Origin of the sequence: Mangrovimonas sp. TPBH4 (genome assembly GCF_001280505.1) — a bacterium.
GTDB lineage: Bacteria > Bacteroidota > Bacteroidia > Flavobacteriales > Flavobacteriaceae > Mangrovimonas_A.
The window spans coordinates 1-46,930 of sequence record NZ_LBIO01000060.1; the positions used below are offsets into that span (position 1 = coordinate 1).

Genomic DNA, 46,930 nt, shown 5'->3' on the forward strand with positions numbered 1-46,930 from the left:
CCGGGCGACGAGCAGGAATCCTTTGTGCTGGAGGACAGTACGGCAGGGATCCTTGGCGGACAGGTGGGGATCGCACTGAGCTACCACCTTACGATGGCGGATGCGCAGAGCGGTGACAATGCCCTTGTGAGCCCCTATACCAACGTGGCCAATCCACAGACGATCTTTGTAAGGGCGGAGAACAGCAACACTGGCTGCTACAGCACGGTGATACTGGACCTTAGGGTGAACCCTGTCCCGTCACCGGAGGCGGACCCGGCCCCGTTGGAGGAGTGCGATGGCGACAACGACGGCTATGCGAGCTTCGATTTGGAGGAGCGCACCCAGGAGATCATCAACGGGGAGCTGGACATTGCCATCACCTACCATGAGACCCAGGGGGACGCCGAGAGCGGGGACAACGAGCTCTTGAGCCCCTACGACAATATTGTGGCCAATGCCCAAGTGGTATATGCCAGGGCGGAGAACATGCTCACGGGCTGCCACAGCGTGGTAGGCCTACAGCTGAACGTGCTGCCATCGCCGGTAGTGCCGACGGCCATCGAGGACTATGTGATCTGCGACACGAATGCGGACGGCTATGCGAGCTTCGACCTTACCGGTATGGACGCGGAGATCCTCGGTGCACAGGACCCGGCGCAGTTCGACCTTAGCTACCACCTTACCATGGCGGATGCGGAGTCCGGGGCGGCACCGATCGCCAATCCATGGGGCTATGTGAACCAGACCAACCCACAGACCGTATATGTAAGGGTAGAGAGCCTAGACAACGGCTGTGTGAGCACTGGCGAGTTCGAGATCCGCGTGGAACTGCCACCGGTAGCGGTACAGCCAACGCCCCTGCAATTGTGCGACGACGAGGTGGCCGATGAGCTGACGGTGTTCGACCTTACCGTTAAGGACGGGGAGATCACGGGCAACGAGGGCAGCTGGAGCGTGAGCTACTACGAGACCCAGGTGGATGCCGATGCGGGGACCAATGCGATCCCCGACCCAACGGCCTATACCAATACCTCGGTAAATGGAATAGCAGCCAACCCGCAGACCCTGTTTGTGGTGGTGACCGATACGGACACGGGCTGTACGGACCAGACGACACTGACGATCCGCGTGTTGCCGAACCCGACGCCTAGCCAGGACCCATCGGACATCGAACTGTGCGACGACGAGAACACGGGAGACGAGGTGGAGCTGTTCGACCTAACGGAGAACGAGACCTATATCATCAACGGTGAGGCCGGTGTATCTGCCAGTTACCACGAGAGCCTTTTCGATGCTGAGCAGGGGACCGGAGCGATCCCTGACCCAACGGCCTATGCGAACATGGCCAGCCCACAGACCATCTATGTGCGCGTTGCCAACGACATTACGGACTGCTACACGGTCGTGACCTTTGACATCTTGGTGAACCCACTTCCGGAGGCGGTTGCCGTAACGGACATCGTGGCCTGTGAGAACAACACGGACGGGGCCTATGCCTTCGACCTTTCGGAGAAGGACGAGGAGGTGCTCGGAGGACAGGACCCTGCGCTCTACGGGGTGAGCTACCACGTATCGCAGGTGGATGCGGACAACGGGAACAACGACCTTGTAAGCCCGTTCACCAATACGGTGAACCCACAGCAGATCTTTGTGGCGATCACCAACCTGGAGACCGGCTGTTCGATCAGTACCCAGAGCTTCTATGTGGAGGTACAGGAAGCGGCGGAGGCCAACCCGGACATGGAGGCCATCCTCTATGAGCTTTGCGACGACAATATGGAAGTGGACGGAGACCCGACCAACGACAGCGTACAGTTCGACCTGTCTGTGATGGATGCGGAGCTGTTGGACGGACAGGACCCAGCAAACTATACGGTGAGCTACTATGCCAGCGAGGCGGATGCCGAAGCGGGGACAAGCCCATTGCCGACCCTTTATGAGAACGTAACGAACCCACAGGTGATCTATGCCCGTGTGGACAACGATACCACACCGGACTCGATCTGCTACGCGGTTGCGGAGCTGACCCTTCAGGTGAACCCACAGCCGGTGTTCGACCTATATGACAGCTATGTGCTGTGTTTGGACACCAACGGGACCGAGGCGATAGACCCACCGGTACTGGAGACGGGGCTTACCGAGCCTGATTATCTGTTCATCTGGTACTTCAACGGCCAGGAGATTGCGGGGGCCACTGGCGGCAGCTATGAACCGACAGAAGCAGGAATCTACAGTGTAACGGTGATCGACGTGTCCACCTCTACGGTGACCATGTGCGAGCGCACGGACACCACTGAGGTGATCGAGAGCGCACCGCCGACAATCGTTGCCGAGGTGGTGACCGAGGCCTTTGCTGACAACCATATCGTGGTGGCCACGGCCAGCGGTGACAGCAGCTATGAGTACAGTCTGGACGATGGGCCATGGCAGGATAACGGTGTGTTCGAGGACGTGCCATGGGGCGAGCATGTGGTAACGGCCCGAGATATATTGGGTTGTGGAGAGGCTAGTACTAGGGTAACGGTGATGGATTACCCATTATACATTACTCCTAATGGTGACGGTTACAACGACACCTGGAACATCGTAGGGTTCAGTGAGCAATCAGCTACCAAAATCTTTATCTTCGACAGGCAAGGAAAGCTATTGAAGCAGATCTCTCCATCGGGCGATGGATGGGACGGAACGTACAACGGGGCAGCGATGCCGAGCAGCGATTATTGGTTTGTTGTGGAGTACGTAGAGCCATCGACGGGACAGAGCAAAGAGTTTAAAGCCCATTTTACCCTGAAGCGTTAGAATTTTCAAACGAAATAAATACTAAACAAAAAATCCCGAACCATATGGTTCGGGATTTTTATTTGGAAATTGGGCTAATCAATTTTGTTTTTGAAACATACTATCCATAATAGTTTTAAGTCCTTTAAAAGCAAAGTATATGGCCAAACCACATATAAAGAGTGCCGCTAGCAAAATGGGAATGTATAAAGGTTTTTCAGTATTGCTAAAAGCGATATACAAAAGGGTAGGGCCAGCAAACATGCAAATAAGTGACAATGCCATTGTTTTGATACCTTTTATTAAAATCGTTTTATTGGTGCGTTTGGTTTCAGTTTCCATGGTTGTAATTTTCTATTGCGGTACGGACATTTTTATATTTGTTCAATAATTCCTGAGCTTTGTCTTCGGATATTTGGAGTTCTTCCATTAGCATTCTGGTTCCTCTATTGACTAACTTGTCGTTACTCAATTGCATGTCGACCATTTTATTTCCCTTTATACGGCCTAATTGAATCATGGTACTGGTGGTTATCATATTAAGGACCAATTTTTGAGCAGTACCTGCTTTCATTCTGGAACTTCCCGTTACAAATTCTGGTCCTACAATAACTTCAATAGGGAATTGTGCTGTTTTGGATATAGGACTTTGTTGGTTACAAGTAATACAGCCTGTAATAATGTTATGTTGATTGCATTGCTCCAAACCTGAAATTACGTAAGGTGTGGTTCCGGATGCAGCAATACCTACGACCACATCCTTTGAGGAAATCTCGTATTGGGATAAATCTTCCCAAGCCTGGGTTGTGGAGTCTTCGGCAAATTCAACAGCCTTTCTAATGGCGGAATCACCTCCAGCAATAAGTCCGATGACCAAATCATGTGGGACTCCAAAAGTAGGAGGGCATTCCGAAGCATCTAAAATACCTAGTCTGCCACTAGTTCCAGCTCCAATATAAAAAAGACGGCCTCCTTCTTTAAGTTTGGCAACAATTTGTGAGACCAAAGCTTCAATTTGTGGTAAGGCTTTTTCAACAGCTAAAGGAACGGTTTTGTCTTCGGCATTGATGTTAGCCAATAGGTCAGAAAGACTCATTGACTCTAGGTTGTTATAATTTGAATCTTGTTCTGTTATCTTGATAAATTCCATGGTTCAAAAATACGTAATTTTAATTGCGTTAGTGATGGTAGCGGTATCCTTTTGCAAAGACTTTTGCAAAAGATATAGTGGACAGCACGCCCTTTTTGTTAAAAAAGGGAACGCCCAAATAGAAAAGAAAGGGTATAAAAAAAGGCCTCCGTTAAGAAGCCTTTTTTTGTGTGTATGATAACAATTACAATGAATTGATAATATTGTTGAAGGTTGCGCTAGGACGCATCACCTCGCTTGCCAATTCGAAGCTTGGTTCGTAATAGCCACCAATTGATACAGCCTGTCCTTGAACTTCGTTAAGCTCGGAAACAATATTCGTTTCGTTGTCGGTTAAAGTTTGCGCTATAGGTGCGAATACTGCTTGCAAATCGGCATCAGTAGTTTGAGCAGCCAAAGCTTGTGCCCAGTACATAGCCAAGTAAAAATGACTTCCTCTGTTGTCAAGTTCGTTAACTTTTCTGGAAGGTCCTTTTTTGTTTTCCAACAGTTTTTCTGTAGCGTTATCCAAAGTGTCGGCCAAAACTTGCGCTTTAGGATGGTTTTGGGTAACGGCCATATGCTCAAAAGAAACTGCCAAAGCCAAGAACTCTCCAAGAGAATCCCAACGCAAGTGGTTTTCTTCCAATAATTGCTCTACGTGCTTCGGGGCAGATCCACCAGCTCCAGTTTCGAACAATCCACCACCATTCATCAATGGTACGATAGATAGCATTTTGGCACTGGTTCCCAATTCCAAGATAGGGAAAAGGTCTGTTAGGTAATCACGCAATACATTACCTGAAACAGAAATGGTGTCTTCACCATTTTTCATGCGCTCCAATGTAAACTTAGTTGCTTCGATAGGAGAAAGGATTCTTAAATCCAATCCGTCGGTATCGTGGTTTGGCAAGTATGTATTTACCTTTTTGATCAATTCAGCATCGTGTGCTCTGTTTTCATCCAACCAGAATACGGCAGGTGTTTGAGAAGCTCTAGCTCTCGTCACGGCCAATTTTACCCAGTCTTGGATAGGCGCGTCTTTAACTTGACACATTCTCCAGATATCTCCAGCTTCAACGTTGTGTTGAATTAAGGTATTTCCTTCTGCATCAATAACGCTTACAGTTCCGTTTGCAGTGATTTCAAATGTTTTGTCATGAGATCCATATTCTTCAGCTTTTTGAGCCATTAAACCTACGTTAGGAACAGTTCCCATAGTAGTTGGATCGAACGCTCCGTGTTCTTTACAGAAATCGATAGTTGCTGTGTAGACACCTGCATAACTGCTGTCTGGAATTACTGCTTTGGTGTCTTGCTGCTCACCTTTAGCATTCCACATTTGTCCAGAAGTACGGATCATGGCAGGCATAGAGGCATCGATGATGATATCACTTGGTACGTGAAGGTTAGTAATACCTTTGTCACTATTTACCATAGCCAAATCAGCACTGTTTGAAATTACAGCATTGATATCGGCTTCCACTTCTTTACGTTTGTCTTCCGGAAGTTCTTCCAATTTAGCTAATAGGTTTCCAAGTCCGTTGTTGGCATCAACTCCAATAGATTTAAATGTTTCAGCATGTTTGCTGAATACTTCCTTGAAGTATACTTTCACAGCATGACCAAAGATGATAGGATCTGACACCTTCATCATGGTTGCTTTCATATGTAAAGAGAATAGAATGTTTTGATCTTTAGCATCTGCAATTTGAGCTTCCAAAAACTCCAAAAGCGCCTTTTTGCTCATTACAGAAGCGTCGATGATTTCACCTTCCAAAATAGGGAAGCTATCTTTTAAAATGGTTTCATTTCCATTAGCATCTGTATGAACAATTTTTACAGAAGTAGCATGATCTAAGGTTACCGATTTTTCATTGTGAGCAAAATCACCATGGTCCATAGTGGCTACATGCGACTTAGAGTCCTCCGACCAAGCACCCATAGAGTGCGGGTTTTTTTTAGCATAGTTTTTAACTGCTTTTGGTGCGCGTCTATCAGAATTTCCTTCACGCAATACTGGATTTACAGCACTTCCCTTGATCTTGTCATATTTAGACTTGATGGTTTTTTCTTCATCAGATTTTGGTTCGTCTGGATAATTTGGAATATTGAATCCTTGACTTTGCAATTCTGAAATGGCTCCTTTCAGCTGAGGAATGGAGGCACTGATGTTTGGAAGTTTAATGATATTGGTTTCAGGTAACTTTACAAGCTCTCCTAATTTTGCCAAAGCATCTTCAACTTTTTGGTCTTCGGTTAATGCTTCTGGAAAAGTTGCCAAAATTCTGCCGGCCAATGAGATGTCCTTGGTTTCTATATTAATTCCTGACGATTTTGTAAACGCCTTAACTATTGGTAAAAATGACTGTGTAGCTAATGCAGGAGCTTCGTCAGTTTTTGTATAAAATATTGTAGGATTGTTTGACATTTAAGGTTTGTATTTTAATTAATTTAAAACGCGCTTTTTTCAAAGCCTTGCAAATATACAAAAATCAACAAGTTATTTACGGTAGAGTAACAATAGGTTGACAATTTGAAAATATCATAGGTTTTGCTAAAGAAATGAAAGGGAATTTTTAAGGAAAATTCAAATAAACTCAACTATTTTTCGTACTAACTTTAATCTATTTTAATCCCTAAATGAGAAAGTAATCCCAACACCTGATCTTTTGAGAATTTGGCCCCTTTTAGCTGATTGTGTTCGGGATTGAAATTGTAATTGAATGAGGTTCTAAAATCAGTGCCTTTTAAATTGGTTTGGTCAAACTGACTGTTTTTTAGATCACAATTATGGAACACCGCTTTTGAAAGGTCGGCTTGAGTGAAATCGCAATTTTGAAGATTACAATCCATAAATTGAATGCCTTTTAAATTTAAATTATAAAAGGATGCAAAGTTCAGTTGGCAGTTGCTGGGGGTGAAATTTAGCAAAAAGGGATCACACTTATGAAATTGTGCTCCCGTGAGTTTGCAGCCTGTAAAGGAAATTTCTTTTAGAGACGTATGAGCCATGTTTACGTTGCTTAAATTACAGTTTATAAACTCACATTCCATGAAGGAAATATTAGAAATATCTCCTTCAGAAAAATTGCAATTATCGAAAATACAATTGTCATATTCACCCTTTGGAAGTGGAGTGTTCCCGAAATCTTTGTTTTTGAATACCTGGTCAACCACGCTCATACACTTTGAAGTTCTTTTGTAGCGAAAGTAAGTAAAGTTTGAGGATTATCCATTAATCTGTTTTATTTGACGTTTATCAGATATATTTAAAAAGGCTCTTTAAGATTTGATACATTTAAAATTTCATTTCAAAAGTATTTTATGTTTCTGATTTTCAATGTTTAAAATAATTTCTTGTATGAAGCGCCTTTCAGTTTCCATTGTATTGGTAATTCTTATGTTGTCGACGTTTTTATATGTCAATCAGCCCAGTAGACATATTATGGACGAAAATGCGACGGTGAGGATTATTGAGACTGAAAAAGGCTATGAAATTATTAGAAACGGGAGGCCATTTTATATCAAAGGAGCAGGAGGTAAACCTTATTTCAAAGAGCTTTCCGAGGCAGGGGGTAATACATTACGATTGTATGATACAATTAATACTGCTAAGATACTAGATGAAGCATTAAAATATGACATAGCTGTTATTTTGGATATCCCGTTGCCAGATTATAATCGATATGCGTGGGCGTATGAAGATAACTCTAAAATTGAATTGATGAAAACTAGGATTAGGGACTATGTCATGGAGCATAAAGACCATCCTGCATTATTGATGTGGAATTTGGGAAATGAGCTCATGTTTCCATTTAATTTCGGGAATAATGAATTTATAGATGCATTTAATGTAATGGTGGATCAAATCCATAAAATCGATTCCAATCACCCAGTGGGAACTACAGTGGCTGGAGCTTCCAGAACACAAGTGTTGTCAATTCATTTTAATACATCCTTGGACATAATTAGTTATAACATGTTTGGGAATTTAAGGGACTTACATCGAAATCAAACGCAACTTAATCTAGTGACTAATCCTTTGCCCTACTATATAAGTGAGTGGGGGATACATGGACCCTGGGAATATAAAAAAAATTCTCTTTGGAATAAAATATATGAACCAACTAGTGTGGAAAAGGCGGAACTGTATAAAGAACAATATCTTTCTTATATCGATGCAGATAGAAAGGGGGTGGGGAGTATTGCATTTTATTGGGGAGACAAATATGAAGGCACCCCAACCTGGTTCAATATCATTGATGAAGAGGGACGCAAGTCCAATGTGTATTATGCTTTAAAAGAGGTCTGGAGTGGTGAAAAGTCTGAAGAAGATGCTCCATATATTACCAAATTCCTTTTGAATGAAAAAGTAGATTCAGATCTGCAGCTATATAATCCTAAGGATACCTTGGATGCTGAGTTAAAGTTAGAAGGATTTAGTTCAAAATATACCTTTAAATGGGAAGTTCTGAAGGAAGGGGTAGGTTTTGGAACTTCTTCTAAACATGAAATTAATTTACTGGTCAAGGATACTATTCCCATAAATAAAATGTCAAAAATCCAATTCCAAGCTCCTGAAGAAGAAGGGGCATATAGATTAATGGCATATGTATATGATGACCATAAAAATTTTGCAACGGCCAATATTCCATTTTTTGTCTTAAAGAAGGATTAATATGCAAATTGAAGCTCCAAATAAAAAAGAAAAACGTAACCTAAGGCTATTGATTGTTATAGGGGTAATCAGCATTCTTAATTTTTTGTATTGGTTTTTTAAACCAGATTTGGTTGAAAACAAATTTTTGTTCGTATTGCTTACCTGTGTGATTCTATTTGATGTTTTCAGGATCATTTACATATGGTACCATTATTGGGATTTATCGGTTCCGGAAAAACCAAAATTGACAAAGGGCTTTCATGTCGATGTTTTTACCACCTTCTGCCCTGGAGAGCCCATTGAAATGGTTGAGAAAACTCTTTTGGCAATATGTAATATGGAAGTGCCACATACAACTTATTTATGCGATGAGGAGGGAAATACTCGATTAAAAGCATTTTGCCAAGCACATGGCATCATTCATGTTACAAGAGATAATAGAAAAGATGCTAAGGCCGGAAATATTAATAATGCCTTAAAACAGGCGACGGGCGATATTTGTATCATTTTGGATCCAGATCATATTCCTGAATCTAACTTTATTGCAGAAACACTGCCTTATTTTGAAGATGAAGAGATTGGTTTTGTACAAACTGTACAAGGTTATTACAATCAAGATGAATCCTTGGTAGCAAAAGGAGCTGCCGAGCAGACCTATCTTTTTTATGGCCCCCTAATGATGACCATGAACTCTTATGGCACCGTGAATGCCATTGGAGCCAATTGTGTGTTTAGGCGTGAAGCTCTGGATTCTATTGGAGGTCATGCAACGGGATTATCGGAAGATATGCATACTAGTATGCAGCTTTATGCTAAAGGATGGAAATCGGTGTATTTGCCAAAAATGCTTACCAAAGGTTTGGTGCCTAGCAGTCTTGAAGCCTATTATAAGCAGCAGTTGAAATGGGCCCGAGGTACTTTTGAGCTACTTGTTAGTGTGTATCCCAAATTGTTTTCAAAATTTACCTGGAGGCAAAAATTACACTTTGGCATTTTGCCGCTTCATTATTTAACAGGCTTTATCTATCTATTTTGTATGCTGATTCCAATTTGGGCTCTTTTCTTCAGTACCTCACCATGGAAAGGCAACATCTATAATTTTGGGTTCATTACTCTTCCTGTTATCTGTAGCCTTATAGGAATTAGAATGTACGTTCAAAAGTGGCTTGTGAAACGAGAGGAAAGGGGAGTGCATTTTATTGCAGGTTTATTGATGCATTCAGCTTGGTGGGTATATATACTGGGGACCGTATATACCTTAATTAGAAAAAAAGTACCGTACATAGCTACGCCTAAATCAAATTCATCCAAAACAAATTTCAGACTTGTTTTACCAAATTTAATTTTTGGTGCTCTGTCAATAATTGCAATTATCTATGGGCTACAAAGAGATTTTACCCCATTCTCAATTTTTATGTCTTGTTATGCGCTTTACAATGCCTTTGATATGTTCTATACCTTGGCCTTTGCCTATGGAGGAAGCGTAAAGCGGAAAGCTCAAGACCAAAGTTTAATTTCTAGATTCAATTCAAAAATCTTCAGTATCTGGCAAAAAACTGCAGTTCCGGTGATGATGCTTTTGGTTTTGGCAAGTGGTTTTCTACTTTTTCAAAGTGAACGGATAAAGCTTAGAGGTTTTAGTGCTACCATTCAAACTGAAAAGGAACCTTATAAAATGTTGGGGGCTTTTGTTCCGAAAAAAGATACTGGATTTACCGAACTTGAGGAGGCGTCTCAGTTTTCTGCAGAGCTTGGTTCGACTTTGGATATTATATCCTTTTATGTGGCATGGGATAAAAAGGAAACAGACATTTCACAATCCTATTTAGATTCCATTTATACCCAAAACGCCATTCCTATGATTACTTGGGAACCATGGATTCATACGTTTGAAAAGGATAGTCTTCAAGAGAAAAACGTATTTCAACTAATTAATGAAGGCGAATTTGATTCCTATATTTCCCAATTTGCAGTGAAATTGCGAGAACTTAAACATCCCGTGTATTTACGATTTGCACACGAGTTTGACAATCCCTTTTATCCTTGGTATAATGATGGGGAGAAAGCAGCCGAAGAGTATAAAAGGGCATGGAGACATGTATATCTTAAATTTATGGAAGCTTATGCTAGCAATGTCATTTGGGTATGGAATCCTTGGAAGGCAGACAACATCAAAGCGTTTTATCCCGGAGATCATTATGTGGATTGGGTGGGGGTAAACGTGTTAAATTATGATGTGGATTCTATTTCTGACGAATCGAAAAGTTTCAAGATGATGTTTGATCCTTTCCATATGGAACTTGAAGAAGTTTGTGATAAACCTGTCATGATTTCAGAATTTGGCTCTTTGGGAAGTGAAGAGAATAAGCGCAGGTGGATCAATAGTGCATTTCGTTGTCTGAGAGGAGAGTTTGACGAAATAAAGGCCATTGTGTTTTTTAATTCAAGTCTCGATGACAATCACCCTGAAGGATATGAAGCCAATGAAACTTTTGATTGGAGTATAAAGGGGAGTAAGGTTGCCTATAAGCATTTTAAACCCAGAAATACCTTGGATGTAAAGCTTGGTACAACTGGTCTAAACAAATTGAATTTAAAGCATTCCAATGAGGAGAATAGCAATAGAGATTTTATGTTAAATACCTCCCAAGGGGTTAATATTAAGAAGGGACAAAACTGGAAAACGGACTACCATGTTTTAACTAGGGAAAGGCTGGAAGAGGATTTCGCCGAAATGAAAGCTCTGGGTATCAATACCATCAAGTTCATGGAGAATGACACATATGATTACAATTTGCTAAATATTTCCAGTGAATATGATTTAAATGTTGTCTATAGCTTTTTTATTCCGGAACAGATTGATTTCCTGAAGGATTCATTGGCCACTAAAAATTTAAAAAAACATATTATTGAGAAAATTCAAGAAAGAAAAGAAAATAGCCATGTTGTTTCTTGGGCTATCGAAAATGATATTTTAAAGTACCAAAAAGGTGTTTATGGAATAGAAGAGCAGTTTTTTCAGAATAAAGCCTATTTGAATTGGTTGGATGAATTGATTTCAGAAATAAATACTGTTGATCCCGATCGGCCACTTTCTGTGACGGTTACTGTTAATAATGAAGGTCTCAGAAGTTTGGAAAAACTTGAACAGGAACTCCGAAGTGATTTTATGATTGGGTTACATGTGGTAAATAGCGACTATTATGCACCCATGACCAATTATTTGGCAGAGAATGATATGGATTTCTTAATTTCTGATATCGAGGTTAAAAGTCTAATGAGATTAAAACCTAAGGAAACCTCAGTTTGCCTTTCGGAATGGCAGGATAGATTTGAGGTGAACAGAGTTACCTTTGATGGTTTGGTTGATAGAATGGGAGGATTTAAAAAGGAGTATTTTGACTATGTTAGCTATACCAGTTTAAATGCAAATTCCCAAAAAGCACCAACAGTAAAAGTTTTAAAACCCTATAAAATTTTAACTCCTGGATATGATTTCACTTATAGTGCTATGGAATATGATGACAGTTTAGGTTGGCACGTTCCAGATGAAGGTGATCACCCTTCGGAATTTGAGTGGTCGTTGGTAAAAACCAATTCCAAAGGCGATTTTTTAACCATTAACAGTGTAGGGAGCTCCCAAAAGGTGGATATTGAAATGCCAAGAAATTACAACGATTATAGACTTCTGCTTACCGTAAAGCGAGGAGAAATTTTGTATAACTATTTAACGCGGTTGGATTACAAAAATGAATAAAAACAAAAGCCATATCATTGTAGATTAACTACCTTGACATGGCTTTCTGAAACAGTTACTGCGTGACCTAATTAACATACTGTTAAATCAGCCGACTAGAACTCACGCTCTCATCGTCCTTTTCAATTCAAGTTTCACTGTTTCAATGAAACACTTACTAACTTTCAAAATGTATTGCCGTGTTAATAAATGTTTCAATTGTTTTTCTTGATGTATAACTATAAAAGGATTATACATTGTTTCCTACCTAAACAATCACTTTCGCTTTTGTTTCCTTTGGAAACTTTCAATTTTACTAGTTATTGACTGTTTGCACATTCAGTACTTTTTAAAATATCATGGTTTATAAAAACCTCGAAAAACAATTTATAAAGAACGTTGTCTTTATACGTTTCATATAAATTCAAATTTAAACCATTTGAAACCAACCAAAAAGCTGTTATTAAAACGTTATACTAATATACGACAAAAAGTACTGATTTCAAAGAGATTAGATCTCTAGTTGATAACTTGTAATCAACTTGAGTTGTTCACATCAGTTCATAAAAAAAGCCTTGAAAATTCAAGGCTTTGTATTGTAAGTAGATTAAAAAATTATTTTCTAACCTCTTTAATTCTAGCTTTCTTACCTGTAAGACCTCTAAAGTAGAAGATTCTTGCACGTCTAACTTTACCTCTTTTGTTAACTTCAATTTTTTGAAGCGCCGGCAAGTTAATTGGGAAAATACGCTCTACACCAATTGTTCCAGACATTTTTCTGATGGTGAAAGTCTCAGAGCTTCCAGAACCTTTACGTTGCAATACAACACCTTTAAAGAACTGTGTACGTGTTTTAGCACCCTCTTTAATTTCGTAGTAAACAGTGATAGTATCACCAGCTCCAAACTCAGGGAAATCTTTTTTTGTTACAAATTCGTCTTGTACAAATTTTACTAAAGAATTCATTTCTTTTTAATTTAAATGGTTATGTCCAAACCAACATTCACGGATATCGCCAGAGGTTAATCTGAAATTGGCTGCAAAAATAGTGAATAATTAATTATTTACAACGAAAAGTAAAGTTTTTTTACATGAAAACTAGTCGTCTAGCAAATCCGGGCGACGTTCCTTGGTTCTAAGATACGCTTGCTCTTCACGCCATTTTTCGATTTCTGGGAAATTACCACTGAACAATATTTCAGGGACATCCATGCCTTGGTAACTTCTTGGCCTTGTATAGATAGGTGGGGCCAACAGATTATCCTGGAAAGAATCGGTTAGGGCAGAGGTCTCGTTTCCAAGTACGCCAGGGATCAATCTTATCACGGCATCGCAAAGTACCGCTGCACCCAATTCACCTCCAGAGAGTACATAGTCCCCAATAGAAATTTCCTTGGTTATAAATTTGTCGCGTACGCGTTGGTCCACGCCTTTGTAATGTCCACATAAAATGATGATGTTCCCCTTTAGGGACAATTGGTTGGCAATGCCTTGTTTTAAGCGTTCACCATCTGGCGTCATATAGATAATCTCGTCGTAATCGCGTTCCGATTGTAGTTTGGTAATGCACTTATCTATGGGCTCAATGAGCATTACCATGCCTGCACCGCCACCAAATTGATAATCATCTACTGTTTTGTAATTGTCGGATGTGTAATCTCTCAAGTTGTGAAAATGAACTTCCACCAAATTGGCTTCTATGGCTCGTTTTAGTATGGAAGCTTCAAAAGGACTTTTGAGCAATTCTGGTAATACAGTGATGATATCTATACGCATGATCAAAATTATGAACTGCAAAGATGTGAAAAAGTAAGCACTTGGTCATAAGGCTTTGCACTTTTTTAGCATATGCCCAATCATGTGAAAAAGAAAAGCCCCTGCAGAAGATACAGAGGCTTTGAGTATTGTAAGAGGCAGTAATTAGCCGTTCTTTTGTTTGTTGATTTCGTCCTGTAATTGACGTCTTACTTTTTGCTCGCGCTCCAAGGCATTGCGACGGTGCTCTTCAAATTCTTCTTCAGTTTCAGCTAACGCTTGTTTGGCCTGCTTGGTCACGGCATTACTGTTGTTGAATTTATAGATAAAGAACAATAAGAAAGCAAAAAGCCCACCAATAATGCTCCATAAAAGGGTACTGTAATTTCCTTTACTCATTTGGATTCCAAAAAGAGACATACTGTCTTTTTCAAGATTTGTAGCATCCAAGGTTTCTTGAGTGTTGGTTAGATTGCTTTTTAAACTAGCTATTTCCACGGCTTGTGAGTCTACTACAACTTGAGTATCTGCCAAATCTTTATGTACGGCTTTCAACGAATCCAAGGTGTGTGACTTTAACGTGTAGAGCCACGCTCTTTTAATTACCTTGTAATCTTGATAATTGTTTGATTTTTGAATCACGTACTCAAACTGGTTGTCAATAGTACCAGAGTTTAGTGAAAGTTGGTCATCGTTGCTAGATTCTTGGGCTTGTGTTGTGGAAAAACTTAATAGGAAAATTGAGGAAAAAAATACAGTTTTTAAAATATTCATTTGAGCTAGATTAAATTACTTATAGTTAATCGGGGGGCAATATAATAATTTCTGTTGATGTAAAGCTTTATTTTATGCCAATAGCCCCAGTTTTGGTGGAGCTATTGGTATATACGAAGCAAATGAAGTTTTAGATGTTTATTGAACTCAATTCTGTGATGTCTTGAATATCGGTGGAATTTAAACTGTATTGATATAAACCATTTTCACCTATTAAAATAAGCAGATCTTGATGAATGATAACGTCAAAAGCATTTCTGTTGATGGAATTCACTAAGGTTGAATTTTCAGGATCAGACACATCAAAGATCTTGACTTCATCATCGCATACAAATAAATAGTCGCCGTAAAGCCCTAAACCGATTGGTTGGGTTAAATTTCTAGAAGAAATAAGCACTGGATTTACAATATCCGTAACATCATATATTTCCAATACGTTAATGGTGTTGCCACAACCAATGTCGGCATGAAGCGTCACAAAGGCATGGGTGTCATTGGCAACTACTGGATCACAAGCCGTAAAATGCTGGACATCCGAAAGGTATTCCGGTAGCTCAGGATTCTGTACACTGTAAATATACATACCGTTTCTAGAACCTATATATAAGTAGTCCTGATAGGCAAATAGGGTTTCAATGTTAAAACCAATAGGGACGGAATTGACCTCTACCGGATTGGAAAGGTTGGTAATATTAAAAACGTGTAAACCGTAGAGGTCTACCGTATAAAGGTAGTCACCTTTTACAATAAATCTGGCCAAGGAGCCTCCTTGACCTGACTCTGTAAATCCGGAATCTTGAGAGGAAACACCGCTGTCGGTACTACAAGAAACTATAAGTAAACAAGCAAATATTAGTGAGATATATGTTTTCATGTTATTAGTCGTTTAAAACCCAGTTTATAATTATGTCATCTTCTTGCAAATTGTAGTATTCAAAACCATCAGGGGAGAACAATTGCGGAAATGTATTGGAAATACGTTTGGTAACCGTTACTGTTTCCGTTTCAAAATTTGGTTGAATGGCAACAAGGTCTGTAGCATTGTTAACATACAAAATGTCGCCTTTTATGGCGAGGTCTGAAGATCCTAAAACTTTGATAAACCCGATGTTTATTGGGTTTTCAGGGTTTGAATTGTCAAAAATGTGAAAGCCTTCGTTCTTTTCGTTAATAAACAGGAAGTTATCCTTGACATAAATTTTACCGGAATTCACGATACTTTTTGGAGATTCCAGAGTAGTGGAAGCTTCAAACTCACTTCGCTCCATAATCACGGGAGTGTATAGGGAGGATGGCATAGGTTCTATAAAAACGTCATCGTCATATCCCTCCAGACATGCTAGTAAGGACAGGGCGAATAAGGAAGCTAATAGTACGTTTTTTGTTTTCATATTTTAATAGATTGGTTGTTTTGTAAATAGATGCAGTTTAAGTTAAAAGGTTGCTTTGTCTCTAGCAAAAAACAACAAGTTTTATGGAATTTATATGTTTATCCCTATATTGTGCTCAAAAATAAATACCGATGACAGGACAGAATATTACCCTATCTTACTTGTTTAGTGCCGTTGCACTATTTTCGATTTTATATTTCTATATGAATATCGAACTGCTCACTTCAATTTACACCGCAGTGTTTGTATTTGTTATTCCAAGAGTGTTCCGTTTATTGTTAGATAAACCAAAGAAAAGGGGAGGCACTGTATAGCAAATTCATAATAGTAAATAAAAAAGAGCGGATTCGTTTGGAATCCGCTCTTTCAGTTTATAGTTGAAAATCTACTAATAGTAAGTATAGCGTCTAACTTTGGCAATGTATTTGGCCAATCTGATAACTTGGTGGCTATAGCCATATTCGTTATCATACCAAATATACAATACCACGTTTTTGCCATCTGGTCTTACAATGGTAGCTTTACTGTCATAGATGGATGGCGCAGAACTTCCAACAATATCGCTGGATACCAATTCGTCGCTCATCTCATATTTTATCTGTTCAACCAAGTCTCCTTCCAAGGCATATTTTTTCATGATGGTGTTCATGCTTTTTACGGAAGTTTCCTTTTCTAGATTCAAATTTAAAATAGCCAAAGAACCATTAGGAACAGGGACTCTAATGGCGTTGGAAGTTAATTTACCTTCCAATGCAGGTAAAGCTTTTGCCACGGCACTTCCTGCCCCAGTTTCGGTTATTACCATGTTCAATCCTGCAGCACGACCCCGACGGTATTTTTTATGAAAATTGTCTACCAAGTTTTGATCGTTGGTGTAGGCATGGATAGTTTCCAAGTGTCCATTTACCACTCCATAAGTATCCTCAATGGCCTTTAAAACTGGGGTAATGGCATTGGTTGTACAGGAAGCGGCAGAGAAAATCTTTACTTTGTCAGGGTCGTTATCCAAATGGTTCACACCATGCACAATGTTTGGAACACCTTTGCCAGGTGCCGTCAATAGTACTTTATCCGCTCCTTTAGATTTCAAATGCCTGCTAAGGGCTTCTTTATCTCTAAAGGCACCTGTGTTGTCAATAATCAATGCATTTTTAATTCCATAAGCTGTATAATCAATCTCTTCCGGAGCATTGGCCGATATGATATTTACAGTGGTACCGTTAATAATTAGGGCATTGTTTTTAATATCTGTAGATACCGTTCCTGAAAAATCACCATGAACGGAATCGTTGCGTAAAAGAGAGGCTCTTTTTTCTAAAACAGTCTCGTTTATGGCACCACGCGTTACAATGGCTCTTAAACGCAATTGACTTCCTTTCCCTGTTTTAGACATTAATTCTCTGGCTACCAAACGGCCTATTCTTCCAAAGCCATAAAGTACCACGTCCTTAGGTTTAATGGAGTGGTTGTTGTAGGCATCTTTTAGTTTGTTGGCTACAAAATCGGCGGCGCTATATTTTTGGTCCTCTAAATGAAATTCATAGGTTAGTTTTCCAATGTCCAATTTGGCAGGTGGTAAGTCTAAATTTTTGATGGCTTGAGCGATTTCAACCGAATCAAAAATGGAAATAGGCTTTTGAACAAACTCTCCAGCGTATTCATGCAGGTTCAAGATTTCACTTACGTTTTTGTCGATAAGTTGGTTCCTGAACAGAACAAGCTCTATAGATTTGTCGTACCAAAGATCACTGACAATTTTTATAAACTCTACAGTGGCTCGTCGTCTATCTGCCTGAAAAGCTAATTCCTTTTCATAAGTACCGTTAAGACTCATTTTTTTAATGTTTAGTGTGTTGTTGAAATTAAATTTTTGGCAAAAGTACATTATTTCAAACGTTTTCGTAATGTATTTTAACAAATAAAAATCCCCTTACATAGCCTAAAACTATATAAGGGGATTGTCATGTTTTTAAGGAATTTAACTTATCTCCAGTAAAAATTTTCCTTTTGACCATTTTTGTTGATAATCTCGAACTTCAACGGATCGCCATTTGAATTTTCAGTAATAATTTTTTTTGCTTCGTCAATGTCTCTCACTTTAATATCGTTTATGGCCGTTATGATGCTGCCTTCTTCAATGCCATTCTTTTTCCAATATCTAGCATAAGTAGTATTCAAAGCTGAAATTTTTATTCCACTATTGATACGGTATTTTTTCAAGTCCGAAGAGTTTGCATTTTTCACCTGTCCAACGATGGGTAAGGTTAAAGTAGAATTTTTCATCAAAGTAACGGGAAGCACTTTGGTTTCGTCACCTCTTAATAAAGTAACATTAACAATATCATTTGGTCGTTTGGTAGTTAAATAGCCTTTAAGATCCGCAAACTTCGAAATTTTGATATGGTCTAATTTCTTGATCACGTCTCCTTCTTTAATACCGGCCAAATCGGCTCCTGTGTCTTCTTCAATGCCGTTTACGTAAAACCCTTCAGAGGTATCCACTCCAAAATGTTCAGCGGATTCGCTGTTAAGGGAAATACCTGTAACTCCCAAGATACCGGTTTGTACATCCCCAAATTCCATAATGTCCTCCACCACTTTTCGGGCTATATTACTAGGAACCGCGAAGGAATATCCAATATAGGAACCGGTTTGCGAGGAAATGGCAGTATTGATCCCAATAAGGTCACCATTGGCATTTACCAGGGCTCCACCGGAGTTTCCCGGGTTAACGGCCGCATCTGTTTGGATAAAGGATTGCATGTTTCTGCCAGACAAATCCCTAGCTTTGGCACTAATGATTCCTGCGGTAACAGTTGAGGTTAGGTTGAATGGGTTCCCTACGGCCAATACCCATTCTCCGATTTTAGCTTGGTCTGAATCACCAAATGAAATGTATGGCAATTCTTCTTCTGCATCAATTTTCAACAGGGCAATATCGGTTTTTTCATCACTACCGATAAGCTGTGCATCATAAATTTTATTGTCATTCAGTGTAATTGAAATTTCTCTAGCTCCATTAATCACATGGTTGTTGGTAATAATATAGCCATCCGGGGAAATTATCACTCCGCTACCGGTTCCTACCTGTGCTCTTTGAGATGGTCTTCCAAAGAAAAAATCTTCAAAACTGTTTTGCCCAGTAATTATAGCGGTGTTTTTTACGTGGACCACAGAATGTACCGTTTTTTCGGCAGCCGAAACAAAATTGGGCGCATTTACAGCATTGGCAATATTGGAAACGTTCTGGACGGTTGGAAAATATGTAGATTCGCTAACCGTCGTAGGAGATTGGAAAGCAGTGTTTTGATCGAAATACAATTTGTAGGCAGACAGTGTAATGACTCCACCTAATACGGAAACTAAAACTAAAGACAGTAATTTTTTCATAGTTTATTAGGATTTTAAGGTTACTATATTGAATAATTTAACGTTTAAAATTACTTTTTTATTGAATGGGTAATTTCTATTTAACGCTTTTTAACGTTGGTTTTAACGCCTATTTAACAACGGGATTTAACGTCGATTATTCCTATATTTGTGCCCAATATGAAACTTACTTTTTATAAATATCAAGGAACAGGGAACGATTTTGTGATGATTGATAATCGTCAAGAAATCTTCGACAAAAATGATACCAAACAAGTTGCTTTTTTGTGTGACAGACGTTTTGGCATTGGGGCTGACGGTTTAATCTTATTGGAAAACCACCCAGAATACGATTTCAAAATGGTGTATTACAATGCCGATGGCAACGAAAGTTCAATGTGTGGTAACGGAGGAAGATGCTTGGTAGCTTTTGCAAAACACCTGGGCGTAATTGAAAATAAGGCAACTTTTGAAGCTGTGGATGGGCTTCACCATGCAACGGTAGACAACAATATTGTGCATCTTCAAATGCAGGATGTGGACTTGGTTGAACAGCACGACTCGCATGTGTTCTTAAATACAGGATCTCCTCACCATGTGGAATTCAATAGTAATTTGGATGACATGGATGTTAAAACCGAAGGCGCTAAAATCCGTTATAGTGATTTGTATGGAAAACCGGGAAGCAATATTAATTTTGTAAATAAAATTGAAGATGGCTTTTTTGCGGTGAGGACTTATGAAAGAGGTGTGGAAGATGAAACTTTATCCTGCGGAACTGGTGTGACAGCAGTAGCAATTGCTATGCACCACACGGGAGAGACCGATAGGGATACTATAGCATTACAAGTGCAAGGAGGGCAGTTACAGGTGTCTTTTGAAGTTGAAAATGGCCATTACAAAAATGTTTGGCTTATTGGGCCGGCAACATTTGTATTTAAAGGTGAAATTGAATGTTAACACTCAAAGGGGGACATATTTATTTGAGAGCATTGGAGCCGGAAGATCTGGAATTTGTCCATGCTATTGAAAATGATGAATCCGTTTGGGAAATTAGCAATACCATAACCCCGTATTCCAAATTCGTGATTAAACAATATTTGGAAAATGCCCACAAGGATATTTTTGAAGTTAAACAGCTTCGCTTGGCAATATGCAACGCAAAGAATGCGCCAATTGGTTTGATTGATATTTTTGATTTCGATTTTAAAAACAGAAGGGCCGGAATTGGAATTCTAATAAAAGATGAAGTCAATCGCGGTGTGGGTTATGGGAATGAAGCTCTTGAACTTCTCATTGGCTATTGCGATACCTACCTTAACCTACACCAACTGTATTGTAATATATCTGAAGAGAATGAAGCCAGTATAAAGCTCTTTGAGAACAATGGCTTTCAAAAAGTTGGGCTTAAAAAAGATTGGAACATTGTAGGAGGTTCCTTCAAAAACGAATATTTATTTCAACGTATATCTAATTAAATGTACTTTAAAAAAATACTATTGGCCATTGCTCTTATAGGTTTGGCTATCGCCGCATTTATTGCATATTATATTTATGGCGCCATGTTTAAGCCTAATACAAGTTTTAATAATGATCAGGCTTTTGTGTATATCCCATCAGGGGCTACCTATCAAGAAGTAAGGGAGCAATTGGAACCCTTGTTGTTGGATATAGATAAATTTGATGCGCTTGCCAATCGAAAAAAGTATACTACCAATATCAAAGCTGGAAAGTATGCCATCAAAAAGGGAATGAGCAACAACGATATTATTAATTCCATTCGAAGCAATAACATTCCAATAAAATTGTCCTTTAACAATCAAGAGAGTTTAGCAAAATTGGCGGGCAGAATTGCTGTTCAAATTGAAGCGGATAGTCTGGCATTGTTAAATGAAATGACTTCAGAAGGGTTTTTGCAGAAAAATGGATTTTCAGAAAAAACCGCTTTAGGGATGTACATTCCAAACAGCTATGAGTTTTTTTGGAATACTTCGTCTGAGCAATTTTGCGAACGTATGGCTAAGGAGTACGATCGTTTTTGGAATGACAACAGAAGGGCTAAGGCTAAAGAAATTGGTTTAAGCCAAGATGAGGTGATGACTCTTGCCTCTATTGTTCATGAAGAATCCAAACAAGCAAGCGAGCAACCCAGAATTGCGGGGGTTTACATGAACAGAATCAAAATAGGAATGCCACTTCAAGCGGATCCAACCCTAAAATATGCGGCTTATCAATTGCCAGAATATCAGGGCACAGTTATCAAGCGTGTTTTAAACGTGCATAAAGAAATTGAATCCCCATACAACACCTATAAATATGCAGGACTACCACCTGGACTTATTGCCATGCCAGATATTTCGGCTATTGATGCTGTGTTGAATTATGAAAAGCATAACTATCTTTATTTTGCGGCAGATGCAAAGCGATTGGGATTCCATAAATTTGCAAAAACCCTGAGACAGCACAATATTAATGCCAGGGAATACCAAAGCTATTTGTCTTCTCAAGGAATAAGACGATAGGGGTGAAGCGGTGGCTCACTCAAATAATATTGTTTTGTTTTGCGATTACTGCCACCTATGCCCAAACAGGGATAGACCAGTTCCTGAAACCCAGTGACACTCTCAACCTTAAAAGAAGAAATGCAGTAATCATAACCGAAGCTTCTTTGGCAACTATGGCATTGGTTGGTTTGGATCAACTTTGGTATGCAGATTATCCCCGCTCTAAATTCCACACTCTAAATGACAACCAAGAATGGTTGCAAATGGATAAGTTGGGGCATGTGTTTACCTCTTACCAAATGGGACGATTGGGGGCAAATGTACTGCAATGGAGTGGTGTAAGCGAACGGGATCAATTGGTATACGGAGGTGGCCTAGGTTTTGCTTTTTTAACAGCAGTGGAGGTTTTTGATGGTTTCTCTGAAGAATGGGGCTTTTCTTGGGGAGATGTCATTGCCAATGCTTCTGGAACCGGATTGTATATTGGCCAAGAGTTGCTTTGGAAAGAACAGCGGATGACTTTAAAATATTCGTTCCATCAAACCCATTATGCACCACTTCGACCAGAAATCCTAGGTGATGGATTTTTGGAAGAGGTCCTAAAAGATTACAACGGACAAACCTATTGGCTTAGTCTCAATTTACATTCGTTTTTTAAGGAAAGTAAAATCCCGAAGTGGTTAAATGTAGCTTTTGGTTATGGAGCTGAAGGAATGCTTTTTGGGATGGAAAACGAAAATATTGACGAAATAGCTGAAAAAAATAGGCGCCGACAGTATTTTTTTAGCCTCGATGTAGATTTAACCAAAATTAACACAAATTCACACTTTTTAAGAACAGTTTTTGACGTTTTTAACCTTATTAAGATACCTTTTCCTACGTTGGAGTTCACCGATAAAAATTGCATAAAGGTCCACGGAATCTATTTTTAACGTACTTAAGCGATTAATTTTCAGGGTTTAAAAAAAAGTTATACCTTTGCCCGCTGAAAATTAAAGCCCGTTTTTGGGGAGATAACGGCTTTGCAAATTAGCTATTATGATAAAAAAGAAAACTAATTTTTTCGTAATCCCTCTTACAATTTTGGCGCTTATTTATGTAGCGCTTTCTTCTAACCAAGAAGCGGTTGATATGGGAGACTATTCAACCGAAGGTTTAGAACTTGATTTTACAGTTTCTGAGGACATTGCATTTTTGGCCAATGAAACTGAAGAGTCCACAAATCCTTTTGTTGAGGAATTCTATTTCCCAAATATAGGAAAAACCTATATAGGATTCAAGGAAGCCATTGGTTTTAAAGAGTCCAGAGGAAATTACTTTACGGTTAATACTTTAGGCTATCTTGGGAAGTATCAATTTGGAGCTGAAACTCTAAAATTGATAGGAATTTATAACCCAAATCAGTTTTTGTACAACCCAGAGTTACAGGAAAAAGCCTTTTTGGCCAATGCAGAACGCAATAAGTGGATTTTGCGAAAGGACATTGAACGCTTTGTTGGAACTACAGTTAACGGAATCAATGTTACGGAATCCGGTATTTTGGCTGCAGCTCATCTTGCGGGACCTGGAAGTGTGAAAAAATTCCTTAGAAGTTCTGGTGTGCATAATTTTAAGGATGCCTATGGAACCTCTGTGAAGTATTATATGAAGCGATTCTCAGGTTATGATACTTCAAACATTGTGGCAAACAAAAGAGCCAAAGCTATTTTATAGACTTAATGTTTGCTAGGGAAAACCTAGTCTTTGTGAACGATAAAGATTGACGGCCGCTTATGGAAGTTAATCTTTGTTGTTTTCCATTGTTTGGCAGGCATGGTTTTAATGTACTCTGTTGGCAATGTAAGGTCACAGGCTACACAAATCCTGGTTTGAGGGTGTAGGATCTGGCACAAATCTTCTAAAAGTTTATTGTTTCTATAGGGGGTCTCTATAAAGATCTGACTTTGATTTTCGTCTTGTGAGCGTCGCTCAAATTTTTTCAAAGCACTTTTTCGCTCTTGTTTGTCGATTGGGAGGTAGCCATTGAAAGCAAAACTTTGGCCATTCATGCCTGAGCTCATCATAGCTAAAATTATAGATGAAGGACCTACTAAGGGGACAACCTTAATGTTGTTTTGATGGGCCAGTTTTACTATTTCTGCCCCTGGATCTGCAACACCTGGACAGCCAGCTTCAGAAAGTAGCCCCATGTTTTTACCCTGCTTGCAGGGATCTAAAAAATTCATGATTTCAATGCTCTCAGTGTATTTGTTCAGAACTTGAAGGTGCAACTTTGGTTGAGATTTTTTTGGGCTGACACGTTTTATAAAATGCCTAGCCGACTTTTCATTTTCTACAATGTAGGAATCGACAAGCTCTATTACTTTTTTTACCGAGATAGGAAGTACTTCTAGAGGAGGATTGTCTCCCAAAAGGGTTGGGATAAGATATAATTTACCGGTTGCCTGTTCCATGTTTAATCAACAATTATTTTTTTTATGCTCCTTGAGCCATTTGTTTTTTTCAATTCCAATAAATACACACCAGAAGCATAGCTTTCTGAAGAGAAAGTGATTTTGGAGCTTTCAAAATTAGTGATAGATTTTAAGAATCTCCCCTGAATGTTATAAAGATTTATTTCATTTAGAGAAGCGCTGTTGATTAGGTCTATTGTTATAGTATTATTGTGCGAGTTAGTATATATTTTAATATCCTTTATTTGTGATTCTGAAGTGCTCAAACTATTGGTCGTGATTTTATAAACGGTTCCTGAGGTTAATCCAGCTATATACAATTCACCATTTACATCTTCACCGAAACAACTCCATTCGTTGTTTAAATATGGCGAAGTGAAAGTCATTGTCCATTCATTGGCATCAGGTTCTAGATATCCAATTTCATTGCTGCAAAAATCTGCAAAGAAATAGAGGCCTTCTAATGCCGATTGTTCATTGCCTCGATACCTATAGCCACCCGTAATAGAGCACTTGGTTGGACCTCCATTTCCGCTGTGAGCATACACGCCAACTGGGAAGGTTAAAGTGCTGTCATCAGGGCAATCCGTGGAATTGTATGCGTTATTTCCCTCGTAACATCTCCAGCCATAGTTCAAGCCATCAGCGGATACTGAAGGGCTTACCATATTGATTTCCTCATAGAGGTTTTGTCCTACATCGGCAATCCATAGGTCATCAGTATCTTTGTCAAAAGAAAATTTCCAAGGGTTTCTCAGGCCATAGGCCCATATTTCATCTAGGGCATTTGGATTGGAAATAAAGGGATTGTCGCTAGGGATGCCGTAGTTGTTAGCTCCGGAAGGGGTGTCAACATCTATTCTGAGTAATTTTCCTAAAAGTGTGCTAAGGTCCTGTGCTCTGTCTTCCGGATCGCCAAAATTTCCACCATCTCCCGTAGCGATATATAGATACCCGTCTGTTCCAAAGGCAAGGTCACCTCCGTTATGGTTGTTATAAGGTTGTGTAATGTTTAAAAGAATTAATTCGGAATCAGGGTCGGCGGTATTGATATCGCTTCTTTCAAATCTTGAAATGACTGTGTTTTGACTATTGTTGATATAATTCACATAAAAATACCCATTGGAGGCATAGTTTGGATGGAACGCTAATCCTAGTAGACCTTGTTCGCTTGCCCCATCATATACAATGGAAGAAATATCCAAAAAAGGAGATGAGTTTAAAACCCCTTCCGAATTTATAATTTGAATGGTTCCCTCCTGTTCCACAACAAATAGTCTATCGTCGCCAGCGTGTTTTATGTTTACAGGATTAACTAATCCAGTGGCAAATGCTTCAATATTGATGTCTTGGGAAAAAGCGTTGTAAAAACAAAAGACCAATAGGGTAGTAAGAAAATTTCTCATTTTGATATGTTAGAATGCTTAGAAACAACAAAATACAAAAATGAGTTAAAATATGTGGGGGAATTAAGAAGTAAGTTCTTTGACAATCTTTTGACAAACAGCATCTAGAAGTGTGTAAACATGCTCAAAATCACCCATATCACCGTAATAGGGGTCTGGGACATCTTTGTTTGCAAAATTAGTATCTACATCTAATATTTTTTGAACCTTGACAATGTCCTTTTGGTTGCGGGCTAATTTGATAATGTTGTTGTAATTGGATTGATCCATGGCATAAATGATATCGAAAGTGTCAAAATCATTTATATTGAATTGTCGTCCCGCTTGATGTGAAATGTCAATGCCATGTTGTCTGGCAACTGCAATGGATCTTCTGTCTGGTTGTTCACCAATGTGATAATTGGAAGTTCCTGCGGAGTCTACATAAAACAATTCATCTGAAAGTTTGGATTCTAAAATGCCATGAGCCAAAGGCGAACGGCAAATGTTTCCTAAACAAACCATCAAAATCCTTGTCATTGCCATTTGTTAAACGGATAACTTTTTAGAGAGGTCTTCTACGTATTTTCTGAATTGCTTATCTGTAGCTGTTAAGTTGTCTACTGTTTTGCAAGCGTGCAGCACCGTGGCGTGGTCACGCTTTCCTATTTGAGAACCTATACTGGCCAAAGAGGCTTTTGTGTATTTTTTAGCAAAAAACATGGCCAATTGCCTAGCTTGTACAATGTGTCTTTTTCTGGTTTTAGACTGTAAGGTGCTTACATCCATTTGGAAATAATCCGATACAACTTTTTGGATATAGTCAATGGAAACTTCACGCTTGGTATTTTTTACAAACTTCTCAACGATATCCTTGGCAAGGTTAATGGTAACTTCCTTTTTGTTAAAGGAAGACTGAGCAATCAAGGAGATGATAGCGCCTTCCAATTCCCTAACGTTGGTCTTGATGTGTTTGGCAATATATTCTATAATTTCCTCTGGAATTTCAACACCATCACGATACAGTTTATTTCTTAGGATAGACACTCGTGTTTCGAAGTCTGGTGTTTGCAATTCTGCGGAAAGCCCCCATTTAAAACGGGATAATAATCGTTGCTCGATATCTTGCATGTCTACAGGAGCTTTATCACTAGTCAGGATTACCTGTTTGCCATTTTGGTGCAAGTGGTTGAAGATATGGAAAAACACATCCTGTGTTCCTGATTTTCCAGATAAAAACTGAACATCGTCAATAATAAGGACATCAATGATTTGATAGAAATGAATGAAATCGTTTCTGTTGTTCTTCTTTACGGAATCAATATACTGTTGGGTAAATTTCTCTGCAGAAATGTACAAAACTGTTTTCTCTGGGTATTTATCTTTGATATCGATTCCAATGGCGTGTGCCAAGTGGGTTTTTCCTAAACCAACACCTCCAAAAATCAAAAGTGGGTTGAAAGATGTTCCTCCCGGTTTGCTGGCTACAGCTAAACCTGCATTTCTTGCCAATCGGTTAGAGTCTCCTTCCAAAAAATTCTCAAAGTTGTAATTTGGGTTGAGCTGAGACTCGATCTTGATATTCCTGATCCCCGGAATTACAAATGGATTTTTAAGCTCTGGATTTTTGTTGTTGAAAGGAATGTCAACATCTTGGGATTTTACCGCGGTACGGTTGGAACTCGGTATTTTTTCAGTAAACGGTTGCTTGTTGCCATAGGTGTTTTCCATCTTGATAACATAAACCAATTTGGCACTGTCACCAAGCTCTTTGGTAAGAGCAACTTTAAGGATTTTTACGTAGTGCTCCTCAAGCCATTCGTAGAAAAATTTACTGGGAACTTGAATGCTTAACGCTTTGTCTGAAAGTTTGACTGCTTGTATGGGTTCAAACCAAGTTTTATAAGCTTGGGGTTGTATGTTATCCTTAATAAAAGACAGGCAATTATTCCAAACTGATTGCGCAGTTACATCCATTCTCTAAGATTATTTGTTGTTTAGTTAGTTTAGTTTTAGTAAAAAAAGAGAAAATAGAGTTTCTCTTGAATCAAATTTTTACATGACAAATATGTGAACAAAATTCTTAAAAAAAAAACTGAATAGGGGTTGAATTTTTAGAATTTTTTTACCATGTTTAAATTTCTATCAAAGTACAAAAAAAAAATTAAAAAAGAATGGGTAACCCTTTAAAATCAGACGAAATAAAATTTAGAATTAGATATGGTGAAACAGATCAAATGGGCGTAGTTTATCACGGGAATTACGCGCAGTACTTTGAAATGGGACGAACCGAATGGTTACGAAAATTTGGTGTGAGTTACAGGCAAATGGAAGAGGAAGGAATCATGCTTCCTGTGGTGTTTTTGAGTGTAAATTTCAAGAAGTCAGCTCGTTATGATGATGAGGTGCGGGTGAAAACAACTTTAGCCAAAATTCCTTCGGCCTCAATTGAATTTGATTATGAGATTTTTAATGCGGAAAATGAATTGTTAACAACCGGAAAAACGGTTTTGGCATTTATCGATATGCAGCGCAACCGACCAACCAGATGTCCAAAATATATTTTAGACCAACTGCAAAATTAATCGTTCAAATTTTTGATGTTGATTTCATACAAAGCATCAAAAATTTGAAAAATTTCTTCGGCATTTTTGAGGCGAACGGAAATGGTAATCTCGCAGTCCATTTCCAACTTTTGATTGACGATTTTAAGGTCCTTTTCCTTGATGATTCGCATGACTTTATTCATGTTCACGTAATCAAAATGGATCAAGAATTCTACATTGATGGTTTTGGTGATTATTTTGGAAGTATCCAATGCCATTTGGGCGGCAGTTTTGTAGGCAGTAATCAGGCCTCCAACTCCTAGTTTTACACCGCCAAAATAGCGAACCACGACAATTAAAATGTTGGTGACATCAAAAGATTGAATTTGGCCGTAAATTGGCATGCCGGCACTGTTGCTGGGTTCGCCATCGTCATTTGCTCTAAAGCTAATGTTGGGTTCTTGTGTTCCAATTTGGTAGGCGTAGCACCAATGGCGGGCCGAATGATGTTGTTTCTTTAGGGCTTCAATATGTGTTTTCGCCTCATCTTCAGAAGTAATAGGGAAGGCATACCCAAAAAACTTGCTGTTTTTCTCCTTAAACAAGACTTCGTTTGAAGTGTTGGCAATAGTTTTATAGGTATCTTTCGTGCTCATTGTGCAAGGGTTACTAATAAAATTGATATGATGGCCAGTCCTATTCCAATCCAATTTTTGTAAGAAAGGTATTCTTTGCAAAATAACAAACCAGTGAGTGTCGATAGCATAACAATTCCAACGTTGTTTAGGGTGAAAAGGGTCGAGCTTTCATAAAATTCATTATTGAGTGCTTTTAATAAATAATAGATGGAAGCATAATTGGCAGAGCCTAATAGGATTCCCCAAAACACATTTTTGAAGCTCAGGAGAAGTTGGTGTTTTAACCTTTTATAGAGAAGTGTACAGCATCCTAAGGTTGCGGCACTAAAAAAAATAGTTGCCGAAAACAGGGGGATGCCTTGCTCTCCAACATAGGTGGTTTCTAGGTATTTTATGGAGGTGTCTATAATCCCGGAACCTAAAAACAATAGAAATGGCAGCGTTAAATTTGATTTTAAATTAAATTGACCTTTGGTTTTAATGGAGGCCAAATACACTGCAACCAAGGCCAAAACAATACCTGATAGTTTTTGGGTGTCAGTACTTTCTTGGTATACCAGTATACCGAATATCACGGGGATAACTACACTCATTTTTGAGGCGACGGCAGTTACTGAAATACCATTTTTCTGTGTGGAAAGGGCCATAATGTAGAAAATGCTAATAAATAGTGCTCCCAATCCTATTGCGCCTAAAAACCATTTGGAATGTACCAAGGAGGAAATTTCTATTGGAAACTTATATGTTAGCAGTCCAATTGAGCATGCTGTAAAATAATTGGCTACAATTACCTGCAGGGTGTCCGCTTTAGCTTTTTTTATAAGTTTAAAGATGACAACAATCAGGGTTGAGGACAGAATACTCAGTAAGAGGTACATTAAAACAAGTTTTTATGCGTAGAAAAAAGTGTGCATACATCCTCTGTTTTCGGATCGATATTCCAAACGTGGATTCCCAATGATTTAGCGGCGTCTGTGTTTTCCTTTAGGTCGTCAACAAACAGACATTCTTCAGCCTTCAGTTCATTTTCCCTGAGGACGAATTCGTAAATTTCTGTGTTGGGTTTTCTTAGTTGGATTTCGTGAGATAAGTAAAATTGATCGAATTGATTTCTAAAGTCGTCAAAAAAGGGAACATTTTCCTTCACCCACTCTATATGGAGTTCATTGGTGTTGCTTAACAAAATAAGTTTATAGTTTTCATTCTTCGCCAATTGCTTTAAAAATTCCAATTTATGATTTGGGAAGTCTTTCAAGATGTAATTCCAGGTGTTTTTTAAAGTTTCTTCCGATATGTTATTGAAATTCTCAAGGTAGAAATCCTTGAATTCTTCCGTCGAAATAAGTCCCTGCTCGTAGAGACAGTTCATCGAGATCATTTCTTCAGGAAATTCCTGAAGGTTTAAAATGGCTTTGGTAGTCTCAATAGCACCTTCCTTGTCTAGGTTTATAAAAACATCTCCAAAGTCGAATATAATGGTTTTAATCATTGCGGTATATTTTTAAACTGTCTTGTAAAATGTGTTGTTCCCAAACCAACTTTCCATGAATTTTTGGTGCGTCGATGCCTTTTTCAAAAAGAACCTTGCCTGTAAATATCCTTGCTTCGTCCCAAAGTCCTTCGTCAATAAAGGTTTGTAATGTTTGGGATCCTCCTTCAATAATGACCGATTGAATGTCTTGTTTGTGAAGAAGCTCACAGATTTGTTTGGCAATTTTCTTTCTCTCTTCCCAATCGATGAATTCTGTGTTCGTAAATTCAGAATTTAAAACGTTTTTGTTTTCTGAAGAAGAAATAATAATGGTTTGGGATTCATTATTGAAAACCCCAAGGTTTTTCGGGAGTTTACCCTCTTTGTCAAGCACAACCCTAATAGGATTTTGGCCTTTCCAATCCCTAACCGTCAGTTTTGGATTGTCTTTGATAACGGTATTGGTGCCTACCAAAATAGCATGTTCTTCAGTTCGCCATTTGTGCACAAGTTGACGTGAAAATGTATTGGTAATCCAAACAGGTTCTTGTTTGTCTTGTATTTCAGGTGCTAAAAATCCATCAAGGGTCTGTGCCCATTTTAGGATGATATATGGCCTTTGTTTGTTGTGAAACGTAAAGAAGCGTTTATGGTGTTCTTGAGACTCATTTTCTAAAACTCCAACCGTTACTTTGCATCCGGCGGCTTTCAAATTTTTAATGCCTTTTCCTGCAACTTTGCTGTGCGTGTCTATGGTTCCAATCACCACATTTGGGATCTTGGATGTGATAATCAAATCACTGCAAGGAGGCGTTTTACCGAAATGGCTACAGGGTTCAAGTGTCACGTAAAGTGTTGCTTCTTTCAATAAATTGGGGTCTTGAACAGATTGTATGGCATTTACCTCTGCATGATTCCCGCCGTACGGACTGGTAAAGCCTTCGCCAATGATTCTGTTCTCATGAACAATAACGCAGCCTACCATGGGGTTGGGCCTTGTGTATCCCAAGCCATTTTTGGCAATATCTATACAGCGTTTTATGTATTTTTCGTGTATCTTCATCCCAAATTTGATGTGGCAAAAATACCAATTAAAAGTGAGCAAAAATAATATTGTCATTAGAGAAATTAAGGCAGAAGACGATGCTCAAGTGGCGGCCGTAATTCGCGATGTCTTGATTGAATTTGGTGTCCCTAAAGTGGGGACTGCTTATGAAGATACTGCTTTGGATTGTATGACCGAAACGTATAATGCTCTCAATATGGTGTACTATGTTTTGGATGACCACGGTAAAATTATAGGAGGGGCTGGAATAGCTCCTTTAGAAGGAGAAGACCATGTGTGCGAATTGCAGAAAATGTATTTCCTGCCAGAAGCCAGAGGCACGGGATTGGGAAGTGCAATGATGACAAAATGCTTGGAAAAGGCCAAAGAATTGGGATTTAAAAAATGTTATTTGGAAACCTTGCCATATATGAAGGCAGCCACAAAGTTGTATGGAAAGGTGGGGTTTGCACCTTTGGAAGCACCTATGGGAAATACAGGGCACTATTCGTGTAATGTTTGGATGATAAAAGAATTATGATATTAAAGGATATAAGAACTCGGTTCCATCAGTCGCTTGACCCAATCTATGGAGCTGAGGAAGTGGATAGTTTTTTTGGTCTTCTTCTAGACCATTATTTCAAGATAAAACCAATCACCTTGGTTTTGGAACCTCAGTATGAAATAGCCTCCGAAGATGCTTTAAAATTGAACGAGGTTTTAAGGAGGTTGAAAGATCAAGAGCCTATTCAATACATTTTAGGGGAAACCGAGTTTTTCGGACTGCCTTTTAAAGTGTCGCCGGCTACGTTAATTCCAAGACCGGAAACCGAAGAATTGGTAGATTGGATAATTGCAACAAATAAAGATAATGCTGATCCTTTGAGGGTTTTAGATATTGGCACCGGCACGGGGTGTATTCCTATTAGTTTAGGATATCATTTGTCCAATGCTGAAATTTATACGCTTGATGTTAGCGACCAAGCAATTGAAGTGGCTAAAGAAAATGCAGAAATAAATGGGGTAGAGGTGAACTTTATGCATGGGGATATTCTTAAGTTTGAGAATTTAGCACCTGAGTTTTTACAGCTCAAGTTTGATATCGTCGTCTCCAATCCGCCTTACGTACGCGAGTTGGAGAAAAATGAAATGAAAACCAATGTTTTGGACTATGAACCTGATTTGGCATTGTTTGTTCCTGATGATGATCCTTTACGTTTTTATAAAGTAATCACTAAATTTGCTAGTAAGAATTTGAAAAACAACGGGATGTTGTTTTTTGAGATCAATCAATATTTGGGGGAAGAGATGCAGCAGTTGCTTATTGATAATAATTTTAAAGATATAGAATTGCGTCAGGATATTTTTGGAAATAACAGGATGCTTAAAGGAATAAAGTTATGAAAACACTAAAATCGATAGCTGTATTTTGTGGAAGCAGCGAAGGAAATGATCTCAAAGTAATAAGTGATGCCGAATATTTGGGAAAGGTGATGGCGAAAGAAGACATTGTCTTGGTGTACGGAGCTGCGAAGATTGGAATCATGGGCAAAGTCGCTGAAGCCGTTTTGGAGCACAATGGCAAAGCCATAGGGGTTATTCCTGAATTTTTAAAGTTGAAGGAGGTAGTGCATTTGGGATTACACGAGTTGATTACCACAGAAACCATGCACGAACGAAAGGTAAAGATGCATGAACTTTCCGACGGATTTATAGCGTTGCCTGGAGGGTTTGGCACCTTTGAAGAGCTTTTTGAAATTATCACCTGGGCACAATTAGGTTTGCATCAAAAGCCAATTGGCTTGTTGAATTCCAATGGATTTTACGATGATCTTATTAAAATGTTCGAAACCATGGTGGCTAAAGGACTTTTAAAAATTTCAAATTTAGATTTGCTGATTGTGGAAGATGATGTCAATAGATTACTGGATAAAATGAGAGGGTTTAAGCCTCAAGATGTACCACAATGGTTAAAGGCAGACAGAACCTAAGGTAGACAAAGGTCTTTCATTCAAAATTATCCATCTCTTTTTAATAATTCTCTGGGTTTTAATAAGGGACTTTTATCCTATTCTTCTGTTAATATAAAACTCAAAAAACAAGTATGCTGTCAGGGGCATTTTAGTATCTTGGAACCCTGAAATTAAATCAAAATCATACACATTCATAAGTTTTCAAATGGATATTCAACAACACATTACTGCATTACGGGAAGAACTTAGAAAACATAATTACAATTACTACGTATTGGACAATCCAACCATAAGCGATTATGATTTTGACATGAAGTTGAAGGAATTGCAGGAGTTGGAGGTAAAACATCCTGAATACTATGACAGCAGTTCGCCAACTTTAAGAGTGGGTGGAGCGGTTACCAAGAATTTTGAAACAGTTGCACATGAATACAGAATGTATTCTTTGGACAATTCCTATTCTAAAGAGGATTTATTGGACTGGGAAGCGCGCATTAAAAAGTTGGTAGATGGTGATATATCTTATACCTGTGAGCTCAAATATGATGGAGCTTCCATAAGTTTGACTTATGAAGATGGAAAGTTGCAAAAAGCGGTAACCCGTGGGGATGGTTTTCAGGGAGATGATGTAACCACTAATATCAAAACCATAAAATCTGTTCCTTTGCAATTGAATGGCGATTACCCTCCAAAATTTGATATTAGAGGAGAGATTGTATTGCCGTTTGAAGGCTTCAACAAAATGAATGAAGAGCGTATTGAAATTGGAGAAGAGCCTTATAGAAACCCTAGAAACACAGCCTCAGGGAGTTTGAAATTACAAGATAGTGCAGAGGTTGCTAAGCGTCCTTTGGAGTGTCTTTTATATACTGTAATAGGGCCTAATTTGGATATTGCAACTCAATATGAATGTTTGGACAAGGCTAGGTCTTGGGGATTTAAAGTGCCGAATACGGCGCATTTGGCGAATTCTATAGAAGAGGTTTTGGAGTTTATTGCCTATTGGGATACCAAACGGTTTGAGTTGCCTTACGAAACAGATGGGGTTGTAATTAAGGTAAATGATTTGTATCATCAAGAAGAACTTGGCTATACGGCTAAAGCGCCTCGATGGGCTATAGCGTATAAGTTTAAGGCAGAGCAAGTGTCAACCAGATTGAACAGTATCACGTATCAAGTTGGCCGTACGGGTGCAATTACGCCTGTAGCCAATTTAGATCCTGTGGAGTTGGCTGGAACCATTGTGAAAAGGGCTTCCTTGCATAACGCCGATCAAATTGAAAAGTTGGATATTAGAGTGGGCGATGAAGTGTTTGTAGAAAAGGGAGGGGAGATCATTCCAAAAATTATCGCGGTCGATTTGAGTAAACGACCAATGGACTCTCAGCCTACCCAATATATTTCCCATTGCCCAGAATGTGACACCGAATTGGTGAGGCAAGAAGGTGAAGCACAACATTACTGTCCTAATTACAACGGTTGTAAACCACAGATTATTGGACGTATTCAGCATTACATTTCCAGAAAGGCCATGGATATTGAAGGCATGGGAGGTGAAACGGTTGCCTTGTTAGTAAATGGTGGTTTGATAGATAATTATTCCGATTTGTATGAGCTCACAAAAGAGCAAATTCTTCCTTTGGAAAGAATGGCTGATAAGAGTGCCGATAATTTGTTGAAAGGCATTGAGGCTTCCAAACAGATTCCTTTTGAAAGAGTTTTGTATGCTTTGGGAATTAGATATGTTGGAGAAACCGTAGCAAAAAAATTGGCAAAGCATTACAAGTCTATCGATAATTTAAAAGCTGCTTCATTGGAAGATTTGGTCAATGTGGATGAAATTGGCGTGAAAATAGCTGAAAGTGTGTTGGCCTTTTTTGAGGACGAGGCTAATATAAACATCGTTGAACGGTTAAAGCATTTTGGGGTCCAATTGGAGATTTCTGCTGAAAAATTGGCTGAACAAACCGATAAATTAAAAAATCTCACTTTTGTGGTGTCTGGAGTTTTTGAAACCGTTTCAAGGGATGAACTTAAAAAATTGATTGAAGATAATGGAGGAAAGGTTTCATCCTCAATATCTTCCAAAACAAGTTACCTTGTGGCCGGTGATAAAATGGGGCCAAGTAAGCGAACAAAAGCCGAGAAATTGAATCTGGCGATTATTTCTGAACGTGAATTTTTGCAAATGGTTATGTAAAATCCTACAAAATGTATTCTTTCATCGATAAAATGCATTTTTTTACGTTAAATTGCGATTTTTTGTCTTACATTTGGCCGAGACCAATTGAGCAAGTTTATGCTGCAAAGGAATTTTTTAATCGCAATATTAACCGTATTTAGTTTAGGATTTATTGGCCTTCAATTGCTTCAGTATGAGTATTATGCTATGGGAGTGAGGGCTGCCATGTTAGTCTTGCTGAGTATTCTGTATGCGGTTAGTGTTAAAAACAAGCGTAAATTCTTCTTTTTGTTTTTATTGGCTTTTACACTTTCGGATATTATAAATTTTATCACTTGGGATTTTAGTACAGAAGAAGGGGGATTTGATTATTACTATCTTGGAAACGGATTGTATATTTTGTCTTATTTGTTTTTGGTAATCAAATTGCTAGGGTCCATTAATCTTCCTGAGGTTGCCAGGAAATTGCCAGTACAGATTCTAGTATTATTTATCTTAGATTGTTTTTGCGTAGTAATAGTAACCAATACCACTAAGGATGAATTGGGAGTTTACCCTTATGTGTTGGAGTTTGTTTATAATGCCGTGATCATGTTGCTGTTGTCCTTGGCATTATTGAACTTTATTTATAAAGACGACAAAAAATCCATGAACTTTTTGATAGGTTCTATATGTATTGTTTTTTCTGAGGTAATCCAACTGGCTTACTTCTATATTTCTGAAGCCAATATATTAAATGTAATTTCTTCTGTGTTTTTAGTGATGGCTTTTCTGTTTTTGTATAGACAGTCTCGATTGATTTATTCGGAAAGAATGCAGATTGCCAATTCTTAGTCTGTTCAGTTTCTCTTTTTTTAAATAGTTTTATTGCTTTTCGAAATCTTGAAATTTGCCTTGATGGTCATTGGTTTGAAAGTGTTGTAGGTTTGTGTTTTGATGATTTTTTATGCAATGCACTTTTTTATTGAAAATTCCATAAAATCGATTAAGTGCAAAAAAATACTGACAAAACACATATATTTGTATGACCTACTTATAAAATATAGTTATGGAATTTTGGCATAAAATGATGTCCAATAAGTCCTTGGTTATAGTGTTTTGTACGTTGTTTGCCCTGCAGGTACTTGCCGTAATGAAGGACGACCTAATGTTGGATAGGATAGCAAAAATTGTAGTGATTCCGGTTTTGTTCACCTTGTATTTCACCAAAATGAAATATATGGCTAACATTTTTCTTACCGTATTTCTGTGTTCCTTCTTAGGAGACGTTTTCACTGTATTTCACAAAAATGAACTCACGCATCAATTGGCTGAAATGGCTTATCTGGGAAGTTACCTTTTACTATTGGGTGTTTTGATTGGTCAATTTAGAAAAGTTCGGTTTGAAGGAGTTGTATCTGTTTACTTGGGACTTATCTTTATGTTCAATGCCTATCTTCTGTATGTTCTGTATGGGGCTGTTAAAGATAGCTTTGTAGATGATATGAGCCTATGGCTGTATGCGGGAAGAGGAATGGCTATTGTGCTTTTGGTCTTTTTGGCGTTTGCCTTGTATTTGAGTAGGGAAAGTAAACAGTCTATCATATTTTTAGTGACCGTGGCATGTTTTGCCTTTGGGGACGTGCTTAAGTACATTTGTGAGCTGTACGTGTATTTTTGGGTCTTTGAAATGCTTGCGATTGCACTGCATTCAGCGGCCTTGATATTTTTGCTGTCTTATGTGAGTAATCATCATAGAAAAGCGGTTAGGGACTCTGTTAATAATGAGTCTCTGCAATCTGCTTCTTCAGAACATGCTACGGTATAAAACTATACAATTATTGAAGTGCCATCGGCAGACTTATTGTTGAAACTGTCAAAATAAAAATCTATTCGGCCTAAATTGATGCCGTAACACCCTACTTGGTTTATCAGCATATTTTTGCCTTCAATATTTTTGATTACCGTTGGTTTTTTTAAGAAGGTGTGGGTGTGTCCTCCAATAATTAAGTCAATATCTTTTGTGGATTTGGCCAATTCAAGATCGCTAATTTTAGTACTTTTTCCGTAGTGATAACCTAAGTGGGAAAGGCAAATGATTAGATCACAGTGTTCATGGTCCTTAAGAATTCTGGTCATGTCTTGAGTGGTTTCTACAGGATCTATGTATACAGTTTCTTTATAAAGGTTTTTTTCAACAAGACCATGGAGTTCTATACCCAATCCGAATACACCAATTTTAATACCATCTTTAACAAACACTTTGTAGGGCTTGGTGTGCGTGTCCATTATCGTGTTTTTGAAATCGTAATTAGCAGACAGAAAGTCGAATTTTGCATGAGGTAGTTGGGCATATAACCCATCAATGCCATTGTCGAAATCGTGATTTCCAAGAGTGGCGGCATCGTATTGTAGCATACTCATCAATTTGAATTCCAATTCTCCTCCGTAATAGTTGAAATATGGAGTTCCTTGAAATATATCACCGGCATCGAAGAGTAGGGTGTTTGGGTTTTCTTTTTTAATGTTTTCTATCAAACTAGCCCTTCTCGCAACGCCTCCTTTATTGGGGTACTTGCCGTCTTCAGGGCTAAAAGGATCAATATGGCTATGGACATCGTTGGTGTGTAAAATGGTAATTTTTTTAGCATCTTCCTTAAAGGATTGCAATCCCAAGCCACCCAAACCAACCAAGGTAGTTGCAACTGCTGTTTGTTGTAAAAAATCTCTTCGTTTCATGAGTCTCTATGTTATTTTTTAAACGTGGATAAGGTGTGGTTATTCAATTTGTAGGTACCTGTCATCTCGGGAGGCTCTTATAGTGTCTGTTTTTATGAAATAATCCAATAAGGCATTTCTAACTTTGTAGTCCAAGCTGTAAACAGAATCGTTCGGTTGGAAAAAAATCATGTGGTCCCCTCCGTTGTATAGATAATTGTGAGTGAGTACATAATACGTTTTGTCGAAATCAATTGGCAGACCTTTAACAGTAGCCGAAATAATATTGAAATCTTTATCCACTATTACTTTTAATCCCGAAATGGGATGGGCCTTGCTGCTTGCCGTTAGGTATTTTAGAAGGTCCTTTATTTGCTCTCCTTTAATGGCGGCCACAACAATAGTATTTTCAAACGGCATCAGTTCATACGCAGTTTTAATGGTGATATTTCCTTTGGATAAAATAGAGCGAATACTGCCATGGTTCAGCATGACAAAGTCAATGTCCCTTCCTGTGCGTTTTTTGAAAATAGGGTTGGACTGTTCATAAATGGCATCAGCCATAAAGTTACCGAGAGCTGTATTAAAAGGGGCATCATCCCTTGTATATGTGCCCATAGAATATGATAAAATACTGTCCAAGCTTTTTTTAAGGTGTTCATGGTATGGCTTTATAAAACTATCTATCTCGGAATTAGACAGTAAACTATCGGTTATCGGAATCTGTTTTCCTTCAATTTTGTACAAGTGATTGGTTTGGTTACATGAGAAGAAGGCAAGCAGTGTTACAGCAAAAAGAAGATGTTTTGAATTCATTTAGATTCTTCGGAAAAGTTAACAAAACATGTAGTGACTTTTACTACATTTGCAAAAATTATAAAGATAAATGATTTTAAAGGCATTTAAGGAAAAATCATACCAAAATTACATCAATAAATTGTTAAATTCTAGGCATGTAGAGGCTAACAACAAAAAGATTGATACGGTTGGAGTGATTTTTAATTTAAATGAATTTTCTGATTTTGAGAACTTTCAAATATTCTTTGAGGATTTGGGAGTTAAGCAAAACAGATTGAAAATCATTGCCTTTGTAGCCGATGAAAAGTTGGCACCGGAAACTTATTGGGACGTTAATGTAACACCCAAGGATTTTGGGTGGAAAGGAGCCATAAAAAATAATGACTTAAAGGCATTTATCGATACGGATTTTGATGCTTTGATAAGTTATTATAAAGAAGACCGTATGGAACTCAATATCATCACCGCACAGTCGAAGGCACGGTTTAAAGTAGGACTTTCAGGAATAGATGACAGATTGTACGACTTGATTCTTGATGTGCACCCAAAGGAGTTTTCACTTTTTAAGAGAGAATTACATAAATATCTAACAGTACTAAATAAAATATAATGACTAAATTTTATGGGACGGGAGTGGCATTGATTACGCCATTTAATGAAGATTTGTCCGTAGATCACGAAGCGTTGAAAAACATTGTAAACTACAACGTAGAAAATGGAACCGATTATTTGGTAATAAGCGGGACAACAGGTGAAAGCGTGACTATTACAAAGGAAGAGAAAAAGGCCATCATTGCTACTATTGTAGAGACTAACAATGGAAGATTGCCATTGGTTTTAGGAATTGGAGGAAACAATACCGCCAATGTTATTGAAGAAATTAAATCTACAGATTTATCACAAATAGATGCCGTTCTTTCAGTATCACCATATTACAGCAAACCTACCCAAGAAGGTATTTACCAACATTTCAAAGCCATTTCTGAAGTTTGTCCAGTAGACATCATTTTGTACAACGTTCCAGGAAGAACGGCTTCAAACATGTTGCCAGAAACAACCTTGCGTTTGGCTAATGATTTTAAAAATATTGTTGCCGTAAAAGAAGCGGGTAACAACATGGGGCAATACTTGCGATTATTGAAAGATAAGCCGGAAGATTTCTTGATTATTTCGGGAGACGACGATTTAGCTCTTGGTGTTGTTTTGGCTGGTGGAGCAGGAGTGATTTCTGTAATCGGTCAAGGATTACCAAAACAATTTTCAAAAATGATCAAGCTTGGTTTGGAAGGTAAAGCCAAAGAAGCTTATGATATTCACTTTAAACTTATGGATATTGTTGGGTACATTTTTGCCGAGAACAATCCTGCAGGAATCAAGGCGGTATACCAAGCTTTAGGTCTTGCTAGTGATGCTGTACGTTTGCCGTTGGTGCCTGCAACTGAAGAGTTGAAGGAAAAAATTAAGGATTTTATCGCAAATTTGGGCTAAGCGGCCAAACGTTAAAGTTAACTTAAAGACTTAGTAGAAGAGTTTGCAACCGTTATTTTCGTGTGTAACTTTTGTTTTTATAATAAGTTATAAATAATTACTTTTGCATTCTGTTTACATTTTATGAAGAACATTTTTTATACATTTTTACTGGTACTTTCGCTATCCTCTTGTAGTGAATTTCAAAAAGCACTGAAGTCGGAAGATATTGCTGAAAAGTTTCGTGTAGGAACGGAGCTTTATGAGCAAGAAAAGTACGGTAAGGCAAACCGTTTATTTGCACAGATCATACCTCAATATAGAGGTAAACCTCAGGCAGAGAAGCTTACCTACATGTACGCTAAAACGTATTATGAAATGGGCGATTATCACTTGTCTGGTTACCAATTTGAACGGTTTGAAACAGCATACCCTAGAAGCGAAAAGGCAGAGGAGGCTTCGTTTCTTTCAGCCAGAAGCTACTATATGTTGTCGCCTGTTTACAGTAAGGAGCAGAAAGAAACGGTTCAAGCTTTGGACAAGCTACAAATCTTTTTAAGTAAATATCCAGATTCAGAATATTTACCAGAGGTAAACAAAATGGTAAAGGAATTGGATTATAAGTTGGAAAAGAAAGCTTTTGAAATAGCTAAGCAGTACAACCAGATTGCCTATTTTGATGCTTCAGATTATGAAGCGTCAATCAAGTCGTTTGATAATTTCTTATTGGAATATCCAGGAAGTACGTTTAGGGAAGAAGCAATGTACTACCGTTTGGATTCTGCCTACCGTTTGGCAATAAACAGTATGCAGTATAAAAAAGAGGCAAGACTTATGACAGCTCAAGGGTATTACAATTCATTTATCAAGTATTATTCGGATTCTAAATTTGCAGAGGAAGCCAATAGAATGAATGATGAATTGACCGCTGAATTAAATAAATTTGAAACAAAAAGTTAATTTATAAATACGATGGATTTAAAGAAAACCAATGCTCCTGTAAGTACAGTTACTTACGACAGAAATGAAGTAGATGCTCCAACGGGAAACATCTATGAGGCAATTTCTGTAATTTCTAAAAGAGCAGAGCAAATCAACACTGATATTCGTAGAGAGTTAGTAGACAAACTAGAAGAGTTTGCTACTTATAATGACAGCTTGGAGGAAATCTTTGAAAACAAAGAGCAGATTGAGGTTTCTAAGTTCTATGAAAAATTGCCAAAGCCTCATGCTTTAGCAGTTCAAGAGTGGCTTGACGATAAAATCTACTTCAGAAACACTGAGGAAGAAACTCAGGAATAAATAAAATAATGTCGGTATTAAGTGGCAAAAAGGTACTTCTAGGCATTACTGCTGGTATTGCCGCTTATAAAACGGCTAACCTAGTAAGGTTATTTATAAAAGCAGGCGCAGACGTAAAGGTCGTCATGACGCCTGCTTCTAAAGACTTCATTACACCTTTAACCCTTTCAACTTTATCCAAAAATCCTGTGTATTCATCATTTACCCATGATGAAGATGATGCTGTTTGGAATAATCATGTTGAATTGGGGCTTTGGGCAGATTTTGTACTTATTGCACCGGCTACGGCCAATACTATGGCCAAAATGGCCAATGGTGTTTGCGACAATTTACTCATGGCAACCTATCTGTCCGCCAAGTGTCCTGTGTATTTTGCGCCAGCAATGGATTTGGACATGTACAAACATCCTACTACCAGACGTTCTTTCGATTTGTTGAATAGCTTTGGAAACATTATGATTCCTGCTACCAGTGGTGAGCTTGCAAGTGGATTGGTAGGAGAGGGACGTATGGCAGAGCCGGAAGATATTGTAGATTTCATTGAAAGAGATATTTTGGAAGGTTTACCATTGAAAGGGAAAAAGATCCTTATTACAGCGGGGCCTACCTATGAGGCTATTGACCCTGTAAGATTCATTGGGAACCATTCCAGTGGGAAAATGGGCTTTGAAATTGCAAAATCGGCGGCCAATTTGGGCGCCGAGGTGATTTTAATTTCAGGTCCAACGCACGAAACGGTCAACCATCAATTTATAAAACTTATCAAAATTTTCAGTGCTGCAGAGATGTACACTGAAGTCCACAACTATTTTAAAGATGTGGATATTGCAATTTTATCTGCTGCAGTGGCCGATTATCGTCCAAAATATGTAGCCGATAAAAAAATAAAAAAGAAAGCCGATACGTTTAGTATAGAGTTGGAACGTACTCAAGATATTTTGGCATCTTTGGGAAAAATCAAAGAGAATCAATTTCTAGTTGGTTTTGCTTTGGAAACCCATAACGAGTTGGAACACGCCAAAGGCAAGTTGGAATCTAAGAATTTAGATGTCATAGTACTAAATTCCCTGAATGATGAAGGTGCAGGTTTTGGGGTTTCCACAAATAAAGTTACTTTTATTACCAATACAAACGAAGTCTTGAGTCAAGACTTGAAATCGAAGGCCGAAGTGGCAGGCGATTTAATGAACCTAATAATTAAACTACTCAATGCATAGAGTCTTTTTTGTAATTACTTTTGTTGCCTTTTTTGTGTCTGGCTATGCCCAGGAACTTAACTGTAATTTGGTGGTTAATGCGCAAAAAACAGGAAACGAAAACGTTCAGGTGTTTAGAACTTTGGAGCGACAATTAACAGAGTTTGTCAACAATACTACTTGGACTAACAAGGACTTTAAACCTCAGGAACGCATTAACTGTAGCATGATCATCACCATCGCAGATTATGATACCGATGTGTTTCAGGCTTCCATACAAGTACAATCATCAAGACCTGTATTCAATTCAACCTATAGCACGCCGGTTTACAATTTTAACGATAGAAACTTTACGTTTCAGTATTTGGAATTCCAAAATTTGGTGTTCAATCCAAATCAATACGAATCCAACTTGGTTTCGGTTTTGACCTATCATATCTACATGATTTTGGGGATGGATGCCGATACATTTCAACTTAATGGGGGCGACGAGTATTTTAAACAGGCACAAACCATTTTAAACTATTCACAACAGGAAAACTTTAAAGGATGGAAACTTGAAGATGGTACGCAATCCCGTTTTGTGTTGATCGATAACTTAATGTCTCCAACTTTTGAACAATTCAGGGAAGTAATGTACAATTACCACAGAAATGGCTTGGACGTGATGCATGAAAATCCTAAAAAAGGAAAGCAGGAGATTGCTACTGCCATTGGGACTTTGGAAAAGCTACATAACAAAAGGCCTAATTCCTTCTTGATGCGTGTGTTTTTCGATGCCAAGTCTGATGAGATTGAAGAAGTTTTCTCTGATGGACCAAATGTGAATATCACCAACGTGGTATCTTCTCTTAATAGAATTGCACCAACCTACGCCTCAAAATGGCGTAACATAAGTTATTGATCCTTTGTGGTCATACCCGATTTCAGTTGATAGTTTAATTTTAAACATTTCCGTTTGCTTACAAATCTTTCAATAAAAAACTATGCCCTGATTGATGAACTGAATGTGACATTCAATAACGGCTTATCTATAATTACCGGTGAAACCGGTGCGGGAAAGTCCATCCTTTTGGGAGGGCTTTCGTTGATTTTGGGAAAAAGAGCCGATTTGGGTAGTATAAAGGATGAATCCAAAAAATGTGTTATCGAGGCTACTTTCGATATCACCAATTATAATTTAAAGGGCCTTTTTAAATCGGAGGATTTAGATTTCGAGCCTCAAACTATTATTAGAAGGGAAATCTTGCCTTCTGGAAAATCTAGAGCATTTATAAATGATACCCCTGTAACTCTTGGAAACCTTCAGACTTTGGGAGTGTATCTATTGGATATCCATTCGCAACACCAAACGCTTCAGTTAACGGATGATTCATTTCAATTTCAAGTCATAGATGCTTTGGCCAAAAATCAAGAGGTGATTCTTGAGTATGGCAAGAAGCTGAAAGCATATAAAGGTGTTCAACGTGAGTTGAATGATTTAAACCAACAAAAAATTGAGGTTGCTAAAGAGTTGGACTACAATTTATTTTTGTTGGAAGAGTTGGAAAAGGCCAATTTGGTAGACGGTGAAATGGAGGCTTTGGAAGAAGAGTATGAAACCCTTAACAATATTGAGGAAATCAGTGAGCGTTTAGGAAGTTCGCATGGTTTGTTGAGTGATGAAACTGTTGGGGTAATTCCAAGTTTGACAGAAATTAAAAACCAATTGTCTAAGTTGTCTTCTTATTCCAAAAGCTATGAATCGTTGTTTGAAAGAGTCAATAGCACGGTCATTGAACTCGATGATGTTTTTGTTGAAATAGAACGCTTACAAGATCAATTGGAGGCAGATCCAGAAAGATTGGGCGTGGTGAATACCAAGTTGCAGTTGATTCATAACTTGATGCAAAAGCATGTGGTTGAAAATGTAGGAGAATTGATTGCCATAAGGGATGATTTAAAGGAAAAGGTGAATATTACCCAAAATTTGGATGAGGTGATTTCTAAAAAGGAGCAAGAACAGAAAGCTATCGAAAAGGATTTAAATGAAATAGCTCTTAATATCCATAAAAGCAGAAATACGGCAATTCCCGAACTTCAAAAACAATTGGAAAAGCTGTTGTCAGTTTTGGGAATGCCAAATGCAAGATTCCAAATAGGACTTGAATTGTCCAAACAGTTTTATAATAACGGTAAGGATAATTTGCAGTTTTTGTTTTCGGCAAACAAAGGTGGACAATTTAACGAACTTAAAAAGGCGGCTTCGGGAGGAGAGCTTTCCCGAATTATGTTGGCGATTAAGTCTATTTTGAGTAAGTATCAGCAATTGCCAACCATTATGTTTGATGAGATAGACACAGGGGTTTCTGGAGAAATATCAGATAAAATGGGAGTGCTTATGCAAGAAATGAGTAAAACCATGCAGGTGTTTACTATTACACATTTACCTCAAGTAGCCGCCAAGGGAGATGCACATTATAAGGTGTTTAAAACCGATATTGATGAGGTAACCCAAACACAATTAAAACGATTGACACATGATGAACGTATTGTGGAGATCGCACAAATGTTAGGAGGCATAGATGTATCCAATTCAGCATTGGAACATGCAAAACAATTATTGAATTAGAGGAAATTCTCATTTTAATAGTATCTTTGCCCCACAAAACCAAAAACAACAATTGACTAAATAATAAATACCATGTCATATAATTTATTAAAAGGAAAACGAGGGATTATTTTTGGAGCATTGGATGAGAATTCAATTGCTTGGAAAACCGCAGAGCGTGTTCACGAAGAAGGAGGAACCTTTGTGTTGACCAATGCACCTATTGCAATGCGCATGGGACAAATTAAAGAGTTGGCTGAAAAAACAGGTTCTGAAATTATTCCTGCCGATGCCACCAATTTAGAGGATCTAGAAAATCTAGTAGCCAAGTCAATGGAAATCTTGGGAGGTAAAATTGATTTCGTATTGCACTCGATTGGTATGTCGGTTAACGTGCGTAAAGGAAACCACTATACAAACCAAAACTACGATTTCACACATAAAGGATGGGATGTATCTGCAGTATCTTTTCATAAAGTGATGCAAGTACTTTATAAAAATGATGCCATGAGTGAGTGGGGAAGTATTGTAGCCCTTTCTTATATGGCAGCACAGCGCGTGTTCCCAGATTATAACGATATGGCCGACAACAAAGCGTATTTAGAAAGTATTGCTAGAAGCTTTGGTTATTTCTTCGGAAAAGACAAAAAGGTTAGAGTAAACACTATTTCACAATCTCCAACACCTACTACTGCAGGACAAGGCGTAAAAGGATTTGACGGATTTATCGCCTATGCTGATAAAATGTCGCCACTAGGAAATGCAACCGCTCTAGATTGTGCCAACTATACTGTGGCTATGTTTAGTGATTTAACACGTCGTGTGACCTTACAAAATTTATACAACGATGGAGGCTTTAGTAACATGGGTGTGAGTGCTGAAGTTATGGAAGCTTTTGTGAAAGAACAATAAAAAAATAATTATAATTTGAAAAAAGGCGCTTAAAAGCGCCTTTTTTTGTGTTTAGTTTTTTAGGTTCTAAATTGCATATTTTCTGTTTTTGAAGATTTATTTAAATAATTCAAGTTTTTACTTGTTAAATATTATTAAAAAAGTAAGAATATTGCTAATAAAATGTGTTTTATCGTAAGTAACTGATAGTATTG

General features: G+C 38.3%; 44 protein-coding genes. 23 read left to right on the forward strand and 21 right to left on the reverse strand.

Annotated features, from left to right (window positions below; genetic code table 11):
* On the forward strand, positions 1 to 2,781 hold a 2,781-nt coding region (locus ZA05_RS15300), incomplete at its 5' end, for a T9SS type B sorting domain-containing protein (protein WP_157514727.1).
* A 78-nt stretch (positions 2,782 to 2,859) separates the two neighbouring features.
* On the opposite strand, the gene ZA05_RS15305 is transcribed toward ZA05_RS15300, so the two are convergent.
* The 4 genes from ZA05_RS15305 to ZA05_RS15325 form a co-directional block, all read right to left on the reverse strand.
* The gene (locus ZA05_RS15305) at positions 2,860 to 3,102 is read right to left on the reverse strand and encodes a DUF6095 family protein (RefSeq protein ID WP_053992563.1); all 243 of its coding nucleotides are present in this window, start codon (positions 3,100 to 3,102) and stop codon (positions 2,860 to 2,862) included.
* Positions 3,092 to 3,910, reverse strand: a complete 819-nt coding sequence (gene murQ, locus ZA05_RS15310) for an N-acetylmuramic acid 6-phosphate etherase (protein WP_053992564.1) — start codon at positions 3,908 to 3,910, stop codon at positions 3,092 to 3,094. Before murQ ends, ZA05_RS15305 begins: the two co-directional genes overlap by 11 nt.
* A gap of 184 nt (positions 3,911 to 4,094) precedes the next feature.
* Positions 4,095 to 6,320: an NADP-dependent isocitrate dehydrogenase gene (locus ZA05_RS15320; protein ID WP_053992566.1), complete on the reverse strand. Its 2,226-nt coding sequence runs from the start codon at positions 6,318 to 6,320 to the stop codon at positions 4,095 to 4,097.
* A 191-nt stretch (positions 6,321 to 6,511) separates the two neighbouring features.
* Positions 6,512 to 7,075, reverse strand: coding sequence for a pentapeptide repeat-containing protein (locus ZA05_RS15325; protein ID WP_053992567.1), 564 nt, complete (start codon positions 7,073 to 7,075; stop codon positions 6,512 to 6,514).
* A 178-nt stretch (positions 7,076 to 7,253) separates the two neighbouring features.
* Here ZA05_RS15325 and ZA05_RS15330 point away from each other — a divergent pair, with 178 nt between their 5' ends.
* Positions 7,254 to 8,570 carry a glycoside hydrolase family 2 TIM barrel-domain containing protein gene (locus ZA05_RS15330; protein ID WP_053992568.1) on the forward strand — a complete coding sequence of 439 codons (1,317 nt, stop codon included), beginning with the start codon at positions 7,254 to 7,256 and terminating at the stop codon, positions 8,568 to 8,570.
* Position 8,571: 1 nt separating this feature from the next.
* Positions 8,572 to 12,309 (forward strand): glycosyltransferase, encoded by a 3,738-nt coding sequence (locus tag ZA05_RS15335; protein WP_053992569.1) that lies wholly within the window; start codon positions 8,572 to 8,574, stop codon positions 12,307 to 12,309.
* Positions 12,310 to 12,903: 594 nt separating this feature from the next.
* Here ZA05_RS15335 and rplS read toward each other — a convergent pair.
* The 7 genes from rplS to ZA05_RS15370 all read right to left on the reverse strand — a co-directional run bounded on the left by rplS (position 12,904) and on the right by ZA05_RS15370 (position 19,598).
* Complete coding sequence (gene rplS / locus ZA05_RS15340; protein ID WP_053992570.1) at positions 12,904 to 13,254, reverse strand: 50S ribosomal protein L19; 351 nt, start codon at positions 13,252 to 13,254, stop codon at positions 12,904 to 12,906.
* Between the two features lie 132 nt (positions 13,255 to 13,386).
* Positions 13,387 to 14,064 (reverse strand): tRNA (guanosine(37)-N1)-methyltransferase TrmD, encoded by a 678-nt coding sequence (trmD, locus tag ZA05_RS15345; protein ID WP_053992571.1) that lies wholly within the window; start codon positions 14,062 to 14,064, stop codon positions 13,387 to 13,389.
* A gap of 144 nt (positions 14,065 to 14,208) precedes the next feature.
* Positions 14,209 to 14,817, reverse strand: a complete 609-nt coding sequence (locus tag ZA05_RS15350) for a hypothetical protein (RefSeq protein WP_053992572.1) — start codon at positions 14,815 to 14,817, stop codon at positions 14,209 to 14,211.
* 130 nt (positions 14,818 to 14,947) lie between these two features.
* Positions 14,948 to 15,691, reverse strand: coding sequence for an LVIVD repeat-containing protein (locus ZA05_RS15355; RefSeq protein ID WP_053992573.1), 744 nt, complete (start codon positions 15,689 to 15,691; stop codon positions 14,948 to 14,950).
* Between the two features lie 4 nt (positions 15,692 to 15,695).
* Positions 15,696 to 16,208 carry a hypothetical protein gene (locus ZA05_RS15360; RefSeq protein WP_197276110.1) on the reverse strand — a complete coding sequence of 171 codons (513 nt, stop codon included), beginning with the start codon at positions 16,206 to 16,208 and terminating at the stop codon, positions 15,696 to 15,698.
* A 388-nt stretch (positions 16,209 to 16,596) separates the two neighbouring features.
* On the reverse strand, positions 16,597 to 18,042 hold the full coding sequence (locus tag ZA05_RS15365; protein ID WP_053992603.1) for a glyceraldehyde-3-phosphate dehydrogenase: 1,446 nt from the start codon (positions 18,040 to 18,042) through the stop codon (positions 16,597 to 16,599).
* A gap of 149 nt (positions 18,043 to 18,191) precedes the next feature.
* Positions 18,192 to 19,598, reverse strand: a complete 1,407-nt coding sequence (locus ZA05_RS15370; protein WP_053992575.1) for a trypsin-like peptidase domain-containing protein — start codon at positions 19,596 to 19,598, stop codon at positions 18,192 to 18,194.
* Between the two features lie 159 nt (positions 19,599 to 19,757).
* Between ZA05_RS15370 and dapF the strand changes: the two genes are divergently transcribed.
* The 5 genes from dapF to ZA05_RS15395 all read left to right on the forward strand — a co-directional run bounded on the left by dapF (position 19,758) and on the right by ZA05_RS15395 (position 23,794).
* A complete protein-coding gene (gene dapF / locus ZA05_RS15375) occupies positions 19,758 to 20,537 on the forward strand; it encodes a diaminopimelate epimerase (protein ID WP_053992576.1) in 780 nt (259 codons plus the stop codon).
* Entirely contained in the window at positions 20,531 to 21,055 is a 525-nt protein-coding gene (locus ZA05_RS15380) for a GNAT family N-acetyltransferase (protein WP_053992577.1), read from the forward strand. Before dapF ends, ZA05_RS15380 begins: the two co-directional genes overlap by 7 nt.
* Positions 21,056 to 22,099, forward strand: coding sequence for an endolytic transglycosylase MltG (mltG, locus tag ZA05_RS15385; protein WP_053992578.1), 1,044 nt, complete (start codon positions 21,056 to 21,058; stop codon positions 22,097 to 22,099). It abuts the gene before it with no gap.
* 2 nt (positions 22,100 to 22,101) lie between these two features.
* Positions 22,102 to 23,013, forward strand: coding sequence for a DUF2279 domain-containing protein (locus ZA05_RS15390; protein WP_157514729.1), 912 nt, complete (start codon positions 22,102 to 22,104; stop codon positions 23,011 to 23,013).
* 106 nt (positions 23,014 to 23,119) lie between these two features.
* Entirely contained in the window at positions 23,120 to 23,794 is a 675-nt protein-coding gene (locus ZA05_RS15395; protein ID WP_053992580.1) for a hypothetical protein, read from the forward strand.
* 23 nt (positions 23,795 to 23,817) lie between these two features.
* On the opposite strand, the gene ZA05_RS15400 is transcribed toward ZA05_RS15395, so the two are convergent.
* The 4 genes from ZA05_RS15400 to dnaA all read right to left on the reverse strand — a co-directional run bounded on the left by ZA05_RS15400 (position 23,818) and on the right by dnaA (position 27,896).
* Positions 23,818 to 24,534 (reverse strand): SAM-dependent methyltransferase, encoded by a 717-nt coding sequence (locus ZA05_RS15400; protein WP_053992581.1) that lies wholly within the window; start codon positions 24,532 to 24,534, stop codon positions 23,818 to 23,820.
* Positions 24,535 to 24,536: 2 nt separating this feature from the next.
* On the reverse strand, positions 24,537 to 25,940 hold the full coding sequence (locus ZA05_RS15405; RefSeq protein WP_082333811.1) for a PQQ-dependent sugar dehydrogenase: 1,404 nt from the start codon (positions 25,938 to 25,940) through the stop codon (positions 24,537 to 24,539).
* Positions 25,941 to 26,003: 63 nt separating this feature from the next.
* On the reverse strand, positions 26,004 to 26,459 hold the full coding sequence (locus ZA05_RS15410) for a low molecular weight protein-tyrosine-phosphatase (RefSeq protein WP_053992604.1): 456 nt from the start codon (positions 26,457 to 26,459) through the stop codon (positions 26,004 to 26,006).
* Between the two features lie 9 nt (positions 26,460 to 26,468).
* The gene (dnaA, locus tag ZA05_RS15415; protein ID WP_053992583.1) at positions 26,469 to 27,896 is read right to left on the reverse strand and encodes a chromosomal replication initiator protein DnaA; all 1,428 of its coding nucleotides are present in this window, start codon (positions 27,894 to 27,896) and stop codon (positions 26,469 to 26,471) included.
* Between the two features lie 197 nt (positions 27,897 to 28,093).
* On the opposite strand from dnaA, the gene ZA05_RS15420 reads away from it, so the two are divergent.
* Positions 28,094 to 28,504 carry a thioesterase family protein gene (locus ZA05_RS15420; RefSeq protein ID WP_053992584.1) on the forward strand — a complete coding sequence of 137 codons (411 nt, stop codon included), beginning with the start codon at positions 28,094 to 28,096 and terminating at the stop codon, positions 28,502 to 28,504.
* Here the strand turns inward: ZA05_RS15420 and ZA05_RS15425 are convergent.
* From ZA05_RS15425 to ribD, 4 genes are read right to left on the reverse strand one after another with little or no spacing between them, the layout of a single operon-like run.
* Entirely contained in the window at positions 28,501 to 29,121 is a 621-nt protein-coding gene (locus ZA05_RS15425) for a YigZ family protein (RefSeq protein ID WP_053992585.1), read from the reverse strand. The genes ZA05_RS15420 and ZA05_RS15425 overlap by 4 nt on opposite strands.
* On the reverse strand, positions 29,118 to 29,981 hold the full coding sequence (locus ZA05_RS15430; protein ID WP_053992586.1) for a hypothetical protein: 864 nt from the start codon (positions 29,979 to 29,981) through the stop codon (positions 29,118 to 29,120). The genes ZA05_RS15425 and ZA05_RS15430 overlap by 4 nt, the downstream gene beginning before the upstream one ends.
* A complete protein-coding gene (locus ZA05_RS15435) occupies positions 29,981 to 30,592 on the reverse strand; it encodes an HAD family phosphatase (RefSeq protein ID WP_053992587.1) in 612 nt (203 codons plus the stop codon). Before ZA05_RS15435 ends, ZA05_RS15430 begins: the two co-directional genes overlap by 1 nt.
* Positions 30,585 to 31,637 (reverse strand): bifunctional diaminohydroxyphosphoribosylaminopyrimidine deaminase/5-amino-6-(5-phosphoribosylamino)uracil reductase RibD, encoded by a 1,053-nt coding sequence (gene ribD / locus ZA05_RS15440; RefSeq protein ID WP_053992588.1) that lies wholly within the window; start codon positions 31,635 to 31,637, stop codon positions 30,585 to 30,587. Before ribD ends, ZA05_RS15435 begins: the two co-directional genes overlap by 8 nt.
* Before the next feature lie 34 nt (positions 31,638 to 31,671).
* On the opposite strand from ribD, the gene ZA05_RS15445 reads away from it, so the two are divergent.
* The 6 genes from ZA05_RS15445 (at position 31,672) to ZA05_RS15470 (ending at position 37,581) form a co-directional block, all read left to right on the forward strand.
* Positions 31,672 to 32,160 (forward strand): GNAT family N-acetyltransferase, encoded by a 489-nt coding sequence (locus tag ZA05_RS15445; protein WP_053992605.1) that lies wholly within the window; start codon positions 31,672 to 31,674, stop codon positions 32,158 to 32,160.
* Entirely contained in the window at positions 32,157 to 33,023 is an 867-nt protein-coding gene (prmC, locus tag ZA05_RS15450; protein WP_053992589.1) for a peptide chain release factor N(5)-glutamine methyltransferase, read from the forward strand. The genes ZA05_RS15445 and prmC overlap by 4 nt, the downstream gene beginning before the upstream one ends.
* On the forward strand, positions 33,020 to 33,610 hold the full coding sequence (locus ZA05_RS15455; RefSeq protein WP_053992590.1) for a TIGR00730 family Rossman fold protein: 591 nt from the start codon (positions 33,020 to 33,022) through the stop codon (positions 33,608 to 33,610). Before prmC ends, ZA05_RS15455 begins: the two co-directional genes overlap by 4 nt.
* 187 nt (positions 33,611 to 33,797) lie before the next feature.
* The gene (ligA, locus tag ZA05_RS15460) at positions 33,798 to 35,792 is read left to right on the forward strand and encodes an NAD-dependent DNA ligase LigA (RefSeq protein WP_053992591.1); all 1,995 of its coding nucleotides are present in this window, start codon (positions 33,798 to 33,800) and stop codon (positions 35,790 to 35,792) included.
* Between the two features lie 99 nt (positions 35,793 to 35,891).
* A complete protein-coding gene (locus ZA05_RS15465) occupies positions 35,892 to 36,608 on the forward strand; it encodes a hypothetical protein (protein ID WP_053992592.1) in 717 nt (238 codons plus the stop codon).
* Between the two features lie 214 nt (positions 36,609 to 36,822).
* Positions 36,823 to 37,581: a hypothetical protein gene (locus ZA05_RS15470; protein WP_053992593.1), complete on the forward strand. Its 759-nt coding sequence runs from the start codon at positions 36,823 to 36,825 to the stop codon at positions 37,579 to 37,581.
* Between the two features lie 2 nt (positions 37,582 to 37,583).
* Here the strand turns inward: ZA05_RS15470 and ZA05_RS15475 are convergent, their stop codons facing one another.
* Both ZA05_RS15475 and ZA05_RS15480 read right to left on the reverse strand, forming a co-directional pair.
* Positions 37,584 to 38,492, reverse strand: coding sequence for a bifunctional UDP-sugar hydrolase/5'-nucleotidase (locus ZA05_RS15475; protein ID WP_053992594.1), 909 nt, complete (start codon positions 38,490 to 38,492; stop codon positions 37,584 to 37,586).
* 39 nt (positions 38,493 to 38,531) lie between these two features.
* Complete coding sequence (locus tag ZA05_RS15480) at positions 38,532 to 39,287, reverse strand: 5'-nucleotidase C-terminal domain-containing protein (protein WP_053992595.1); 756 nt, start codon at positions 39,285 to 39,287, stop codon at positions 38,532 to 38,534.
* A gap of 70 nt (positions 39,288 to 39,357) precedes the next feature.
* Between ZA05_RS15480 and ZA05_RS15485 the strand changes: the two genes are divergently transcribed.
* From ZA05_RS15485 to ZA05_RS15520, 8 genes are all read left to right on the forward strand, one after another.
* A complete protein-coding gene (locus ZA05_RS15485; RefSeq protein WP_053992596.1) occupies positions 39,358 to 39,879 on the forward strand; it encodes a hypothetical protein in 522 nt (173 codons plus the stop codon).
* Positions 39,879 to 40,757: a 4-hydroxy-tetrahydrodipicolinate synthase gene (gene dapA / locus ZA05_RS15490; protein ID WP_053992597.1), complete on the forward strand. Its 879-nt coding sequence runs from the start codon at positions 39,879 to 39,881 to the stop codon at positions 40,755 to 40,757. Before ZA05_RS15485 ends, dapA begins: the two co-directional genes overlap by 1 nt.
* A gap of 123 nt (positions 40,758 to 40,880) precedes the next feature.
* Positions 40,881 to 41,696 carry an outer membrane protein assembly factor BamD gene (locus ZA05_RS15495; protein ID WP_053992598.1) on the forward strand — a complete coding sequence of 272 codons (816 nt, stop codon included), beginning with the start codon at positions 40,881 to 40,883 and terminating at the stop codon, positions 41,694 to 41,696.
* 12 nt (positions 41,697 to 41,708) lie between these two features.
* Entirely contained in the window at positions 41,709 to 42,038 is a 330-nt protein-coding gene (locus ZA05_RS15500; RefSeq protein ID WP_053992599.1) for a DNA-directed RNA polymerase subunit omega, read from the forward strand.
* Positions 42,039 to 42,046: 8 nt separating this feature from the next.
* Entirely contained in the window at positions 42,047 to 43,255 is a 1,209-nt protein-coding gene (gene coaBC, locus ZA05_RS15505; RefSeq protein ID WP_053992600.1) for a bifunctional phosphopantothenoylcysteine decarboxylase/phosphopantothenate--cysteine ligase CoaBC, read from the forward strand.
* Positions 43,248 to 44,138 (forward strand): DUF4835 family protein, encoded by an 891-nt coding sequence (locus tag ZA05_RS15510; RefSeq protein ID WP_053992601.1) that lies wholly within the window; start codon positions 43,248 to 43,250, stop codon positions 44,136 to 44,138. Before coaBC ends, ZA05_RS15510 begins: the two co-directional genes overlap by 8 nt.
* A 54-nt stretch (positions 44,139 to 44,192) precedes the next feature.
* On the forward strand, positions 44,193 to 45,845 hold the full coding sequence (gene recN, locus ZA05_RS15515) for a DNA repair protein RecN (protein WP_053992602.1): 1,653 nt from the start codon (positions 44,193 to 44,195) through the stop codon (positions 45,843 to 45,845).
* A 72-nt stretch (positions 45,846 to 45,917) separates the two neighbouring features.
* Positions 45,918 to 46,736, forward strand: coding sequence for an enoyl-ACP reductase (locus ZA05_RS15520; RefSeq protein WP_053977588.1), 819 nt, complete (start codon positions 45,918 to 45,920; stop codon positions 46,734 to 46,736).
* The last annotated feature ends 194 nt before the right edge of the window (positions 46,737 to 46,930 follow it).

What these genes read in the sequence shown, in the direction of transcription:
- ZA05_RS15305 (WP_053992563.1), bottom strand. Translation starts at nt 3,102, where the DNA reads ATGGAAACTGAAACCAAACGCACCAATAAAACGATTTTAATAAAAGGT.
- murQ (WP_053992564.1), bottom strand. Translation starts at nt 3,910, where the DNA reads ATGGAATTTATCAAGATAACAGAACAAGATTCAAATTATAACAACCTA.
- ZA05_RS15320 (WP_053992566.1), bottom strand. Translation starts at nt 6,320, where the DNA reads ATGTCAAACAATCCTACAATATTTTATACAAAAACTGACGAAGCTCCT.
- ZA05_RS15325 (WP_053992567.1), bottom strand. Translation starts at nt 7,075, where the DNA reads ATGAGCGTGGTTGACCAGGTATTCAAAAACAAAGATTTCGGGAACACT.
- ZA05_RS15330 (WP_053992568.1), top strand. Translation starts at nt 7,254, where the DNA reads ATGAAGCGCCTTTCAGTTTCCATTGTATTGGTAATTCTTATGTTGTCG.
- ZA05_RS15335 (WP_053992569.1), top strand. Translation starts at nt 8,572, where the DNA reads ATGCAAATTGAAGCTCCAAATAAAAAAGAAAAACGTAACCTAAGGCTA.
- rplS (WP_053992570.1), bottom strand. Translation starts at nt 13,254, where the DNA reads ATGAATTCTTTAGTAAAATTTGTACAAGACGAATTTGTAACAAAAAAA.
- trmD (WP_053992571.1), bottom strand. Translation starts at nt 14,064, where the DNA reads ATGCGTATAGATATCATCACTGTATTACCAGAATTGCTCAAAAGTCCT.
- ZA05_RS15350 (WP_053992572.1), bottom strand. Translation starts at nt 14,817, where the DNA reads ATGAATATTTTAAAAACTGTATTTTTTTCCTCAATTTTCCTATTAAGT.
- ZA05_RS15355 (WP_053992573.1), bottom strand. Translation starts at nt 15,691, where the DNA reads ATGAAAACATATATCTCACTAATATTTGCTTGTTTACTTATAGTTTCT.
- ZA05_RS15360 (WP_197276110.1), bottom strand. Translation starts at nt 16,208, where the DNA reads ATGAAAACAAAAAACGTACTATTAGCTTCCTTATTCGCCCTGTCCTTA.
- ZA05_RS15365 (WP_053992603.1), bottom strand. Translation starts at nt 18,042, where the DNA reads ATGAGTCTTAACGGTACTTATGAAAAGGAATTAGCTTTTCAGGCAGAT.
- ZA05_RS15370 (WP_053992575.1), bottom strand. Translation starts at nt 19,598, where the DNA reads ATGAAAAAATTACTGTCTTTAGTTTTAGTTTCCGTATTAGGTGGAGTC.
- dapF (WP_053992576.1), top strand. Translation starts at nt 19,758, where the DNA reads ATGAAACTTACTTTTTATAAATATCAAGGAACAGGGAACGATTTTGTG.
- ZA05_RS15380 (WP_053992577.1), top strand. Translation starts at nt 20,531, where the DNA reads ATGTTAACACTCAAAGGGGGACATATTTATTTGAGAGCATTGGAGCCG.
- mltG (WP_053992578.1), top strand. Translation starts at nt 21,056, where the DNA reads ATGTACTTTAAAAAAATACTATTGGCCATTGCTCTTATAGGTTTGGCT.
- ZA05_RS15395 (WP_053992580.1), top strand. Translation starts at nt 23,120, where the DNA reads ATGATAAAAAAGAAAACTAATTTTTTCGTAATCCCTCTTACAATTTTG.
- ZA05_RS15400 (WP_053992581.1), bottom strand. Translation starts at nt 24,534, where the DNA reads ATGGAACAGGCAACCGGTAAATTATATCTTATCCCAACCCTTTTGGGA.
- ZA05_RS15405 (WP_082333811.1), bottom strand. Translation starts at nt 25,940, where the DNA reads ATGAGAAATTTTCTTACTACCCTATTGGTCTTTTGTTTTTACAACGCT.
- ZA05_RS15410 (WP_053992604.1), bottom strand. Translation starts at nt 26,459, where the DNA reads ATGACAAGGATTTTGATGGTTTGTTTAGGAAACATTTGCCGTTCGCCT.
- dnaA (WP_053992583.1), bottom strand. Translation starts at nt 27,896, where the DNA reads ATGGATGTAACTGCGCAATCAGTTTGGAATAATTGCCTGTCTTTTATT.
- ZA05_RS15420 (WP_053992584.1), top strand. Translation starts at nt 28,094, where the DNA reads ATGGGTAACCCTTTAAAATCAGACGAAATAAAATTTAGAATTAGATAT.
- ZA05_RS15425 (WP_053992585.1), bottom strand. Translation starts at nt 29,121, where the DNA reads ATGAGCACGAAAGATACCTATAAAACTATTGCCAACACTTCAAACGAA.
- ZA05_RS15430 (WP_053992586.1), bottom strand. Translation starts at nt 29,981, where the DNA reads ATGTACCTCTTACTGAGTATTCTGTCCTCAACCCTGATTGTTGTCATC.
- ZA05_RS15435 (WP_053992587.1), bottom strand. Translation starts at nt 30,592, where the DNA reads ATGATTAAAACCATTATATTCGACTTTGGAGATGTTTTTATAAACCTA.
- ribD (WP_053992588.1), bottom strand. Translation starts at nt 31,637, where the DNA reads ATGAAGATACACGAAAAATACATAAAACGCTGTATAGATATTGCCAAA.
- prmC (WP_053992589.1), top strand. Translation starts at nt 32,157, where the DNA reads ATGATATTAAAGGATATAAGAACTCGGTTCCATCAGTCGCTTGACCCA.
- ZA05_RS15455 (WP_053992590.1), top strand. Translation starts at nt 33,020, where the DNA reads ATGAAAACACTAAAATCGATAGCTGTATTTTGTGGAAGCAGCGAAGGA.
- ligA (WP_053992591.1), top strand. Translation starts at nt 33,798, where the DNA reads ATGGATATTCAACAACACATTACTGCATTACGGGAAGAACTTAGAAAA.
- ZA05_RS15465 (WP_053992592.1), top strand. Translation starts at nt 35,892, where the DNA reads ATGCTGCAAAGGAATTTTTTAATCGCAATATTAACCGTATTTAGTTTA.
- ZA05_RS15470 (WP_053992593.1), top strand. Translation starts at nt 36,823, where the DNA reads ATGGAATTTTGGCATAAAATGATGTCCAATAAGTCCTTGGTTATAGTG.
- ZA05_RS15475 (WP_053992594.1), bottom strand. Translation starts at nt 38,492, where the DNA reads ATGAAACGAAGAGATTTTTTACAACAAACAGCAGTTGCAACTACCTTG.
- ZA05_RS15480 (WP_053992595.1), bottom strand. Translation starts at nt 39,287, where the DNA reads ATGAATTCAAAACATCTTCTTTTTGCTGTAACACTGCTTGCCTTCTTC.
- ZA05_RS15485 (WP_053992596.1), top strand. Translation starts at nt 39,358, where the DNA reads ATGATTTTAAAGGCATTTAAGGAAAAATCATACCAAAATTACATCAAT.
- dapA (WP_053992597.1), top strand. Translation starts at nt 39,879, where the DNA reads ATGACTAAATTTTATGGGACGGGAGTGGCATTGATTACGCCATTTAAT.
- ZA05_RS15495 (WP_053992598.1), top strand. Translation starts at nt 40,881, where the DNA reads ATGAAGAACATTTTTTATACATTTTTACTGGTACTTTCGCTATCCTCT.
- ZA05_RS15500 (WP_053992599.1), top strand. Translation starts at nt 41,709, where the DNA reads ATGGATTTAAAGAAAACCAATGCTCCTGTAAGTACAGTTACTTACGAC.
- coaBC (WP_053992600.1), top strand. Translation starts at nt 42,047, where the DNA reads ATGTCGGTATTAAGTGGCAAAAAGGTACTTCTAGGCATTACTGCTGGT.
- ZA05_RS15510 (WP_053992601.1), top strand. Translation starts at nt 43,248, where the DNA reads ATGCATAGAGTCTTTTTTGTAATTACTTTTGTTGCCTTTTTTGTGTCT.
- ZA05_RS15520 (WP_053977588.1), top strand. Translation starts at nt 45,918, where the DNA reads ATGTCATATAATTTATTAAAAGGAAAACGAGGGATTATTTTTGGAGCA.